The organism is Ammoniphilus oxalaticus, from assembly GCF_003609605.1.
Taxonomy (GTDB): domain Bacteria; phylum Bacillota; class Bacilli; order Aneurinibacillales; family RAOX-1; genus Ammoniphilus; species Ammoniphilus oxalaticus.
On sequence record NZ_MCHY01000002.1, the window covers coordinates 1 to 57671 of the forward strand.

General features: G+C 43.5%; 66 protein-coding genes and 1 pseudogene (1 of these 67 running past the window's edge). 4 read left to right on the forward strand and 63 right to left on the reverse strand.

All coding sequences use genetic code 11. From position 1 onward, the window contains the following. The 39 genes from BEP19_RS17885 to BEP19_RS00935 form a co-directional block, all read right to left on the reverse strand. The coding region (locus BEP19_RS17885) for a phage tail protein (RefSeq protein WP_245983207.1) at window positions 1-738 on the reverse strand (738 nt) is incomplete at its 3' end. 12 nt (window positions 739-750) lie between these two features. After that, window positions 751-1365 (reverse strand): putative phage tail protein, encoded by a 615-nt coding sequence (locus tag BEP19_RS00740; RefSeq protein WP_120187956.1) that lies wholly within the window; start codon window positions 1363-1365, stop codon window positions 751-753. 3 nt (window positions 1366-1368) lie between these two features. Then, window positions 1369-3312, reverse strand: a complete 1944-nt coding sequence (locus tag BEP19_RS17815; RefSeq protein WP_211329286.1) for a pyocin knob domain-containing protein — start codon at window positions 3310-3312, stop codon at window positions 1369-1371. A 2-nt stretch (window positions 3313-3314) separates the two neighbouring features. Further along, window positions 3315-4361, reverse strand: a complete 1047-nt coding sequence (locus BEP19_RS00755) for a baseplate J/gp47 family protein (RefSeq protein WP_170145203.1) — start codon at window positions 4359-4361, stop codon at window positions 3315-3317. After that, a complete protein-coding gene (locus BEP19_RS00760; RefSeq protein ID WP_120187958.1) occupies window positions 4351-4794 on the reverse strand; it encodes a DUF2634 domain-containing protein in 444 nt (147 codons plus the stop codon). Before BEP19_RS00760 ends, BEP19_RS00755 begins: the two co-directional genes overlap by 11 nt. Then, window positions 4791-5234, reverse strand: coding sequence for a DUF2577 domain-containing protein (locus BEP19_RS00765; RefSeq protein WP_120187959.1), 444 nt, complete (start codon window positions 5232-5234; stop codon window positions 4791-4793). Before BEP19_RS00765 ends, BEP19_RS00760 begins: the two co-directional genes overlap by 4 nt. Then, entirely contained in the window at window positions 5234-6208 is a 975-nt protein-coding gene (locus BEP19_RS00770) for an XkdQ/YqbQ family protein (protein ID WP_120187960.1), read from the reverse strand. Before BEP19_RS00770 ends, BEP19_RS00765 begins: the two co-directional genes overlap by 1 nt. A gap of 1 nt (window position 6209) precedes the next feature. Next, a complete protein-coding gene (locus BEP19_RS00775) occupies window positions 6210-6629 on the reverse strand; it encodes a hypothetical protein (RefSeq protein WP_120187961.1) in 420 nt (139 codons plus the stop codon). Window positions 6630-6641: 12 nt separating this feature from the next. Beyond that, window positions 6642-8792, reverse strand: a complete 2151-nt coding sequence (locus tag BEP19_RS00780; RefSeq protein ID WP_120187962.1) for a phage tail tape measure protein — start codon at window positions 8790-8792, stop codon at window positions 6642-6644. 192 nt (window positions 8793-8984) lie between these two features. Next, window positions 8985-9374, reverse strand: coding sequence for a phage tail assembly chaperone (locus BEP19_RS17820; RefSeq protein WP_211329287.1), 390 nt, complete (start codon window positions 9372-9374; stop codon window positions 8985-8987). Between the two features lie 19 nt (window positions 9375-9393). Next, window positions 9394-9825 (reverse strand): phage tail tube protein, encoded by a 432-nt coding sequence (locus BEP19_RS00790; protein ID WP_120187963.1) that lies wholly within the window; start codon window positions 9823-9825, stop codon window positions 9394-9396. Window positions 9826-9840: 15 nt separating this feature from the next. After that, a complete protein-coding gene (locus BEP19_RS00795) occupies window positions 9841-10899 on the reverse strand; it encodes a phage tail sheath C-terminal domain-containing protein (RefSeq protein WP_120187964.1) in 1059 nt (352 codons plus the stop codon). 6 nt (window positions 10900-10905) lie between these two features. After that, window positions 10906-11361, reverse strand: coding sequence for a phage tail terminator family protein (locus tag BEP19_RS00800; protein ID WP_120187965.1), 456 nt, complete (start codon window positions 11359-11361; stop codon window positions 10906-10908). Between the two features lie 2 nt (window positions 11362-11363). Beyond that, entirely contained in the window at window positions 11364-11801 is a 438-nt protein-coding gene (locus BEP19_RS00805) for an HK97 gp10 family phage protein (RefSeq protein ID WP_120187966.1), read from the reverse strand. Next, complete coding sequence (locus tag BEP19_RS00810) at window positions 11801-12163, reverse strand: phage head closure protein (RefSeq protein ID WP_120187967.1); 363 nt, start codon at window positions 12161-12163, stop codon at window positions 11801-11803. Before BEP19_RS00810 ends, BEP19_RS00805 begins: the two co-directional genes overlap by 1 nt. Before the next feature lies 1 nt (window position 12164). Then, window positions 12165-12422 carry a head-tail connector protein gene (locus BEP19_RS00815; protein ID WP_120187968.1) on the reverse strand — a complete coding sequence of 86 codons (258 nt, stop codon included), beginning with the start codon at window positions 12420-12422 and terminating at the stop codon, window positions 12165-12167. 46 nt (window positions 12423-12468) lie between these two features. Then, entirely contained in the window at window positions 12469-13629 is a 1161-nt protein-coding gene (locus tag BEP19_RS00820) for a phage major capsid protein (RefSeq protein ID WP_120187969.1), read from the reverse strand. Window positions 13630-13631: 2 nt separating this feature from the next. Then, window positions 13632-14231, reverse strand: a complete 600-nt coding sequence (locus tag BEP19_RS00825; protein ID WP_120187970.1) for an HK97 family phage prohead protease — start codon at window positions 14229-14231, stop codon at window positions 13632-13634. After that, complete coding sequence (locus BEP19_RS00830) at window positions 14188-15438, reverse strand: phage portal protein (protein WP_120187971.1); 1251 nt, start codon at window positions 15436-15438, stop codon at window positions 14188-14190. Before BEP19_RS00830 ends, BEP19_RS00825 begins: the two co-directional genes overlap by 44 nt. Before the next feature lie 212 nt (window positions 15439-15650). Beyond that, the gene (locus BEP19_RS00840) at window positions 15651-17264 is read right to left on the reverse strand and encodes a terminase large subunit (protein ID WP_120187973.1); all 1614 of its coding nucleotides are present in this window, start codon (window positions 17262-17264) and stop codon (window positions 15651-15653) included. 14 nt (window positions 17265-17278) lie between these two features. Next, window positions 17279-17668: a phage terminase small subunit P27 family gene (locus BEP19_RS00845; protein WP_120187974.1), complete on the reverse strand. Its 390-nt coding sequence runs from the start codon at window positions 17666-17668 to the stop codon at window positions 17279-17281. A 130-nt stretch (window positions 17669-17798) separates the two neighbouring features. Then, window positions 17799-18215, reverse strand: coding sequence for an HNH endonuclease (locus tag BEP19_RS18205; RefSeq protein ID WP_342767379.1), 417 nt, complete (start codon window positions 18213-18215; stop codon window positions 17799-17801). A gap of 42 nt (window positions 18216-18257) precedes the next feature. Continuing rightward, window positions 18258-18800: a hypothetical protein gene (locus BEP19_RS00855; RefSeq protein WP_120187975.1), complete on the reverse strand. Its 543-nt coding sequence runs from the start codon at window positions 18798-18800 to the stop codon at window positions 18258-18260. A gap of 448 nt (window positions 18801-19248) precedes the next feature. Next, the gene (locus BEP19_RS00860; protein ID WP_120187976.1) at window positions 19249-19680 is read right to left on the reverse strand and encodes a hypothetical protein; all 432 of its coding nucleotides are present in this window, start codon (window positions 19678-19680) and stop codon (window positions 19249-19251) included. Continuing rightward, window positions 19677-21047: an SNF2-related protein gene (locus tag BEP19_RS00865; protein WP_120187977.1), complete on the reverse strand. Its 1371-nt coding sequence runs from the start codon at window positions 21045-21047 to the stop codon at window positions 19677-19679. The genes BEP19_RS00860 and BEP19_RS00865 overlap by 4 nt, the downstream gene beginning before the upstream one ends. Further along, the gene (locus BEP19_RS00870; protein WP_342767380.1) at window positions 20995-21279 is read right to left on the reverse strand and encodes a VRR-NUC domain-containing protein; all 285 of its coding nucleotides are present in this window, start codon (window positions 21277-21279) and stop codon (window positions 20995-20997) included. Before BEP19_RS00870 ends, BEP19_RS00865 begins: the two co-directional genes overlap by 53 nt. 369 nt (window positions 21280-21648) lie before the next feature. Continuing rightward, window positions 21649-24126 carry a virulence-associated E family protein gene (locus tag BEP19_RS00875; RefSeq protein WP_120187979.1) on the reverse strand — a complete coding sequence of 826 codons (2478 nt, stop codon included), beginning with the start codon at window positions 24124-24126 and terminating at the stop codon, window positions 21649-21651. Between the two features lie 26 nt (window positions 24127-24152). Next, window positions 24153-24698 carry a nucleoside triphosphate pyrophosphohydrolase family protein gene (locus BEP19_RS17895; protein WP_245983211.1) on the reverse strand — a complete coding sequence of 182 codons (546 nt, stop codon included), beginning with the start codon at window positions 24696-24698 and terminating at the stop codon, window positions 24153-24155. Window positions 24699-24701: 3 nt separating this feature from the next. Further along, entirely contained in the window at window positions 24702-24953 is a 252-nt protein-coding gene (locus BEP19_RS00885; protein ID WP_120187980.1) for a hypothetical protein, read from the reverse strand. A 41-nt stretch (window positions 24954-24994) separates the two neighbouring features. Beyond that, a complete protein-coding gene (locus BEP19_RS00890) occupies window positions 24995-25195 on the reverse strand; it encodes a hypothetical protein (RefSeq protein WP_120187981.1) in 201 nt (66 codons plus the stop codon). 42 nt (window positions 25196-25237) lie between these two features. Then, window positions 25238-25426: a hypothetical protein gene (locus tag BEP19_RS00895; RefSeq protein WP_120187982.1), complete on the reverse strand. Its 189-nt coding sequence runs from the start codon at window positions 25424-25426 to the stop codon at window positions 25238-25240. Window positions 25427-25471: 45 nt separating this feature from the next. Continuing rightward, complete coding sequence (locus BEP19_RS00900) at window positions 25472-25699, reverse strand: hypothetical protein (RefSeq protein WP_120187983.1); 228 nt, start codon at window positions 25697-25699, stop codon at window positions 25472-25474. After that, a complete protein-coding gene (locus BEP19_RS00905; protein WP_170145204.1) occupies window positions 25692-26168 on the reverse strand; it encodes a DUF3310 domain-containing protein in 477 nt (158 codons plus the stop codon). Before BEP19_RS00905 ends, BEP19_RS00900 begins: the two co-directional genes overlap by 8 nt. Window positions 26169-26425: 257 nt before the next feature. After that, the gene (locus tag BEP19_RS00910) at window positions 26426-28372 is read right to left on the reverse strand and encodes a DNA polymerase (RefSeq protein ID WP_120187985.1); all 1947 of its coding nucleotides are present in this window, start codon (window positions 28370-28372) and stop codon (window positions 26426-26428) included. A 60-nt stretch (window positions 28373-28432) separates the two neighbouring features. Continuing rightward, window positions 28433-28999, reverse strand: a complete 567-nt coding sequence (locus BEP19_RS00915; protein ID WP_120188118.1) for a DUF2815 family protein — start codon at window positions 28997-28999, stop codon at window positions 28433-28435. Window positions 29000-29196: 197 nt separating this feature from the next. Further along, complete coding sequence (locus tag BEP19_RS00920) at window positions 29197-29403, reverse strand: hypothetical protein (RefSeq protein ID WP_120187986.1); 207 nt, start codon at window positions 29401-29403, stop codon at window positions 29197-29199. Window positions 29404-29426: 23 nt separating this feature from the next. After that, a complete protein-coding gene (locus tag BEP19_RS00925; protein WP_120187987.1) occupies window positions 29427-30617 on the reverse strand; it encodes a DUF2800 domain-containing protein in 1191 nt (396 codons plus the stop codon). After that, window positions 30614-31057, reverse strand: coding sequence for a hypothetical protein (locus BEP19_RS00930; protein WP_120187988.1), 444 nt, complete (start codon window positions 31055-31057; stop codon window positions 30614-30616). Before BEP19_RS00930 ends, BEP19_RS00925 begins: the two co-directional genes overlap by 4 nt. Window positions 31058-31135: 78 nt before the next feature. Further along, complete coding sequence (locus BEP19_RS00935) at window positions 31136-31327, reverse strand: hypothetical protein (RefSeq protein ID WP_120187989.1); 192 nt, start codon at window positions 31325-31327, stop codon at window positions 31136-31138. A gap of 80 nt (window positions 31328-31407) precedes the next feature. On the opposite strand from BEP19_RS00935, the gene BEP19_RS00940 reads away from it, so the two are divergent. Then, on the forward strand, window positions 31408-31704 hold the full coding sequence (locus tag BEP19_RS00940) for a hypothetical protein (RefSeq protein WP_120187990.1): 297 nt from the start codon (window positions 31408-31410) through the stop codon (window positions 31702-31704). On the opposite strand, the gene BEP19_RS00945 is transcribed toward BEP19_RS00940, so the two are convergent. The 5 genes from BEP19_RS00945 to BEP19_RS00950 form a co-directional block, all read right to left on the reverse strand. Continuing rightward, window positions 31691-31951 carry a hypothetical protein gene (locus tag BEP19_RS00945; RefSeq protein ID WP_120187991.1) on the reverse strand — a complete coding sequence of 87 codons (261 nt, stop codon included), beginning with the start codon at window positions 31949-31951 and terminating at the stop codon, window positions 31691-31693. The two genes, BEP19_RS00940 and BEP19_RS00945, sit on opposite strands and share 14 nt — an antisense overlap. After that, the gene (locus tag BEP19_RS18075; protein ID WP_281269255.1) at window positions 31929-32063 is read right to left on the reverse strand and encodes a hypothetical protein; all 135 of its coding nucleotides are present in this window, start codon (window positions 32061-32063) and stop codon (window positions 31929-31931) included. The genes BEP19_RS00945 and BEP19_RS18075 overlap by 23 nt, the downstream gene beginning before the upstream one ends. Beyond that, window positions 32063-32221: a hypothetical protein gene (locus tag BEP19_RS17460; RefSeq protein ID WP_170145205.1), complete on the reverse strand. Its 159-nt coding sequence runs from the start codon at window positions 32219-32221 to the stop codon at window positions 32063-32065. Before BEP19_RS17460 ends, BEP19_RS18075 begins: the two co-directional genes overlap by 1 nt. Window positions 32222-32283: 62 nt before the next feature. After that, window positions 32284-32454, reverse strand: coding sequence for a hypothetical protein (locus BEP19_RS17465; RefSeq protein ID WP_170145206.1), 171 nt, complete (start codon window positions 32452-32454; stop codon window positions 32284-32286). A 71-nt stretch (window positions 32455-32525) separates the two neighbouring features. Further along, the gene (locus BEP19_RS00950; protein ID WP_120187992.1) at window positions 32526-32795 is read right to left on the reverse strand and encodes a hypothetical protein; all 270 of its coding nucleotides are present in this window, start codon (window positions 32793-32795) and stop codon (window positions 32526-32528) included. 69 nt (window positions 32796-32864) lie between these two features. Between BEP19_RS00950 and BEP19_RS00955 the strand changes: the two genes are divergently transcribed. Then, on the forward strand, window positions 32865-33170 hold the full coding sequence (locus BEP19_RS00955; RefSeq protein ID WP_120187993.1) for a hypothetical protein: 306 nt from the start codon (window positions 32865-32867) through the stop codon (window positions 33168-33170). A gap of 126 nt (window positions 33171-33296) precedes the next feature. Here the strand turns inward: BEP19_RS00955 and BEP19_RS00960 are convergent, their stop codons facing one another. Both BEP19_RS00960 and BEP19_RS18245 read right to left on the reverse strand, forming a co-directional pair. After that, complete coding sequence (locus BEP19_RS00960) at window positions 33297-34133, reverse strand: Rha family transcriptional regulator (protein ID WP_245983234.1); 837 nt, start codon at window positions 34131-34133, stop codon at window positions 33297-33299. Between the two features lie 44 nt (window positions 34134-34177). Then, window positions 34178-34384: a helix-turn-helix domain-containing protein gene (locus tag BEP19_RS18245; RefSeq protein ID WP_120187995.1), complete on the reverse strand. Its 207-nt coding sequence runs from the start codon at window positions 34382-34384 to the stop codon at window positions 34178-34180. A gap of 176 nt (window positions 34385-34560) precedes the next feature. Here BEP19_RS18245 and BEP19_RS00970 point away from each other — a divergent pair, with 176 nt between their 5' ends. Beyond that, window positions 34561-35199 (forward strand): XRE family transcriptional regulator, encoded by a 639-nt coding sequence (locus BEP19_RS00970; protein ID WP_120187996.1) that lies wholly within the window; start codon window positions 34561-34563, stop codon window positions 35197-35199. A 67-nt stretch (window positions 35200-35266) separates the two neighbouring features. Next, window positions 35267-36433, forward strand: coding sequence for a site-specific integrase (locus tag BEP19_RS00975; RefSeq protein ID WP_120187997.1), 1167 nt, complete (start codon window positions 35267-35269; stop codon window positions 36431-36433). A 104-nt stretch (window positions 36434-36537) separates the two neighbouring features. Here BEP19_RS00975 and glnA read toward each other — a convergent pair whose 3' ends face one another. The 17 genes and pseudogenes from glnA to BEP19_RS01060 form a co-directional block, all read right to left on the reverse strand. Continuing rightward, window positions 36538-37875 carry a type I glutamate--ammonia ligase gene (gene glnA / locus BEP19_RS00980; RefSeq protein WP_120187998.1) on the reverse strand — a complete coding sequence of 446 codons (1338 nt, stop codon included), beginning with the start codon at window positions 37873-37875 and terminating at the stop codon, window positions 36538-36540. A 49-nt stretch (window positions 37876-37924) separates the two neighbouring features. Continuing rightward, window positions 37925-38338 (reverse strand): MerR family transcriptional regulator, encoded by a 414-nt coding sequence (locus BEP19_RS00985; protein ID WP_120187999.1) that lies wholly within the window; start codon window positions 38336-38338, stop codon window positions 37925-37927. Window positions 38339-38485: 147 nt separating this feature from the next. Continuing rightward, complete coding sequence (locus BEP19_RS00990; RefSeq protein ID WP_120188000.1) at window positions 38486-39754, reverse strand: methionine gamma-lyase family protein; 1269 nt, start codon at window positions 39752-39754, stop codon at window positions 38486-38488. A gap of 32 nt (window positions 39755-39786) precedes the next feature. Continuing rightward, complete coding sequence (gene hflX / locus BEP19_RS00995; RefSeq protein WP_120188001.1) at window positions 39787-41064, reverse strand: GTPase HflX; 1278 nt, start codon at window positions 41062-41064, stop codon at window positions 39787-39789. Window positions 41065-41176: 112 nt separating this feature from the next. After that, on the reverse strand, window positions 41177-42199 hold the full coding sequence (locus BEP19_RS01000; protein ID WP_120188002.1) for an LCP family protein: 1023 nt from the start codon (window positions 42197-42199) through the stop codon (window positions 41177-41179). 129 nt (window positions 42200-42328) lie between these two features. Further along, window positions 42329-43288, reverse strand: coding sequence for a stage V sporulation protein K (gene spoVK / locus BEP19_RS01005; RefSeq protein WP_120188003.1), 960 nt, complete (start codon window positions 43286-43288; stop codon window positions 42329-42331). A gap of 177 nt (window positions 43289-43465) precedes the next feature. After that, window positions 43466-45088: an ABC-F family ATP-binding cassette domain-containing protein gene (locus BEP19_RS01010; protein WP_120188004.1), complete on the reverse strand. Its 1623-nt coding sequence runs from the start codon at window positions 45086-45088 to the stop codon at window positions 43466-43468. A 178-nt stretch (window positions 45089-45266) separates the two neighbouring features. Further along, window positions 45267-46074: pseudogene (gene mutM, locus BEP19_RS01015) on the reverse strand (bifunctional DNA-formamidopyrimidine glycosylase/DNA-(apurinic or apyrimidinic site) lyase). Between the two features lie 76 nt (window positions 46075-46150). After that, the gene (locus BEP19_RS01020) at window positions 46151-47281 is read right to left on the reverse strand and encodes a hypothetical protein (RefSeq protein WP_120188005.1); all 1131 of its coding nucleotides are present in this window, start codon (window positions 47279-47281) and stop codon (window positions 46151-46153) included. Window positions 47282-47420: 139 nt separating this feature from the next. Continuing rightward, a complete protein-coding gene (locus BEP19_RS01025; RefSeq protein WP_120188006.1) occupies window positions 47421-52010 on the reverse strand; it encodes a WIAG-tail domain in 4590 nt (1529 codons plus the stop codon). A gap of 140 nt (window positions 52011-52150) precedes the next feature. Then, window positions 52151-52339 (reverse strand): hypothetical protein, encoded by a 189-nt coding sequence (locus BEP19_RS01030; RefSeq protein ID WP_120188007.1) that lies wholly within the window; start codon window positions 52337-52339, stop codon window positions 52151-52153. 94 nt (window positions 52340-52433) lie between these two features. Beyond that, complete coding sequence (locus BEP19_RS01035) at window positions 52434-53642, reverse strand: aminotransferase-like domain-containing protein (RefSeq protein ID WP_120188008.1); 1209 nt, start codon at window positions 53640-53642, stop codon at window positions 52434-52436. A gap of 176 nt (window positions 53643-53818) precedes the next feature. Further along, window positions 53819-54415 carry an adenylyl-sulfate kinase gene (gene cysC / locus BEP19_RS01040; protein WP_120188009.1) on the reverse strand — a complete coding sequence of 199 codons (597 nt, stop codon included), beginning with the start codon at window positions 54413-54415 and terminating at the stop codon, window positions 53819-53821. Between the two features lie 19 nt (window positions 54416-54434). Beyond that, window positions 54435-55580 (reverse strand): sulfate adenylyltransferase, encoded by a 1146-nt coding sequence (sat, locus tag BEP19_RS01045; protein WP_120188010.1) that lies wholly within the window; start codon window positions 55578-55580, stop codon window positions 54435-54437. A gap of 22 nt (window positions 55581-55602) precedes the next feature. After that, a complete protein-coding gene (locus BEP19_RS01050; RefSeq protein WP_120188011.1) occupies window positions 55603-56322 on the reverse strand; it encodes a phosphoadenylyl-sulfate reductase in 720 nt (239 codons plus the stop codon). Continuing rightward, a complete protein-coding gene (locus BEP19_RS01055) occupies window positions 56323-57402 on the reverse strand; it encodes a sulfate permease (RefSeq protein ID WP_120188012.1) in 1080 nt (359 codons plus the stop codon). A 102-nt stretch (window positions 57403-57504) separates the two neighbouring features. After that, window positions 57505-57671, reverse strand: the 3' portion of a protein-coding gene (locus BEP19_RS01060; protein WP_245983214.1) for a DUF3906 family protein. The gene runs 76 nt beyond the window's last position; 167 of the gene's 243 nt are visible here — the last part of the coding sequence; its start codon lies beyond the right edge, outside the window; it ends in the stop codon at window positions 57505-57507.

The window sequence follows — 57671 nt, forward strand, 5'->3', positions numbered from 1 at the left end:
ATGAGTATGTTTCAGCGGCGCTTTTCCATTAGCGGAATTCTCCGAAGCAACTGCTTTATCATACGCTTGCTTTACTGCATTTGCTGTTGCGGCCTGCGCGGTCGATGTACTCGTCACTGTGTTGTTTAGCTGTACATGTCCTTTTTTTGTTAGTGACGCATCTTCCGCCAAATGCGTAGCAACAGTCTGGTTCAATTGGTCGTGCTCAACCTTTGTAGCTTGCTTAACATTATCTACATTCGGCAGCCCGACATCATTTTTCGTTAAGCTAACATCCCCAGTCTTACCGGCTACGCTTTTTACGGGAGCAAAAGTATCGATTGCCTGTCTCGTCCGTTGCGGCGTCATATATTTCGTGCTAGATAGGCCCGCCTCCGCTTCTAATTGAGTAGCGACACCATAGTTTATCACGTTGCCTAATCCAACATCCGATTTCGTGACGCCACTTCGCACCTGTGCTAATGTCTGTCCGCCTACCTTTTCCGCATCCCCTACGCGACCACTCGAATTAGTGACAGCCAATCGATTCGCTTGTGCGCCTCCCGCTGTTGTCTTCGCCGCAGCATCAATGCCCGCAATAGGAATAGGCGCCCCATCTCCTGCCGCTCCCGTGTGCTTATGGCCCGCTGATCCAGCGAACTTACTGTCAATAATATCGGCGTTTTGGTTTAAATCATCGATATTAACCGTGTCCGTTCCTTCTGGCTTGTTCAAATTTAAGTTCGATGTTTTTAACACACTTCATCCCCCTTACTCATAAACTCGTAAATCATTCCATGTCATTGTCTGTGCATCGCCCCACGTAAGTTCCGATATTTTATCCCACCATGTGTACGTATACTTAAAGCTGTACGCTAGGTGAGCAGGCTTGATATTGTCGATGGCGTCAATTAAGCCACTCATGTTAGGTGGGATCCCCCTCACGCCGATAAATTGGATCTCAAAACGGTATTCTCTTGGATGCTCATGAACATCAACTTCTCCGCCTGAGAATGCCGCCGCAACACTCTTCACCATCTCTTTTGTAGTCGTACCCGCACCGCGCATTTTAGCCTTGATCACTTCTCGGCGACGCTCGTATGATCTAGATCGATCAGTAGATATTCCATACTCCATCTCCCATAGATCAAGACCCCACGTAGCTGTATCGACAAACATTTGACGGCGCAAATCATCAATAGCATAGTTAAGTTTTTCGAGTTGTTCTTCATTGGCGTTTTGGATCGCTCTCATGATATTGCTTTTTATATAATATCGCGGCAGGTACGACATCAAATCAGGGCGATAACCTTGAATATCATCGGAGGTAGCGCCAGGTTGTCCGCTGTATAAAAATGTTCCGTACTGACCTGTTCCGTAACTCATCGGCTACACCCCCTTTAGCTGATTCCAAGTGATAGGGCCAGCAGGCATCATGTCCTCGGGCGCGGGAGTCCAATCAGAGGCTTTGTGTCCTTTTTCTATCATCACTTCTGAAATTGAGCCGCCCTCATTTGATAAATATACAGCTAAAAAATTAGCACCAGCAGGGACAGTAATACTTTCAATTTTATAAAAATTATCGCGATCGATCTCTCCAAAATAAGGAACATTATGGGCGGGTTCTACTTCCGTGAATCCAACTCTAAATCTATTATTTTCAAGAGTCTTCCTAGAAATTGAATAAATCTCCCCCTCGTTAACCCGCATGTAATAACCAACGTAATTCCTGTTATTAGTTACTACCAATCCTTGTGACGTGAAAGCGATTTGCGAAACTAAATTCCGCCTAAAATAATTCCTACTACCTATTTCAATAGCGTCAATCTTAGCCTGTGCCCCCGCTGGCGTTTCTTTAGAATCCAATTCGGCTTGCAATCCCGTAATATTTCCAATTGTGTGCGGATGGCCAGACGGCGGAAACGTACTCGGTTTACCCGTCACCCCTGTCCATGGAACGCTATCCGCGGTTTCAGCGGCATCTACTTTTCCGTTATTGTTTTTGTCATAGACAGCTTTGGTCATGTCGCCATAACCCGCATTACCAAGCTCGGATTGCGTCACGTAATTTTTATCATTACTTAGTTCGCTTACTTTCGTTGGCTTGATACTGTCTGCATATGATTTGGCGTTGGTTTCAGCCGTATTTGCCTTAGTTTGGGCGCCATCGGTTGTTTCGAATTCTTTCCACGACGTCCAGCCCCCGCCTGTCACGAGTATATTGTTTGAGGTTCTCACAAAAATCCTTATTGAGTTCCTTGGAAAGTATATCTGGTTCCCCATTGTGACGGTTGCTGTTGATCGTCTACCAATATGAAGAATAGTGCCTGCGGAATCAGCTTCAGCGGGCAACCCCTCAGTCGATGCCTCCGTCCTATATAACCCAGACTCTACTAGGGTGTTTCCGTCGGATACGGTGTTGTTAATAACAGTCCCTATACCAAAGCTCTTCGCCCATTCAATAGCGTTCTGCTCTGCTGTATCCGCTTTTGACTGTGCTCCTGACGGCGTTTCTTTTGCGTTCCATAACGCCTTCTCAACGTCGCTTACGAATCCTTTATCCGATGTTTCAACTATTATGCTCGCGGGATGAGTAGTAGGGTGGGTGTACTTGTTCGCCCCTGCCTCCACTCCCGCAAGTTTTCCTTTTTCCGCTGTCGTAAAGTCCTCGGTACTTAATCCTTTGCCAGCAACCTTATCAACTTTTTCAGCCAAGGAATTAGTCACAGTCGCGGCAAAGTCTGGGTCCTCATCCAATGCCCTAGCTATCTTCCCAAGAGTATCCAACGCTTCTGGAGCAGCGTCGATGATGTCCTCTATCTTTTGCAACACTTCTTCTTTCGTGTATACCTGATCTTTGTCGTATTTCTTATTCAATTCCGTATCTACATACGTCTTTTCAGCCTTAGTATCCTCGACGTCGGTTAGTCGTATATCTATTTCGTCAACAACCTGATCATTCTCCGACTTATACCGATCTACTTCCTCTTGCGTGGCGGTCATACTATCTTGCAAACGGTTAATGTCTTCCGCTTCCACCTGATCGCCGGTAGTTTCGTAAGTTGCATAAACGACATCCGCGTCCGAGAATACTTTTATATGCCGTTTCCAAGGGGTTTCCGATGGTGTAGAAATAATGAAGTTTTCAATTTTAGAGCCCGTTAGCTTCGGTCCAGTAAAAAACGAAATACTTTCGTAACTTACGTTATCGTGTTCCAAAAAACCTTCGTAAACCCCGTTAACCATATGAAGTTCTTCTTCGATGACGTATACGCCACCAGCTTGTTTTTTATTTAGGAGATCAACAAATTGATCGATCTGTTCAGGGTACAATTTTACACCTCCAATAGCACACTACCTAAAACAGGCACTTCCTCATCAGTAAGAGGAACGTTTGCCATCGATCCATTAACGTGTAAATCTGTGTAATCAAGGACCCCTTGCGTAGCTAATAAAATAGACCCTATTTTTGCGTAACTGACATATACTTCTTTAAATGCTATTTCTTTAAAGTATTCATTTAACGAACCAACAAACCGATCGCGCACACCTTGTAGCGAAAATCCTTTTGCGATATTAACATTTGCGTTTACATCAATTGTTTTCTCAGCTACAGATACTACGGTGACCTCAACACATATTGGTCGTTTACTTTCGATGTGTTCATAAGTGGAGTTTACCAACTCACTTTCAGCAGCTCGCATGTTGGCATTAACGATGACAACTTTTACTGTACCTGGCCCATCCCATCGTTCATATGCTTCCGCACCTCCAACGCCAGGCACCTCTTTAGCCCACATTTCATAATGGGCTTTATTTCCGCTTGTTGCAGGGTTTTTGATTCGTTCGTCATATCGCAACCAGAATTCCTCATCTGACTCTTCTTCGTAGCCCCCCGCGGTCGGTTCGTGATTAATTACAGATTGCAAACCAGGTATCGAAAGAGGCGTGTCTATGATTTGTTCAGAAGGAACATTCCCTATGGTTCCTGGCAAGATCGATCGAATAGGAACGGTCCCTCTCTCCTGAATTACTTTTTTCTCCATGACCTCAAACTGAATGCCAGTCGGAGTTTGGATGATGACCCCTTCTTCTAGAACGACATCTCCTACTACTTCCACGTTCCCAATCGCATATGTAGCTGGTAGGCGGGTCTGGCCCGTCCGTTGGTTTACAAATCTGTCCAAGTCTTTTCCGCGCAGGTTTGCGGCATTTAGTAATCTTGTTGCCGCCTGTATACGCTCGTATGCCTTTTCGAGCTGATGAGAAACTGGTCGGGTAGCGTCGAATATAAAAAAACCAACTGTTTTATCGTATTTATTTGGGATTTCGCTCAACATCTCTTTGTGAATGTTTGCTGTTGTTTTATCCTCATGCACCATACCCAACCTCCTGTTCAAACGCTCCATCAGGAGTAATTACACGGAATTGCACACGCATCCACTTTCCATCACGCTCAAATCGCCAATCCTGTATATCATCAATATACGGATGCTGGATCAGTGATTCAGTCACTTCTCGTTTTATCTCTGCTTCCACAAAAGCGCGAGGTAGATTAGAACCGATTAAATCCTCTAGCGTGACACCATATTCAACGCCCTCATAAACCCTGAAGCGATAACGCTCCGTCCTCATGCATTTCTCAATCCACACTTTGAGAGCATCTAATCCCTCCACTTCAACCATCTTTCCATTACGTAAGACAAACTCACCTTTGGTAAAATCAAATAAAAAAGACTTACCCATTGGTTCTAACTCATTAGGTAAGTCCTGTGTCTCAAATTCCAATTGTGCAATCTCTGGCAGCACGCTCATAACCTCACCGCCTTATCAACTAAAAAGTACGTTTGATTATCCTGTGAGGGGATTAAGATAACCTCATCACCCTTTTTTAACGTATCCACGTACTCCATTCGACCACTTATCTTACTTGCTGAGCTTTGAGCTATATCCAAGTCCATAATGCTATAAGATGTTGTGGTTGCAGGGTTTGTTGGCAACGGCGGATCTCGTAATGTAATATCTCCCTCATCCGTGTTTTGGTTGTCGATCGTAACGCTCGTTAGTTCCAAGTCCCGCTTATATCCATCTAACACATGGGCCGCTATGATTAGTTGATCTTTCCATAGAATCCTTGGCCCTGCTATAACAACAATTTCAGGTGGGGGACTTTCCACGATTCCAATCTGCGGGCCTGCGTATGGTTCTTTGTCTAATTCTTCAAACATCAACGCCATTTCTGTTAATCCAGGCATCACCTCACCTCCAATGACAGTTGCATAGTATGGATGCCACTAGTGATTGTGTGAGTAACGTCATCTATTAAATATTGACCCTTTAAACCTGTTACTGGTTCGTCAAGTTCGATCAATCTCCCTGCCCGTACGCTATCATCACCTGGCAAGATTATAGAGGCGGTTTCAAATACTTTCCCCAAATCTTTTAGTAAGTTTTGTGCTATTTGCTTTGGTTTCTTTTTTTCTTCATCGCTCGATACCTGATTGACCTCTTGTAACAGTCCGAATCGCTTAATCAAATTATCATCTTTCACCTGGGCAACGACCTTGCCATCAACGACAACCTCAATGCTGTTTTTCATATCCTCTATGCTACGTGTCCTGCTTGGCTCACTAATCGCTAATGTTGCGTCAATCTCTCCCCATACAAATTTAAACTTAGGATTTACGATTGTTTGTCCCTGAGGCTCAAGGTAAAACTTCCCTTGCCTCATCTCATGGCGATATTTTATTCCGTTGGATTTAGTAGCAATCTCTAAGATGTCCTTAATGGTGCTTGATCTCTCGTCTCTCTCGTATATCTTGGTAATAGGGATTGGGATACTTACTATACTACCAATAGGCACACCCGCATCAGACACAATCTTTCTAATCGCTTGATCCGCTTGCATCTTCTCAAACTGATAAAACTTCTTCGATTTATTTAGATAAAAAGCATAGTCAAAGGCGTTATAGGATATAGGATTTCTACCATTCCTCGTCTCATTTATAATGACTGCTCTAGTGATTTCAACACCGTCTTTGCCTTCCAAAATGACAACATCGCCTAAATCACAAGGATTCTTAGGAAAGTACCTAGCATCATTAAAAGCAACATCAAAGCTTATTTCCTCGCCTAATTCATTCACGTTGCCACGCCAGCTTAGCGTACCGATCAATGGTGTAATATCAATCATTTTGTCGGGTTTAACAAGCCACAATTTATGAGCCATACTAAACACCCCTGCTTTTCAATTCAATAAATTTAAACTCAGTCAACGGCAGCGTATAATACACATCGCCCGATCCATCTCTTGGTCCATATTCAAAATCATCAATCGTCACAGCCATGTTAATCGGTGTGTTAGTGATGATTAGCCTTATTGGTACTTCGCGATCAATCCAAGACTGTATGATGTCTACGTACTCCCAACCCCAATATTGGCGACTGCGCAGAAAGGGATAGTCCTTTGAAGGGAAAAAGCTATCAATTGTAATTGTTTGCAGACCTCTCTTGCCGATCAGCCTAATGTCACCTTGATTAATCGTTGTAAAAGTCTCGTGATTTTGTGGATTTGGAATCCTAAACTCGGATGGCACAACGGGAAGTTGGATGACTTGCTCACGGTTATTTATTGATAAAAAAATATCCATTCTCCCAACCTCCTACAGATTTGCCCTTCTCATTTTAAGTAGTGGTACTAGCTCATTTACGATCTCTGTAACCGATTTGTTATATCCGTCAATCGTGACGTATACATCGCCTTTCGGCATATTATTAATTACTTGGATTAATTGCGCCAATTGATCCGCAAGCCCGCTATTGTTTGTGTTTGACGTATTCGTTACATTGGTAACCTGTCTCACAGGTGCTTGCCTATCGACGTTGTTGATTGTCACACCTTGTTTACGTAGGTTGGTCGCCTGTGTCGCAGGCACAACCATTTCGTTTTTGTGCAACTCTGCAATATACCCATCGTATGGCACCCGATCAAGACCACTGGCGTGGGAACCACTAATAAAGTTTCTAACTTTACTTGCGCCCGTAGCAATAGCTCCGCCTATTTTCATCACCCATTCAGGTGGTTGGAAGCTAGTTATTGTGGATTTGAAATCATTGAATCTATCAGAAAGACCTTGGAAGAAGCTGATCACGGGTTGTATCTTTTCAACTCCCCAATCATAGATGCCACCAAACACCTCTTTGGTTTTATCCCATAGTTCGCCAGCTTTTTCTCTTACAGTGTCCCAATTTTTATACAAAGCAACGCCAGCAGCGACTACTATACCAATTCCGACAGCAACCCACGTTAATGGGTTGGCTAGCATGGCTGTATTTAGACCAAGCTGTGCAAGTGTTTGTGCTACGGTTCCCGCCCTCATGGCCGCTATCAATATATTAAAAGTGCTGATCGCCGAGGAAATACCTGACACAATCTTGAATCCTGTCAAAGCCGTTATGATGCCAGCTGTAGCAGATATGACTAAATCGGAATTATCCTTAATCCACCCAACAGCACCAGTGACGCCTTCTACCGCTGTTTTAACCAACCCCATAACACCAGTTCCGTCCTGCCACTCCTTCTTCATATCTTTCATTTTTTCTGTGGCTGTGCCGATAGCACTTTCAACTGTGGCTTGTATAGCTGGCATATTATCTGTGATATTATCCGCTAGCGAACGAATAACAGGAGCCAGCCCTTTTCCGATGGTTATTTTTACATCGTCTATCGCTGAACCCATGAGTGTCATGGATCCCTGGAATGTATCCAGTTGTGTATTGGCCATATCCATAAGAGCGCCATCTGCACCTTGAATTTCTGTCTTCAGGCTGTCGTATTCATCACCTAATCCTTTGATTAATTTATCAAAGGATTTACCGTGATCTAATCCCGAAATCATGTTTTGGTAATGCTCTCTTTGTTTGTCTGTCATCCCACCCAGCTTATCAGCCGTTTCCTTAAGGACCACCTCTAATCCTCTAAAATTTCCCTCTGCATCATAAGCTGAAACTCCTATATCTCCTAACGCCTTCGCCGCTGGCCCTGTTGTGGATGCTAGTCGGGTCATGATCGCGTTCATCGCTGTTCCTGCTTCACTTCCCTTAGTACCTCGGTTTGCGAGAATACCCATCAAGGCGTTAGATTCTTCTAGCGGGGTGTTAAATCGAGAAAACGTACCGCCTGCAACAACCATACCTTCCATAAATTCATCAATATCGGTGTTTGACCGCCTAGCTGTTTGAGCCACCTTATCCAAGTAATTATCAAGGCCATCAACCCCGATTCCCATGGCCGCCATACTATCTGTTGCCAAGTCAGATGCGCGACCTAAATCTAACGCGCCCGCTTCGGACAGACGGAGGACGGGTTCAATTCCAGTAAGCATTTGTTCTGTGTCCCATCCTGCCAAAGCTAAGTACTGTAATCCATCTGCCGCTTCCGAGGCAGTCTTAGATGTAGCGCGCCCCATCTCTCTAGCCTTGTCACTTAGCGCCTGGAACTCTTCACCCGCAACACCTGATACAGCTTTAACGTTCGCCATACCTTGCTCAAAATCACCAAAGGCCTGCAAGGATGATCCGAATAAATCACTCACGCCTCTTACAGCAACAAATCCGGCGGCCAACCCAGCAGCTCCTAGAGCTATATTTTTAAAGTTCCCTGTCGCCGATTTGCCAAACTTTTTAATGCTATTTCCTGTGTGTTTTACCTTTCTGTCTAAATCTTTAGTGGCGGAGGTGGCTTTTTGTGCGTTAGTCGCGAAGTCTTTATCTTTTAGCGTGAGAACCGCCGATATAACACGACCTCTTGCCATGAATCATCTCACCGTCTTTCACTTAAAAGGAAAAAGGCTAGGTGGATGTCCACTTAGCCGCTTCCTCAAAATATAAGGACATACTAGCTCGCATTAATAACTTATCTGCAAGGGGAAGATTTAATAAACTTTCCACCGTATGTCCTTTGTGTATATAGTGATGAAGAAAGTAAAAATCATCATCACTTTTAATTAGTTTTTTAAGTCTTCAACCACCTTAATCTGTTCACCATATCCAGCCAAATCTAGGGCGAGTTGTGCTATCTTAGGAATTTCACCTGGTTCGAAAATTTTCAAAACAATATCTGTTGGCTCAACACATTTGTATGCTTTTTGAAGCTCGGGATCCTTCAGGTTCGGTTCCGCGATTGTGCTATAGGCTAAAAACACATCACCATCGCGGTCATCACCATTACCCATCTGTATAGATTCGATGCACAAAGATCGTTCTGGTTTTCTGATAGTGATGCTTGCGCCTAATCTTGGAATAAACAACTCTCTTGTAACGTCATCTTTGACTTGGTACTTTTCCTTATCTTTAATTAAATCTGCAACCGTTAACTTTTCAATGTTTTTGTTCATTTAATTACATCTCCTTTTATTATGAAATTGACTCAATCATGTCATAATCGCTAAAGTTATATGATAACTCCTCGGTCATCCTTGTCTTTTGTTCAAATTTCAAAAGTGTGAACTCGTTAAACGTTACGCCTTTGATAGCCACTCGCTCCGCTCCGAAGGCATCGGGATCAGCCAGCTTACCCACAATATTGATTTCTGGCAGCACTCCAGTTTTGACAGCATTAGCTAAAAGGGCAGCGCCTCGGCTGTATACCTTCTTTACCGTCATGCTGCCCTCACCGTTCCAACCAATTAACTTTTTATGAGTAGCTAAATCCTCGGCCATATTCACATCTTCATATTCTGGATTTACTTTCGCCTCAAAAGATTCAACATCTAACCATTTTTCATTATTTACCCACACCGCGCCAAATGTGCCGTTAATCTGCTTATTAGCAGGTAACTTTGACATGCGTTATCACTCCTTTTAAACCGCGATATTGAAATCTAAATCTTCCATTGCATCAACGATTTTAATTCTTCCAGCCAGATACACATTCCGTCTAAACGATCTATTCTTTACTTCCTGATCATCCCAATCAGATGTATCTGTACCGATTTCTTCCCACGCCAGACGCTGTTTGCGGACATCTACATCCGCTCTGTTATCCTCGTTAGGATCTAGGATTTCATCATCACCCAACCCCGCAAAGTAAGCATTAACCGATGTGATGAATAACACCTGATTATCATAGATGTTATTAACCTTACCAACATAATGCTTGTCGAACGTTTCGCGAATATCATCTTTGATCATATGCATTACCTCAATAACACGGATAGATTTAAAATCTTCTGTTTTCTCAGTCGATGTAGTTGTCAGGCTGTTAACCCCGCGTCCGATTTTAATGTTTTCACCATCGTTAATTAAGATCAATTCACCTGCATCAATAGCCGCGTCAGGATCCTCAACTTCTTTAATCGATTCAATTTCGGGAAACTCGTAATAAGTAATCGAACGCGTAAATGGCAACCCTGCAACCGCCCCTGCCACACGCGCCGTATACTCTGCTGTCGTATATTCTTTACCCTCAGCAACGATCTCTTCAGCGGTGAAATTGAGGATGCATTCATGGTCTCCTTTGACATTTGGCAAGACTACTTTAAACGTTCGCTTATCATTATCGTGCTTAGATTTAATCCAACTTGCGATAATCTCAGTGTCTACTTGTCCAATCTGAGGAATGGCAAGGTAATTCCACCGCTTACTATTCAAGCGTTTTAGAGCTTCGTTATAGTTATCTGCATCCTCTGGCAATCGCTCAACGATCACCCTACTGGGCGTTCCTCTAAATGCCTTTTCGATGTAGTCATAACATTTCTCAGACCATTCTTCTGGCTCGACTTCTTCTATGCTTCTATATACAATCGTGTCTTTTTCCTGTGTATCATCTTTTAAGATGAGGGCGACGATGCCTAGTTGACTTCGCCGAACCGCAGTAACGGCTCGACCCTTAAACTCGATGTTGATTTGTGGTAAGCCCAATCTTAATCACTCCTTTTCAAAATCTAATTCTTCCATTTTTTCTATTGGATGTTCATCAATAAATTCTTTCTCCTTGTCGGCGGCCCATTCTATATCTCGACCATCGTAAAACTCAATATCAAAACTCACGTTGAGCACACCATCATTTACGAGACTAATATATTCATCCACGTTAATATAGCGATCCTTGATCCGTAACTTGAGGTCAAATATATCTTCAAGTTTTTCTTGCATATCCAGTACTTCAATGGCGTACTCGTATCGATCTTTCGGAAAGTAATAAATTCTAACGGTTAATGACCTTTGTACTTGGCTTTCATCACCTGAACGGTTCACGTTATCTAATTGCACAAAAAAAGAAGGCCGCTTAAAGCCTTCTTCTATATCACCACTATTTATTTCAATGCCTGTCTTTGCAAGCTGTCGATTGATCGCTATTCGTATATCCCTCAGTGTAATCATCGTTACAATCCCTTGCTATCTAGCATCTCGTCCAACCAATCAGACAACATCTTTTCAAAATCACCGCTATTGTCGAAGTTTTTAGCGCCATTGGACATGACGTGCTTGCCCGGTACAAATCCAACCTCTCTACCATCTTTCGTGACTTGTTTATGGCCATACTCTATAAGGTGGGCATGGGGTGCTGAGTTAATCACACGGGTAACGATCTTACCCTCCTTATCCTTAAACACACGGCCGCGCTTAATTCGTTTATAGTAATTACCGGTTGGTCCCCTTCCGTTTTTTCCGACCTTCGCTCGGGCTTCTCTGCGTACATGGGTGGTCGCCCTCGTGCCAATTCTCCCCATAATCCTGTTAGTTTCACGCGGGAGGGTTTCCTGCGCTAATTCTAGCAGGTCTTTTTGAAATTCGGATAGACCTTCAAACTCAATAGGCATCAGTCCATCAACTCCCGACAAAATATTTCTATCGTTTCATTTCGCTCATGTAGGTTATCAATATAAATGATCTCCATTACTCTTCCATTGAAATGGAGTTGCATGTCTTTTGTAATGTCTCTTCCCGCGGAATAACGGACGACAACCTTATGTGTCGTATGGGTTAACATCGTTTCGGCTTGTTGCCTTTGCAACCTCCCCGTTTGAGTAACAACAGAAGCCCAGATTTCTTTAATCCTACCGAAACGGCGTGACTTTTCACCGAGTTCATTCTTGTATGGGATATCTCCATAAATCTGTATTCGATTCCGAAGGTCACTCAATCTGACTTTTCTTCTGTTATTAAGGTTCGTCAGGCTCATTCTATTCACCTAATCCCATTTGCAAAATAATTGACTTAATACCCAATGGTAAGTTTCGGGGAGTGGATCCTGTCACCTGTTCCCTATTTTCATACCAATGAGTAACAATCATAATGACGGCTAACTTATATAAGTGCTTCTCGCTCTCATCTACACCCGCATTACGTAGATATGCTTTAGCAGATTCGATAAGCAGGGAAAGTAATCCGTCATCCTGATCCCCGTCAATTCTTAAATATGCCTTTATGCTATCTAACATATGATCACCTCAACAACATAAAGGGCTAGGGTACTAGCCCAGTCCCTTATGCACCTGTTTCTGGTTCTTCGTATTCTGTTGGAATATTAACAGTTACTTTATAAATGTTTACTTTAGTATGTTCATCCTCAACTTTCCCAACATCATTCCTGATCGCCACACCTAGGCATTCGCCAAAATGTAAATAGTTTGTCCATTGAACACGTACTTGGGAACGATCAAAATAAACAATTTCTCTTAAATCCCCAACGAACATAGTTGTTTTGTTAGGAAAATATTCATCATCTAGCACTTCGATCTCTTTACCAAGCAATCGGTATCCAGTTTCAGAAGTAACAGATTCCTGAAGGAGGTAGCGACCATTTTTATCTTTGATTCGATCAAGATTATCAAAAACAGACTGGCTAGCAAGAATCTTAATGCGATTCTTTTTTCCTGCGGAAAATCCTGTGTTTAGTAATGTTTTTAATGCATCAATAGAATTGACAGTTTTTCCCCGGACTGTATTTAATTCGGCTAGAATGTCGTCGTTTTCCGTGTTAACAACAACCTCGCCGATAAATTGTTTTAAATCCGCCACAAGGTTAAGTCCATCTTGCTTGTATTCTTCGGAATATGGAATATACCCGCGTTTCGTTTTGACCTTGTAGTCAACTTCCGTGAATGGAGTAACTCCAATTGCTGGGCTGGCTGCCAATTCTTCAACTGTGCTTAATTTTGCTTTCGCCGTAGTTCGGACTGGCTGCGTGCCGCTTGAAGTTGACACAGGCTTTACTGTGACGAATTTCTTAAGGCTTACAATATCATCCGCAAGTTCAATAATCTTCTTGCTCTCTTCTTTTGGGATAATAACATACCCTTCGTCCGTTTTTAATCCGTCCGTCTCGATGTCGCGGGTTTCGAGATAACTTTCAAAGGCCGCGCGCTCTTCCTGTTCAGGTGTCTTTTCGCCGCTTCCTACCTTGCGGAAATTTGATTGTCCTTCTTGTTTACGTTGTTCGCTACCTTCTGGGTTATCGTCTCCGGGTTCGTGATCCCCCAAGCCTTCATGCATCCTCTGGCGCGCTTCGATTTCCATTTTTTCTTTTTGTAATTCACGAACTTCTTTTTCTAAATCCGAAAAGGTCGTGTCCCCTCGCTTTTCATCATCCTCCAACATTCCTCGAATTTCGTTTAGTCTCGCTTCGATTTCTTGTAGTCTATTCATTACTAGAGTCCTCCTAATTCAATTAAGGTTTTTATTTTCGAAACTTGTTCTTCCTGATATTCTTTTAATTCTTCTTTATAAACTTTCATTCTGTCGTATCCTCGGGCGCTTACCTCTGAATCTGGATAAGCTGGAAATGCAACAGCGCTGACTTCTATCAGATCTGCCTTTTTAATCGTCCTTAATGGAATATCGTCATCAAATTCTTCGACATGGTCATCGGGGTTACGGAAGCCAAACGAAACACCATCCACATCACCACGCTTGATAGATTCATATGTGTCATTACCAAGCGTTGTATTCGGTAAATCTAATTCAAAATACAATCCGACATCATCTTCCTTAAGGCGCAAACTGTTATTTTTAATACGACCAAGGACTTTTGAGGAATCGTGAGACCATAAAAAACGCTGATCCCCGTTTTCTAGAGAATCAGCGAACGCACCCCTTTTAAATTGTTCACGAAACTTCATAAAGTAACCTAAAACATGTGATTTCTTTTCCCATTTAACTGCATATCCGCTTATAGTGCGATTACCATCATCATCTTCGCGGATTTCAATCTGCTCCGTTATCAATTCCCTTGTTTCCGTTTTGTCCATCTACCTCACCACCTTTCAAATACTGTTTTCCCGCCATTTCAACAGGGATCATATTTCCATTGAAATAAAGCCTGTCCCCTTCAGGCTCAGGAGGTAAATTTTCTTTCGCTCTAGCCTCATTCGGTTTCAAATAGCCACCCTGAACTCCCCAGCTAAATGCTTCATACCGCTCCTTAAGGCTACTACGTAACATAGCATCCACATTGAACCGAATGAACATTCCATTCATGCGTTCATTCTTTGTGAGTAACTTGTAATCTATTTCTTGCTCATAACCAGTAAGCTTTGGTTGCAGTGTTTCGACGTAGAATTCTTTTTGTTGATGTTCAATATTGGAGTGTGTGGAACGTTCTAAGTTGTTTAATTGGTGCATTTTCACACCCAAAGAACTTGCGATCTGCCTCTCAGTTAATTCTTGGATTTCCGTAAATTGAGCATCCTTTAGGCTCGTGCTAATCGATTGGTAGTCAAAGCCTAGTGGTAAAGGCATTAGCTGCCCTGCTTTCTCAATCCCTCCCGAAACACGATTAAACCTTGCTTGTAGTTCTTTTTGATTCTGTTCGCTCAGATCCCCAACATATTTAACAACGCCCCGAGAATGTAAGCCGTTTTTAAGATAAAAATTAGTGTATCTATGAGCTTGTTCAGCATTTTCAAGCAACGTCTTTAATTGCTCCTTAAGAGGCATTGGGCTAATGCCATCCGCGGTCATACCTACGAAATAAAGAACTTCATCGTATTGAAAAAGATACTCGTGACCCGCTTGTTTATACTCAAAATAAATTGGTTCCTTTTTGTTATCAAGCAACCCTACATCATCAATGTACATCGTTACATGTTCCATATTTAACGGTATAAGTGACTTGACTTTGTTATTTATTTTTTCGATTGCGACAACGGAATAACCAAACCAATTAACCTGGTATTCTATTGTTCGCCAAAGCGTAGATGCACTCATTATTCTGTTTGGTCTGAGTTTTAAAATATCGTTCAAATAATGACTGTCATCAACGCCGTTATCTTTATGCACTTTTAAAGGAAGCTTACTTACGCTATCTGATAAAATTCTTAAGCACGTGTAAAGAGTCGTTTCTTTAAAATCACGTGACTTCATATCCACGCCGAACATGTTTTGAAATGCTGTTGATTCCATCAACTTATCAACATCAATATCCTCTTTTGTAATGGTTCTTCCAAATAGTTTCACAAACTAATCACCCCTTTCGAGTCCAGGCTAAGAATAGTCCAAATAAAATAAGGACCACCCCTAGTAGGTACATAGCAGCGATCAAATTAATTTGATATGTTGCCGCTACCCAAAGAGAAAGTCCTGACAAAATAAAAACTTCATTGATTATATTGCCAATGAGGTTTTTACACTTAGATGTTATTTTTTTAATCACTTTAATGTGGATCACCTCAAGTATTAGCAGCCCAATCCTCGACAGCTTTATTTGGATCGTATTCATTTTTCTTATTATTGGCCATCGCCCTTGTCAATCCCATAAGCATGGCAATAATTCCGTCAATTTTACCTTTCCTCTTATCAAAACGAAGTTTACCTGTACTGTTTTCTTCTGCAAATGTATTTTCGGACATCCAATTCATTACGGGATTATTGTTATGTTTAATTCTTTTATCGAACAGTAAATCATAAAAATCTGATATTGTAGGGCTGAATCCGAAACCTTGTATATGATCGACCATTACAAAACCATCATTTTGCAGATCGGACGCTATGCCAGATGATGCAAACATATCGAATGCTATTTCTTTTATATCATAGATCCTAGCCAACTCATTTATCTTATGTCTTACGTGTCGATAGTTAACGTAATCCCCTTCAGTGGCTTCAATGAACCCTTGCTTCGCATAAGTAACATACGGAAAATCATCTGTTTTACCATCCTCGGCAAGAGTGTCTTTTGGTTTAAACAGATAGGGGATAACATAATATTGATCTTCTATTGGAAACACCATTACGAACGCTGAAAAGTCCTTATTAATTGATAAGTCCAAGCCCGCGTAACAAGGTTTTCCTTTGAGGAACGACAAATCGTCGACTACAGCCATCTTCCAATACTCTTGATTGATTGCCCTCTCACTCACCAACACAACGTGCTGATTCAGATAATATCGTCTGAACTCTGGTTCCTTTACTGGATTGAGGACCGCCTGTCTTGCAAAACGCTCTATTTCTTCCGATTTCCTAAATCCACCGGGTAAGAGATCAATGCCTGGATTCGACTTTATCCATTGTTCTTGATCCATAAGATCACAATCATCATCCGCCCTAAAAATGGCAGAATAAAAAGCGTCGTCTTTTACCTCGCCGCTTCTAACTTTTAATGCATATTCATACTTTTCATATTCTAAATTGTGTTTATTTTGACCGTCAGATGCGGTAGTCACCGAAAAAATAAGAGGTTCATCCCATTGCCCCATGCCCGTCTGAAGCTTTGTAAATGATTCCCCGCGAGTCGTATCTTCATGGGTCTCATCTACGAGTGCTACATACGGTTTAAATGAGTCGAGTCTGCCCGCATCTGAACTCATGACTCGGATATAAGAGCCGCCTTTTCGTCTGTAAATCGTTCTTCTACTATCAACTATTCGACAGTGTTTCATTAAAGTCGGATTGTTTTCAACCATATACTTAATCATTTCAAACACGTTCGCGGCTTGATCCCGACTGTTGGCTACTATGATATTTTGTTGCCCTCGTTGTTTATCCGTAAAAAATATATAGAGCATAATCAATGCGACCAGAAATGATTTTGCGTTTTTTCGAGGCATAGTAATAAATACTTCGCGGAAACGTCTGGTCCCATCCCTTACTCGCTTTATTGCAAGTATTTCAATGGCAATCAATAATTGGAACATCAATAGTTCGACTAAAGTTCCCTCTGGATTATCCGGCAACCAGAGCTTGCTATAAAACCTTTTAAACTTCTGGGCTTCCTCTTCGTCAAAATAATATTCATCAGTTAAGTATTCCTTATTTATTAATTCTTTTAGTTTCTCATTCGACATCCCCCTCAAATCCTTTAACTAATCATATCTTCCATTTCCTGATCGTGGACTTTCCCGTTTGACCCACCACTTGATCCTTCGCCCCTGTTTTTATCCATCCGAATACGAGAGGCAGGTGTAAATCCTAATTCTTTTGAAATGGATTGCATATCACTTAGAGCATTATTGGATATGCTAACTTCGGGCCTTTGTTGTTCGTATCCATTCGGGGTGGTGAATGTGTACCCTTTATCCATAAGAATGATTTCGCATCTTTTCCATTTAGCATACGCTTGACAATAAGCCTCCAGGGCTTTCAAGTCTGTCTCATTGAATGTCTCTAAGTCGAGCAATTCCCGCACTCTTTTCCATTCAGTTTTAGCCATGTTATCTAGCCAAGAAGGAACTCTAAGTTTTTGTTTCACATAAAATCACCCACTTTTAAAAATTAAACACCCCCCCACCCCTAAAAAGCGAAAAAGTTGCACGAAAGGTGGGGGGAGCGGTCTAGGCGTTCTCTGCCTTAAAATTCCTGACCACCCCCTACCCCTTTGTCTATTCGTTTTTGTATTTCTCTTTATCTCTTGCTGTCTTTTTGTTATGACAGCTGTGGCACAGTGGCTGACAGTTGCTGGGTGTCAATCTTAAGGACCAGTCCGCTGTAACGGGAACAATGTGGTCTACCACGTCGGCAGGTACAGGCTCTAACTCTCCATGGGCATCGGATACACAAAGATGATTGTAAACGGACAATATATGCTGCCTTAACCTCCTCCACTCTGCGCTGTTGTAAAACTTAATCAGCATGGGGTCCCTTTGACTATCGTATGCCCTTTGGCGTTCTTGCTCTTTCAGACGCCTGATGTCCTTATGATCGTCGCAATAAGTTTCTTTGGTTAGGTTATCGCAATTAATCTTTCTACATATCTTAAAAGGCTTTACGCTAATCATGATTGGTAGCCCCTCCCACATACAAAAAAGACACCCACCTGTGTGAGTGCCCCTTTGCTACATTTAATTGATTTCTATTTCCTGTATATCCCCATCTGGGTATATGACATAACTCCCTAACAGCATGCCCGATCCTAGTTTTTTTGCATCATGTTCTTCCTTGTCTACATACTCTTTGATATCCACGTACAAAAGGCCGCTCAATTTATTAACTACTGTTGTTGTATTGCGGCTAAAGTTAACAATGAAATGGATCTCGTCTTCTTCCATATGTAAATCGTGGTATGATAACGCGTATTCCTCAATATCCACACTATCCGCTATGGTGCTTTTTCTCCAGTTGCCCGTATTGTCATTTCTTACATTTGACGGTTTGCTTTTTGTGATATCCGAATAATCCTTATCACTCTTTCCTACGATCTTATCCATCTCTTTCAGATCATCCCACGAGCCATCTACTTCATTCGACTCAGGTTCTTCCACAGTCGTTTCTTCTACCTCATTATTAGCAACCTCATCTACTGGATCTGTTGTCGATTCCTCTGTTTCTCCACAAGCAACTAGTAATATTGCTGACATCATAAATGTAAAAAGTAATTTTTTCATCCTTATCCCCTCCATAGGTATACATTACCATATGAGATTTATCTTTAGTACCCGTAGCATCAAATCTGTCGTTATCCATCAGATTTTGTTGATAAGTCTCCCTTATACCAATTGGTTATTTATGGTACATTTAAATAGGAGTAAAATCATAAGGCTTTCTCTTCCTGATTTATATGGCCCGTTCCCACCCAATGGATTGGGCCCCTTCTTTTTGTGCATTAAAATAGCCCGCACCGTTTAAGATGCGAGCTACTGGAAGGAATATGAAATTGGCAATGTACACAAATTTCAACAATATATCATCGCGTCGCCGCTTTACCCGTCACGTTCTACGTGGTGGGCGACCGCCCCCGATCCAACGGCAGCGCGAATATATAGGAGTGATTAATCAGTGTTTGCCTAATATCATTATATCACAATTTTTCAAATAAAAAGTATCATCTTGGTATCATTTATTTATCTTGCTGCTAATCCTCTTTATATGAACAAGACTATATCCAAGTTCCTCGGCTATCTCACGCAGCCTCATCTTTTTAAGATCCCTCATATATGCTACTTTGTATGCCAGTCCCTCCAGGCTATCAAGCTTCTTCTCTATCGCTTTTCTGTATTTTTCCTTGCCTGACTTCAGTCGGCGTAGATCATCTAATGTGTGATCAATTCGTTTCATTCGATCTGTGATCTTATCTAACGGCATTGGGACATATCCATTTTGAACGATTTCTCTACTGTAATCTATTGCACCTAAGTTATTTATCGGCGCGTTGTCGTACATGCTTTTTCGTAAATAATCCCGTTCCCGTTCCATATCCTCGATTCTCAGCTCTAGCATATCTATCTCTGTGCAAAGGTCATTGTAAGATGGAATAAATTCAATCATGCTTTTCCTCCCGCCTCCCTGATCCGTGCCTTGACCGCTTCCAGCAAGGCGTCTTGGTTTTGTTCTTTTCCTTGCAGCACATTTAAAACCTGTTCGTCCACTGAACCCGCAACAAGCAGATGGTGGACGATCACGCTGTTCTTTTGGCCCTGTCGGTCTAATCTAGAATTCGCTTGTTGATATAATTCCAAGCTCCACGTTAGGCCGAACCAAACGATGATATGGCCGCCATCTTGCAAGTTAAGACCGTGTCCCGCCGAAGCTGGATGGGCGACAAGCAAAGGGATTTCTCCTTTATTCCATCGGGCTATTGAATCTTCCCAATTTAATTCCTCCGCTTGCTTGAATCGCTTCAAGATCCGATCACGGTCATGCTTGAAGCTGTAAAAAAGTAGAATCGGCTGTCCTTGGCTTTCCTCGATCACTTCTTCCAAGGCATCCAGTTTCTTATCGTGAATATGGACCGTATCACCTTCATCGTCATACACTTCTCCGTTTGCGAGTTGAAGAAGCTTTCCCATCAATCCCGCCGCACTGTTTGCTAAAACATCCTGCTCGTCAAATTCAAGGAGCTTGTCTCTTTCAAGTCGTTTATAGATTTCTCGCTCTTTCGGATCCAACTGGACGCTGATCACATTGTCTATTCTTTCTGGAAGCTGCAGATGATCCTTGGCTTTCATGGAAATGCAAATATCTCCGATCTGCTCATGTATTGCGTCTTCCGCGCCATCTTTCGGCACCCAATTGTAAACGATGTATTTCGATGGATCGCGGCGGCCAGGATTGAAATATTGATTTCTGTACCCCGTGATTGTCGGGCCTAGCCTTTCTCCTCGATCCAACAGATACAATTGCGGCCATAGATCGATCAAACTATTAGGCGCTGGGGTTCCAGTCAGTCCGACAATCCGCTTGATCAACGGACGTACTTTCCGTAATTGCTTGAATCGCTTAGATGCCGATGATTTAAAACTGCTCAGTTCGTCAATCACGACCATGTCAAATGGCCAATCCTTTCCGTAATGCTTTACCAACCAATCGACGTTTTCGCGATTAATAATATATAAATCCGCTTTTTCCTTCAGCGCGGCTTCTCTTGTTTTGATAGGACCTAACACTTTCGATATTTTCAAGTATCGCGTATGCTGCCATTTTTCGGTTTCTCGGGACCACGTATCTTCCGCCACTCGTTTCGGGGCGATCACCAAAACCTTGTGAACACTGAAATAGTTATGCAGCAGTTCCGTAACGGCTGTTAGCGTTGTGATCGTCTTCCCTAGCCCCATGTCCAAGAAAAGCCCTATTTCGGGCTTCTCAATCACTTCGTTGATCGCATACGCCTGATAACTGTGCGGCACGAATTTCACGACATACCTCCTCGATCCGTTCGATGGAATCCACAACTTCCACTTGGAAGCCCATCTTCTCTAAATCTCGTTTTCGTTTTTGCTGCAACGGCCGTAATTTTTGTTTCGGCTTTTTCAGTTCGACAAAGATGATCTTCCCGCCCGGTATCAGTACGATCCGATCAGGCATCCCAGCCGTCCCTGGCGATGTGAACTTTAAAGCTTGCGCCCCGTCTTCCCTTACCGATCCCACGAACCTTTTCTCTAAAGAACTTTCCAGCATTTTTATATTTTCGCGTCCTCCCTAAAAAGATGATTGTGTTCAAAGTGTTCGATGTTCCGCTGATTCCTATAACGTATACGGGAATAAGGATTTAAAGGGTCTATATACGTGTATATATGTGTGTATTTCTCTTATTTCTTATATATTTAACTTTAATAAGTTATTATGAACATATTGAACACGTTAGGGGTCTAGCCCTTGCCCCTATTGGCTTTGTGGCGTGTTCGTAGGGTGTGTTCATTACGTTTTAGTTCGAACACAATGAACACACCAGGACCTTGCTGCCGTGTTCAAAGTTTTTGGAGCGAACACACCTATAAGTGGTTACGAACACACCTATCAAGCAAGTAATCCAAACCCGATATCCTCAGATTCTTGCTCTCTGACATAAGCTCTTTGGACTCCAATTTCAGCTCCAAAACGCAGTCTACCGGACGAATTTCCATCATACGTTTTCCACCCAGGAAGCTGTCTTAAAATCGAATTGATCTCGCGCTGCTCCATCCTAGGGAACCTCTCAGGGCGCCCATTTAGAAGCTCTATCCATATCTCTAAGGCGCATACACGGTCCCTTTTAACTGTTCCTGTATCCCCTAAATCAAACGTATCGTCGAAAAACTCGCGCCGCTCTTGCATCGTCATTTCGTTAAAGTTTTCAGGCACTAATCGCTCCAAATGCTCCTGGATCGGACCCACTAAAGGGCTTTCTTCGGTGTGCCCCTTCTGAACGTCCCACATCTGTTCTTCTAGATGATCAGGAAGCCAAAGCTGTTCTCCATCTTTAAATCGCTGAACCGCCTCCGCCCATATCTGATCGACTTCATCTTTTGTTAGCGTGTGCCAAGGTTTTTTTATTTCAGTCTTGCCTACTGGCATCACCCAAAAGCGGCGATTGCCTGTCTGATCGCGGAGAAACTCTACATCATTCGTTGTTCCGATAAACACGCATTGGCGCGGGAAGTCCGTCACATGCCGCCCATAAGCGACCCGAAAGCGATCAATGCGCTTAGTTAGGAAGTGTTTGATAGATTCCACATCCGCTTTCCTTGCCGCAGATAGCTCCCCCATCTCCACGATCCAAGCCCCTTGAAGCTGTTCATAGGCTTCTTTCCCGTTCACTGTTGTAAGGGAATCACTGAACCATTCTCCGCCTAGCTTCCCAAACAAGCTGCTCTTCCCGATCCCCTGCGCGCCAACAAGCGTCAACATATAGTCCATCTTGCAACCGGGGTTGAACACGCGGGCCACAGCAGCCACGAACGTCTTCCTTGTGACCACTCGATTTAACTCGTTGTCTTCGGCGCCTAGCGTATCGATTAAAAGCTTGTCGAGCCGCCCCACTCCATCCCAGGTTAAATCATTCAGGTAATCCTTGATTGGGTGGAACTTATGAGCATGGAAAACCTGCGCCATAGCGTCTTGCGTCTTTAAGACGGAGGATAGCCCATACACTCGCTCTAAATAATTCCGCAGCCCCGCCTCATCGAAGTCATTAAAGAAGTCATTCGGTCCTTCGGCTTTTCGCCAAGGCAGGTCACCCGTAACGAGGGCCCGCTGCGCGAACTCATTCAAAGCAAACTTCCCTTTCAGGTTAGGGTCGTTCTCGAGAATCAATAGAAGGTTTGTCCTTGTATCTTCAAATCCGCCATCCCGCTTTATCGCAAGTTTTTTCATCCACCCGCTACGGTCTTTTTCTCCCCCTTCTGCAACAACCTCGCCCTCAAAATCTACTTCCGCTTCTTCCAGCCTTGCGCTAACAATCGATTCCTTCACACGACCGTCTTCCTGTGCGAGTCTTGACATTGCAAGCGTAGACGGCATCCGCGAAATCGGCGTTCCGTCCTTTGCTTCATCATCTAACGCCGCGAACTTATGGAGTCTTACTAAATCGAAGCTATTAACGAGCAACCCGCTACATGGATCCGTGCCGTGGTGAGAGTAGGCGAACTTGCCATCCTCGTATAAAACTAGTCCGCCCGCTGTGCTTCCCTCGCTATATGTGTATCGCCCCTCTGAATGTTGGGCATACTTATCAGGCAGGAAGGTTTCAATTGCCCCCTCTATCGAATAAGCACGGCAGAAGGCTCCAACCATTCCCGCTTTTTCATGAGGATCACCTTGCCGATCCGCCATACGTTTATGGACTTGTTGCTGCCTAGATGACTCTGGCCATTCGAGCGGGTCCCGCCAATCTTCATATCGGGCTAACATCGTATCAGGATCCAACCATGGCGCGTCTTGCACCTTGAATAGATACTCCGCATCCTTTGCTGTTGACGGCCAATACATCAACCGATGCGGCTCGTATGTTGTATCGTCAAACAGATCAATGCCAATGTCAGCCGCGATCCGCTTGGCAACCGCTACGTATTCTTCTGCGGATACTGTGCGGCTTAAAGGGATGACCAGTCGCACTTTAGGCCGATCATGTCTATGCGAATGAGTGGAATAAACTACACAGGCATAGTCAAACAGCATCTCAACGAGCGACCAGAAATCCCCTTTCACATGGTCGGCATCCAAGGTAATAACTTGCCGCCATCCAACCGAATCCGCTTTACGGCGCCCGCCTTTGAGCGAACCTCCGACAAACCCACCAACGTCTTTAACCGCGTCCCGATCCCGCTTAGACATCTTCTGATATTCTGCATAAGTTTCAGCTGTTCGTATCGTGTTAGACAGCCTCATAATGAAGTCAGACCAAAGTACATCTGAGTTTTTCCACGTCTTTGAGAAGCGGCTGTTCGCGGTTGAAACCACGAACGAGCCGTCATGTTTAATTCTTATCTGTTCTCTTTCTTCCGATTTCTCTATCATTTAGTGACCTCTCCTTTGCAGGGCAATCACACTGTCCTGTTAATGCTTGCTTCTTGACTAAAACCATTCGGATATCGTTTCTTTAATTTCATAATGTTGTATGAAGCGGCGCCTTCTAAATCCACAACGCCGATCAACGTACACAATCCCGCCGCGTAATGCAGCACGTCCCCGATTTCTGACACCAACGCTTCCCTGTCCAACTTATGACCGTGATGAACATGCTTTTTAAGTAAATCCACGACCTCTCCCGCTTCCCCCGCGAGCCCCATCGCGTAATTGGATATTTGCAATTTACGATCTTCCGAAGACTCCCACAAAGGCGGCAATGTCCGTTTGCTTAACTCTTGATACTTATTGAACGTCATACCTTTTGAGTCTTGTAATCTATTAATCTCTTTTTGCTGGTATTGAAGGGCATCGATCAACTCTTCAATGACCATGAGATTCCAATCGTAATCACTCGGATCACAGTCCTCTAAAGAATGCCCGTATTTGTTCAGTCCTTTACTGTTCTGTTCATCAATCAAACCGCTAATCGTTCGTAATATTTCCGTTTTATATGAAACCATCTTTTATTTCTCCCTCCGATTAATCGATCCTTGAATGTAGTAATACATACTGAGAAATCCCATTAGAGTGCATATTGATAGAAACACTGTTTTCTTTCCTGTTACAAAATAATGAGACTCACTAAACCCGACTCGATCCCTCACTCTATCCAAGTGTTCTTTTGACAAGACTTCATCTACGAAAATTAACTTGATCCCTGTTAAGAAACCAATCACTAACCACAACATCAATGCCATGCTTAAATTCAGCAACATATATCACGCCCCTTACTACGCTTAATGAACGAACTGTGCGTCTATTTTTTAATTCGATTCCACTTCCACTGACCTCTTTGATCGAATGGGTTCCCAGCCAACTCGTAGATGGGCCAATATATAAAATCGTAAAACCAAAGAACCATTACGCTCACACCATGAAAGAATCCGTAAACGATAATCAAAGACAACAATAGCGGCGACAATACCAAAAGAATTATCGCCCCGATATACTTCTTCACTGCACACTCTCCCTTCCACTTCGCCTGATTCGTCTATGTGAACTAAATAAAATTGTTTTTGATCTCTTGAAACATATCAAAATCCCTTTCTAATTCTCTTAATCGTCTCTCGAGATGGGGCTTTATAAATGGATCTGTGGCTGTCTTAAGTGTTTCTTTTAATGATTCGATCTCGTTTTCTAAAAAGGATAGTGCATATCCCAAAGCTTTACTTTGCTGATTTCCGTTCAATCTTCTTCCCCCTCTCGTTGCTTCACGGTTTGCGTCAGACGCGCATTACCAACGGCGCCGCTTTTTCCATTTCTTCCAGTTCCTTTGTTGCGATTTCTTTTTTCTATGGTGTATTTTCATGACATGCTTTTCTTCTAACTTTCTTTTCTTAAATATCTTTGCCGCCTCTTTGGCGACCGTCTCCGCAACATTTGAAAATGCTTTTAAAAACCTTGAAATGCGTAATGCCGCTACTTTTAACATAGAACTGACCGCGGTAGCTAACCTATTCACCCCCGCCGCCCTCCATAATTTCCAACAGTTTATTCCCATACCAGACCATCTTTTTAACGTCCTCAGGGCTAAACTGAGGTCCTGAGGAATGTTTTAAGACGTTCCCGATCAAATACCCTTTGAAGTGTTCCGCCGACATCCGCGCTTGCATGAAATCAATTGTGGAAACAGCTGTATCTGCTTGTTGTGTCAGCGCTCTTGCGGAATCCTTTTTAACCGGCTCCGCCTCATGCTCAGTCACTTTGGGAAGCGGCTTTTGTACCGTTTCCTTTTCTTTCGGTTTAGCAGTCTTCATAGTAGGTCGTTTTCTTGGTTTGCTTAATCCCCAATCGGACCGCCTGCTGTAAAGTGTCGCCTCGCTGATTTTGTAACGTAAGGCTATCGCTCTATTCGTCAAGCCTTGATCTCTAAGTTTTATATAAGTTTCCTTTGTTAACTCTTCCTTCGATTTGTTAGGCGTCGCCTTCACTTGTATTTCCTCCTTCACGGGAGCTTCAAGCTCCTTCCTTAATCGCTTTAATCCCCCTGGCTCTAAGAAGCCTCTCAGTTTCTGAATCTTCGGATAGACGCTACAATTTGACTCGCAAAATCGAAATTGATTGCCTCCGCTTATATGGCTCACCTTATCGCAGCCCTTACAATTCACATCCAGCATTTTCCCGATCTCAACTCGAACGTGTTTTTTTAACTCTCGATCGCTAATCTCATGGGTCATACGAGCACCCCCTAATCTTTCATATAAAACTCCGTTTCAAAGCCATCTGCATTGAGCGGCAAGCCTGGCGCCCAATCAATCGGCTGCGACATGATCTCTTCCATTTCAGACAAACTTCCAACGCCATAAGGCATGTCCGCAACAACTTCGTCATGAACGTGCATGATGATGTTATAGCCCGCCTGATCCAGCCGCATCATGGAGACAGCTAGACAATCCCGAGCGGTTGCCTGAACAATGTTCTCCACTAGTTTCCCGCCATACGTTTCAACGGGCCCCCACTTATTTGCGGCGTTTAGTCCGTCAAATTCGATAGCGGGTTGTCCAAATTTCCCTGTAATGATTCGCGGACGAACATAAGCTAACTTTCTGCCGCTAGGCAAAGTAATAAACAGAATCCCGCGATAGCACTGGAACACGACCCCGTGCGTTTGTGTTGTTGTCTTGTCTTGAATGGCTTCGATTGCCGCGCGGTTACAGGACCACCAAAAATCCACAATGTTTTTGTTTGCTGCTCTCCAAGCCGAGACTAGACCAGGTAATTCGCTTTCTTGAAGCCCCCCTTCAAGGGCTCCCATGGAGATCAGCGCGCCAGGTCCACCCTGATAACCAAGCGCCAGTTCCGCGATCTTCCCCTTCTCCCTCAGTTCGGATCCGCGATCAATTGATTCGATTGGGACGTTAAACATCGCCGCGGCAGACGCTTCGTAAATCTTCCCATGCGTCTGAAAGACGTTTAGGCGCCACTTTTCTTGAGCGAACCAAGCAATGATTCGCGCCTCAATCGCGCTGAAGTCCGATACGATCAACCGATTCCCTTCGGATGCAACGAGCGCCGTCCTAACAAGTTGGGAAAGAATATCATTTCGGCTTTCATCAAATAGCAGATCGATAGAATCAAAAGCCCCTGCCTTGATAAGCTTGCTTGCGTTCTCGATGTCATGAATGTAATTCTTTGTGAGATTCTGAACCTGGACTAATCTCCCTGCCCATCTACCCGTTCGACCCGCGCCATAGAATTGAAGCAAGCCGCGAACCCTGCCATCCGAACAGACCGCGCGTTCCATCGCTCGATACTTGGACACGGAAGCCCTTGAAAGCTCTTGCCTGTGTTCAAGGACCGTTCTAACATTCGGAGGAACATCGTCTTTAAGCATCCGTTCCACATCGTCTTTACGAAGCGTTTCTGTTTCGGCGCCTTGTTCTTTCAACCAATCGAGCAACTGATTCCGACTGTTTGGATTGGCAAGACCCGTGATCTTTCTTGATTCTTCGGTCAATATCTTTTCAAACTCAATATTGCAATCAATCGCTTTTTCGACTAATTGCATATCCAGCCGAACGCCGCGGTCGTTGATTTTCTGGTCCAGCGTCCAAAGGTCCTGTTCAAACGAACTAATCTCTAAAGCGGGATCGATCTTCTCCCGAATCGCCATCTCCACTTCCACGTCGCGGCGATTGTATTCGACGTACTGCTGCCATCTTTCAGGGTCATGCTCTGGAAGGTTTCGAGCACGACCACCATTCGCCTTGGTTGGTCTACACGGCTTAGAAAAATAGTTAATCAGTGTTGTACCCGCTGAATCCTTCTGAATGTCCAACCTCAGCGCTTCCGCCACGCCCGCAAGATACCCGGGCAATCCTAGCCTAGAGGAGTCGACCGCCGTACACCGCCATTGTTCGGGCGGCATTTCCTTTCCGAAATGGGCCGCTAAACATACCCGCTCAAAATTAGCGTTAAAAGCAATCTTCGTAATGTCTGGGTCAATAATCATGAGCTGTATAATTGAGGGGATCGTTTCCCCTTGCGCTAGATCAATCACCCTTACGGGACCGCCATCAATCGAATAAGCGAAAAGCACAATTTCAAAGTCGGGTGAATCGGCGTAAGCGTAAACCCCGCATCTTGGAAGATCCACACTGCTGAACGTTTCAATATCGATATTGAGCGTTTTCAAGTTTTTTCCTCCTGAAATTTGTATAAAAATAGGGAGCTATAAAGCCCCCTATTGGGTTGTTTATCCTAAGAAATCTGGCGTATCATCGTCACTAAGCATATCCGCGAAATCATCTTCTGGATTCGACCTTCCACCAAACGCTTCGCCGTCCCGCGTAAACAACAGGTTATTTAATCCGCAAGCAACCCCTCGATTTCCGTTTGCATTGTATGGGTAGAAATTAACCGCCGCTACACCGTAGCACCCGCTGTAGAACTCTGATTCGTCCGAAATCTCAATGAGACCAGCAGACCCTTTCTTGAATACTCCTGGTTTTGTTCTGGATGAAGCGTTGATGAACCAATGTCCTGCGTACGCCTCGTCATCTGGTCGATCGGTGTCACCGTCACGTAATGGAAGCTTTAAGTTTGGCGGCATCTTACCGCTCCACTTGGAATCCTTTCCTTCTTTCTTCGCTGTTTCAATTGCCTTTTCGATCATTTGAACCGTCTCCGTATCCGTCTTTGGAATCAGAATAGAAACGCTGTATTTCGGGTCATTCCCTTCCATCGCGTGAGGCTCAAACACATGAGCGTATGAAAATCTAACCTCGTTCGTTGTTACTCTCGTTCCGTTTAATTTAGCCATTTTTACATTTCTCCTTTTTGTTTGTTGTTTTACTTTTTTGTGCTTTCTTCTTCTAATTTCAAAACGCCAGTTATAGGCATCTTTACCGATTTTGTTATAGAGAGCTTGCCAAGCTTTCCGTTTTGTTGGCTCCTTAATCCCAAAAACTTCTTTCTTAGACCAAATACTGAAAACAACGTAATAAAAATCTTGCAACTTTAGATATTCTCAATCTCGCCTGTTAGGCAATCCAAACAGATAAACAGCGGTTTATTCCGTTGAGACAGTATGATCTGCCCAGCGACTATCATTGATAGCGGTTTTTCAAGCAGTACATTGTTTTCGGGCTCCTCCATGCAGAAATCACATTTGGTTTTTACGGTAGTGCCTCCGTCATATTGAGCTTCAATTACTTCACCTTTCATAAGGCACCCTCCCCCTTCTACTTTTAGATGCTATCCGCAAAATCTTCTTCCGCCGATTCAACGGATTGCAGTTCTGGTCGCTTGTCCGATACAGGAGCAAGCGTAGGCTTACCTTGCGGCTTCACGATCAGGTCGCCCAATACTTCGGAGAATGTCTTTTTCCCGATCTCCCTTTCAAGAGCGGTGATCGTTTTAATTTCCCTTGGTCTAAAGATGACTTCCTCGTCGAATCCGTTCTCATGCAACGTGTGGGCGACTTCCTCTGGATCGGAATATCTTCGGTTGCTTCTCCCTTCAACTAGCTTCCATCCGCTAAACTTGACGCCGTGTTTCTCCGCTTGTTCTAGCGCGTAATCCTTGATATCCTTCGCCCATTTTTGAAGCTCGTCTGCTTGCTCTAGGATTCTAGCAATTTCATCATTTGATAGAGTCGGAGGATCAGCAAAATCAAATTCAGCCAGCTTCAAGTTTTCCCTCGCCCGAGCCCGACACGTCGGAGCGATCTTGCAGAAACGACAATGTTCGCCTGAAACAAAATCACCTTCCCCCTCCCACGCCATATCCGCTTTTGGCTTTACCTCGGTATCTCCCCAGGCAAGCAGATCATCAGCGGATAAGGTTTCGCTTGAAATACTGTCCAAGCGCGGTTGAACAATCGTCATACGAACCCGATCAATGTCATACAACATGCTGTAACGATCGTAGGCGCCAAGCCCGTACAACCTCATTTGCGAATTGTTCTCCGCGCTGACGGGTACGCCTTGACCAAATTTCAGGTCGATCACTTCCAATTGACCATCCGCAATAATCAAAACGTCACCCGTCCCAAATCCTTCTGGGACCCATCGAGAGAAATCTAAACGCTGTTCGATCATGACAAGCGCATCAGGTGTCGAGGCTTTCGCCTCGTTGATCCGCTCAACCACAACGTCTACATAAGATTGAACATGATCCTCCATTGCTTGACTGTAATACTCGTTTTCTCTTTCAAACTTGTTTCGTCTTAACGTGCGCGCCCGTTGACTGATCTCCCCGATCTCATGCAGCAGGAAGATCTCCGATAACTCATGGGCTGCCGTCCCTTCTTCCGCAAATACTGACGTAGTATCGGGTAGCTCATTTTCGAGCGCGGCGGATGGGGTGCAAGTCATCCACCGCGACGATCCCGAAGCGCTTAACTTTGCGTGAGCTCTTTCACTGTGCGCTACAGTCATGCGGAAAGCCCTACAGCTTCAAGAAGCTTTTGATAATCTTTCGGGTCCACTTCAGTCAGCTTACTGACGCCTAAATCTTTAATGGCCCCTTGCACCTTCTCTTGATGCTCCTTAGCGTCTCGCATGAAGTCGGTTAGCTTGCCGCGTACAACTTCAAGAGTGATTTTTGGTTCTTCTTTCTCTGCTGCCTTTTCTACCTCTTTAGCAGGCGCCGCATTAGATTCTTCTTTGATCGGCTCGGCTTTCTTCTCTTCTTTTGCGAGAGCGGGTTCTGCTTCTTCCTTAGGCTGCGGAGTTTCTACTTTCGGCTGTTCCTCGACCTTTGTATCCTCTTTTTCATAATCAAACAGAACAACGTTTCCCGCTGAACAAATAGCCAAAGCTAAGTTATTGATCGCTTCCGCTAATTCGGGAGCGTCAATCGATATTTTGATTTGCATTCATACTTCCTCTCCATTCGTGGTATATTAATAGTGATTAAACTTTTACCGAGACGCCCACTTTGCCGAGTGGGTGTTTTATTTTCCTTCCATCCATTTCGACAAGCGGATACTGTCCCGCCTTATTTCATGCAGTTTGTTCTTCAATTCAGCTCGATTTTTATCGGAATCCCAGTCGGCGATTACGAAAGTTGCGTCTTCATTAAGAAGCTCAATCGCCCTTTCCATCTGAGCGATTAGCAACCTGCGGGTTATGTCCTCTTGCCCCAAACCCTCACCCCCTTTCAAGATGTATGATGTTTCCAATAACTTCCCATCTGGTAGAATCAATATGAAGGGAGGAGCTAGAGTTGAATAAAAATGACTTGCACAATCAACCTAAAGCGTTTGAATATTTGACCCCAGGGGAGAGACGCCGTCTAACCGAGTGGGTTAAGGCTAATCTGACGCCCATTCAGTCTTTTAACGTCCGCCACACTTCTTACGGCTTAAAACATATTTTTGAGAAGAATGGCGGGTTCTACATTGGTAATGGTGCTTTCAAAGGAGCTATGATCGAATGCGGTTTTAAAGTCCAAGATAAAACCGCACTAAATTGGGTTTTTAATGTATCCGAGAAATCTATCAAAGCTATCACAAATCAATAGGTTCATCTAAAACAATTTTTGCGCACTCCCATTCTTCAAAAACCAAGATGTTTTGGCTCTCAAGAATGTTCTTCAAAGAAGTCTTACCAGTTGGCTTCTGGGCACCGGTTATGATGATGGGAGTGTTATTTTTCACTGCTGAAACAATTAACTCCTTGGTACTATTTGAAAGCCAAAAAGGTAATTTAATTTCCGATTCATGCCTGTCATACTTCCTACGCACACTAACAGCTTGATAATTTTTCAACTGCCCCGCTCCCCTTCAATGCAATTAATACAGCCTTCAGATCCTTTGCTTTGCCTACAAACTGAAACACCTGACGATTACCCTTTCCCCGTTCATCCCACGCAATTCTCATTAGCGATACTCCTTCTCAAACTCTCGCAATCTAGCATCGTAGTCTTGCGCAATAGCCTTCATATCAAAATTATTCCTTTTGCAGAACTGGTCCAGTAACTCCAGATCTTTTTCTTTTCTCTTCGTTAAAGTTTCCGCCATTTTTAGATTTACGTTCATTCGACAACCTCTCCCTTATTTAAGTTATTATGTTAAGTAGTCTAATAAAGAATTTGAATTTACTATTGATTAAGCAAGTTTGAGTCAATGTTTATTTTTATCTCTTTACTTGCCAGCTCATCTGCCAATGAGTTGGCTTCTTTTAATAGTTCCTTAAATCTCTCTACCTTCTTTAGAACCTCCACCAGTTCAGTTGTATCCACATTCAAACTAATTGAATTTACTTTTTTCATGTATTTCTTACCTCCCCTTGATTTAATTGCCAATCAAAAATGTTAAAAAATTTACTCACCGCAGTGAGCACTCAATATTTAGATTGTTCTTTAAGCCAGGTTATTAAAAAGGACTCTGTCTCTCTAGCAGGAAAGTACCACTTAGTTCCGACTCTATATTTCGGGAACCGATCATCATGAAAAAAGTGTTCACGTATATAGGGCTCGCTCATACTGGTCTGTCTGATCAGCTCCTTCATATCCCAAAACGTTTGGCGATGCTGTATTTCATCCAAGCGTCTTTTCAATTCCTCATGAAATATTTCCTCGACTTTGCGTTCATTGATCTGTAAATGGAGCAAGAGTTTCACCTCCTTTATAGGACATTCATCCCTCCTGTCGAATTGAGACTAAAGAAGGGTGGTCATTATATGAATCCATATATGTTTGTGATTGATATCGTTCCGATGCCGGATAATAATAAGTGTGACGATATTGCTGGAGCAAAGGCTCACATTTGGGTAATTTCAAAAGATAGAGAGAGTGCCAAGCTCCGTGTAATCAACTACATCGAGAAGCATCTTTGGAGTGTTACAAATTTTGAATACGAGTTCGAGATTCAACAAGAGCTGATTCCTTCGTTGCATGCAGATGAAGCTCGGCTATATGAATCGGCTCTGCGTCTAGGAATCGCCGCAGACTACGTTGCATTTCCGAAGAAGCCCGCTGAGAAGTAGCTTTCCTTTTGCCTTCCGCCGTTCCCGCGGCGGATTTTTTCTTTATACCCTTGTCTCTTTTTACATTCAACCTTCTCACCCCCTCTCCTCACCTTCGTGCGATACCTTGTTTCAAGCTGATTTGATTTACGCCCAATCTGCCAAATTTAAGCGACTAGCATCAAAATTGTAGTTCTTGTCCCTCAGATTAATTATAGGTTCGTCAAGCGATAACCCCTGCAAGAAGGACACAACCTTTTCAATAACGCTTTCTTTGTATTTGACCGTATCCCCCGTCCAATTCCCCTTGCTTTCTAGCACTCGCTTCAATTCATGTTCTTCTATTTCTCCGTGATCCGTTAAAAACGAGGTAATAGCAGCCACCAGCTGTTTGTGAGGTTTCCCGCTTTTGCTAAACAGTCCTACCTTTGTTCCGATCTCTTCGCAAGTAAACAGCTTTTCAGTTTCAGGAGCAGGAAGTAGACTTTGACCTGTTGATTGGTTGATTAGGTTTGATGCGATTAGTTGTTTCATGTCAGGAGACAGAACATCTTTGAATGTCTCCGCTACCTCCATAGCAAATTGTTGTTTCTTTAGCCTTACAGATTCCAACCTAGCCTGCGCATTCAGATAACGAGCTTCGGTTGCTTGCTGTTTGATTTCTAAATCCTTCGATTTGTCGATCGTTACTTGGACTTGTGGCACTTGGAGTTGTTCTAGTTCATTAATCCTTTTGATTACCGCACGCCTTGTTTTAGCATCATATTTTAAGGCCAGTTGCATCGCCCCGTCTTTTCCAAATTCATAGCACGGTGAATCCCGATTGCTTTTGTCTTTATATGAGGTGAGCTCAAAAATGAGCCGACCTGTTTCCTCTCCTAAAGAATCAATTTCATTCCGAATATCCCGCATGACATTCTTGTGTTCCTTGCCTACAATTTCCGCAATGTCCAAACTCGTCATTTTAATTTCACTTACCATCACTTGATCCAATCCGCCTCCCCTTCTTAACATGATTTATAATCATGTTAACTGCAAATTTTTTTTTTGATTCCCAATAGTTCGTCCGCACTTACATTAAAAAATAAACATAACCTCTTTAGGTGTCGAGACGAAATCACTTCAATGTCTTTTTCCCAAGCGCTTACGGTTGTCTGTGATGTGCCTATTTTCTCAGCCAATTCCTTTTGCGACATCTTTCCGTTCCTCGCTCTCAATTCGGCTATGGTTAACATTTCATTCACCCCTTTCTGGTATCTTCTGATTTATACTATACATGATTTTTAATCATATAGCAAGAAGTTTTATGATTTATAATCATTATTTAGTAACTAAAATCAAAGCTTCATTAAATATAAGTTGATTTATTATCATGTATTAAGTATACTTAGTAAAGAAAGGAGGTGAGATCATGAAGACGACAGGAGAAATAATCAAAGAATTACGGGAATCAAGAGGGATGACACAACAACAATTAGCTAGCTTGATGGGTATGAAGACTTACACAACCATCACTAAATGGGAAAGTGGAGATAACTTCCCAAAGGGTAGAGATATAAAATTGTTAAGTGAGTATTTCAAGGTTAGTTCCGATTATATTTTGGGGATACAAGATGAGGTTGACCAAACGATCAAGGTTTCCGAATACCCTCACATCCCAATCGGTGTATCCGCTGGAATGCCTATAGAAGTAGATGGGATTGCTGATGTCGAGACAATTAGCATACCCGATAGTATTATGGGAAAGTGGGCAGGAGACCGTGACATATTTATCATGCACGTCAATGGAGAAAGTATGAACAAAGTCATGCCGCACGGATCGCTTATTGCGGTTAAACCCATCGAGAGACCACATCTTAAAGACAGAGACATAGTTGTGTATAGTGACGGGTATGAATACGCTGTGAAAAGGTTTTACTTGCACCATGATGAACTGATATTCAGACCCGACTCGGACAGTTTGGATTTTAGGGAATATCGAGCATCTATTAATAACGCAGAATTACAAATACACGGAAAAGTAGTTCTTTATATCGTGGAGTTAGAATAAACGTTTGGCCAAGCGTTTACATGAGCAGATTAAACCCTGCTCTTTTTTAATAAAGGAGGTTATACGTATGGCTAGTTATCGTAGACGCGGATGTACTTGCAATGGGAGAAGATGCGGTTGCGGCGCGCCATGGGAATATCGTATAAGGTACAAGGATCCATTTACCCAGAAGTACAAAGAGAAAACAAAGGGAGGGTTCAGAACGAAGAGAGAAGCGCAGATCGAGGCGATGGAGGAAGAACGAAAATTATTAGAGGGAATTGAGCAGGCGCCTATTTCTTTAAAAGACTACCTCAAAGAATGGTTGATTCAATACAAAAAAGATGTTGTAAGGAAGAACACGTTTGAGATCCACGAACGAAACATTAGAAATCACATTGTTCCTTATTTCAAAAAAATACAATTGTCAGACATTAAACCGATCATGTATCAGAAGTTTCTAAACCATATCATCGACCAAGGATACAGCAAACGAACAGGTGAGATCATCCACAGCACCATGCATAATGCCCTAGAACGGGCAGTAACAATTGGCGCGCTGGAAAAGAACCCAACCGCAGGAGCCATAGTGAAAGGAGTAAAGAAAGAAAAAGACCTAAAGTACATGGAGTCAAACCACATTGCCCACTTTCTTCAAACCGCGTATCAATACAACTACATCTACTGGATATTTTTTAAGGTATTGATTGAAACAGGGATGCGGAAAGGAGAAGCAGCCGCTTTGCAATGGCCTGACATTGATTTAAAAGAAGGTAAGATCCATATAAACAAAACGTTAGATTTCAAAGCGAAAGCCAATGAGGACCGCTTCGGAGATACAAAAACATATAGCTCAAGGCGTACGATCACGATTAGTGCAGGGCTTGTTCAAGACTTACAGTTCCACATCAAACACCAAAATCAAAACAAGCTGGCTTTGAATGACATCTATCATCACGATCTGAACCTGGTCTTATGTCGAAATGACGGGGACATCATGCCGACATCCACTTTATTCAATGCGTTTGCTCGCATCTTAAAGCAGGCAGGGCTCCCAAACTTACCGATCCACTCGCTGCGGCACACTCATGCAGTGCTCTTATTGGAAGCTGGCGCCGAAATGAAATACATCCAGGAGCGCCTGGGGCATGGCAGCATCCAAGTAACATCCGACGTGTATGCGCACGTTTCCAAAAAGATAGATGAAGACACGATGGACAAATTCGAGCAACACATGAAAGACGTGCTTCAATGATTATGTGGGCAAATTGTGGGCAACACCTACAATAGCCTAAAATTAACCCCCGCGCCCACAAAAAGAAAAACCCTTAACACCAACGGTATCAAGGGTTTCCTCGTTTAATAATGCACCATATATTGATCGCGTTCCCACTGATGAATCTGCGTGCGGAACATATTCCATTCGATTTCTTTTGCTTCAATAAAATTTAAAATGGCGTGTTCGCCTAGGGCTTCAACAATAATTGGATTGTTTTTTAAGGCGTCAACCGCTTCTTTTAGGTTGGCGGGTAATGTGCTGATTCCTGCTTCTTCTCTTTCCGTTTCGCTCATCACATAAATATTGCGATCAGTCGGAGGCGGGCAAACCATTTCATTTCTAATTCCGTCCAGACCAGCGGCCAACATCACAGCTAGCGCCAAGTATGGATTCGCCGATGGATCCGGGCTACGCGCTTCCAAACGCGTGCTCACGCCGCGTGAAGAAGGAATTCGCACTAACGGACTGCGGTTACGAGCGGACCAAGCGACGTAACAAGGCGCTTCATAACCTGGCACTAACCGTTTATAGGAGTTCACCAGCGGATTCGTAATCGCGGAAAAGCCGCGAGCATGATGTAATAGTCCAGCCATGTACTGTTTGGCAGTTGCGCTTAAACCGAGTTCATCACTTTCATCATAGAACACATTTTCTTCTCCAGAAAATAGCGATTGGTGACAATGCATCCCAGAACCAGCCACGCCAAACAACGGTTTCGGCATAAACGTCGCGTGTAAGCCATGTTGTCGAGCGACTGTCTTCACAACGAGCTTAAAAATCTGTATTTCATCCGCTGCTTTTAACGCATTCGCATATTTGAAATCAATTTCATGTTGTCCTGGCGCAACTTCATGGTGAGAGGCTTCAATTTCAAAGCCCATCTTTTCCAATGTCAAAACAATATCGCGACGGCAATTTTCACCTAAATCTAATGGCGCAAAGTCAAAATATCCGCCGTTATCATTCAAATCAAGCGTTGGTTCCCCTTTTTCATCTAGTTTAAATAAGAAAAATTCAGGCTCCGGTCCGACGTTCATCGTCGTATAGCCCAACTCTTTCGCTGCTTGCAATTGACGTTTTAATATACCGCGAGGATCGCCAGGGAACGGAGTGACACCATCCGCTAAATAAACATCGCAGATTAGCATTGCTACTTTTCCAAAATCTCCGCCCCAAGGGAAGATCGTCCATGTATCTAAATCCGGATGCAAATACATATCCGATTCCTCGATCCGCACAAAGCCCTCAATCGAAGAGCCGTCAAACATCATTTTATTATCCAATGCTTTTTCTAACTGACTCACGGGAATCTCCACATTCTTAATCATTCCTAGTAAGTCGGTAAAACCTAAGCGAATATACTTGACATTCGCTTCTTTCGCTAAACGTTTGATGTCTTCCTTACGGGCAACAGTCATCATGTCTCCTCCTCGAAGTTGTCTTTCTTCATTATTTGGCGCATTCAAATCAATTCTGATAAAAGCGATGAAGCTCTCCCCTGATCAACGGGGTCTCTCCTAGCTGTCTGTGAATAATTTGTTGCTTTAAAAATTGTCTTAGTTCAACATCCGTTAAATCTTGCCGCGGCTGCTCGGATTGATCTGTCGCATCAGAGCGCGCTTCAGATTTCGACGCAGCTTGTCCCATCTTCATCACCTGTTTAATGCCCGCAATATTCATACCCTTTTCTATGTAGGATTTAATCGTTAATAAACGATCGATATCATGAAAAGAAAAAAGCCGTTGATTGCTCGCACTGCGAGCAGGTTGAATCAGATGATTCGCCTCATAATAGCGGATCTGCCTAGCGGTTAGTTCAGTTAATTTTGTAACAATTCCAATCGGAAATAGGGCCATATGTCGACGGTTTTGATCGCTCATCAAACACACCCCTTTATACATTCAAAATAGTTAAGATATATTTATTTTATGGTTGGAAGTTGATCCTGTCAATCCATGTCACAAAACCTTACATAAGTAAAAAAAAGTAGGTGTAAGAAAACCGTTTGTCTTCTTACACCTACTGACTTAAAGTGTCAACAATTTATTTTCAATTAACTCGTCTAGCGCGGTGAGCACACCCACTTTTACATGGGAATAGGTTAATCCCCCTTGAATAAATCCAAGATACGGGGCGCGAATCGGACCATCTGCGGAAAGCTCGATACTTGAGCCTTGAATAAACGTTCCGCCAGCCATAATCACAGGATCCGCATACCCTGGCATTTCGCTCGGTTCAGGTGACACAAACGAATCAACAGGCGAAGCTTTCTGAATACCTTGGCAAAAAGCGATTAACCGTTCCGCAGTCCCAAATTCAACAGATTGAATTAAATCGGTGCGGGGATCCGCCCACTTTGGTTCTGTTTTGAAACCGACCATTTCTAACAATCCCGCCGTAAAAACAGCTCCTTTTAGCGCTTCGCCAACGACGTGTGGAGCGAGAAAAAAGCCCTGATACGTTTCAGGTAGTGAATAAAGGGTTGCTCCGACTTCTGCCCCGATGCCGGGGGCAGTCATTCGATAAGAAGACAATCGAACATACTCCTCTTTTCCTACAATATATCCGCCTGATTTTGCAATCCCGCCGCCTGGGTTCTTAATGAGCGATCCCGCCATGATATCCACGCCAACTTCGGTCGGTTCCAATGATTCAGTGAATTCCCCGTAGCAATTATCGACAAACACGATAACATCAGGCTTAATCTCTTTTACAAAGCGAACCATTTCTTTGATTTCCTCAACGCGAAAAGACGGTCTATCCGCATATCCTTTGGAACGTTGAATACCGATTACTTTTGTGCGTTCAGAAATCGCTGCCTTGACCCGATCGTAATCGACGCGTCCGTCTTCTCGAAGGGCAATCGCCTGGTAATCGATCTGATAATCTTTCAATGAGCCTTGTCCGTCGCCGCGAACCCCGATGACTTCCTCTAACGTGTCATAAGGAGCGCCTGTCATGTACATCAACTCATCGCCTGGTCGTAATAAACCGAACAAACAAATCGAGATCGCGTGTGTTCCCGATGCGATTTGCGGTCGCACGAGCGCCGCTTCCGCGCCAAAGACAGTGGCGTAAACCGATTCGATCCCATCGCGACCGACATCATCATAACCGTAGCCTGTTGACGCGGCAAAATGATAGTCGCTAATCGCTGCCTTTTGAAAAGCGCGCAGTACTTTGAACTGATTATAATCAGCCATGGCCTCGATCTCTTTCAGCCTCGGCTCAATTTTTTCTTCCAATTGTTTAATATATGGTTTAAGAAGCGCGCCATTTTTCAACATTGCATACATGATTTTATTACCCTCTCATTCGCTAAATTCCATTAATCTACGTAAGGCGCCATTTCTTTTTCTAGTCGTCCGTATTCTTCCGCTGAAAGCCGCACAACAAGACGCCATCCTTCTTCCCCTTCTTCCTTCTCCATTACTTCGCCAACTTGATGTAACTTCGAAACGAGAACGGGTTCATGGTAAGGAACAGACAAGGCGCACACCCGAGCGCTGGAAAACAACTTCGCCTGAATCAATTCCAATAACTCGGGGATTCCTTCTCCAGTCAGCGCGGACACGAGGACTTCATCTTCACGAAGATACGGTTTGACGTCAACCTGATCCGCCTTGTTATACACTTTGATCAACGGTCGATCCAGCGCTCCTAATTCGCCTAATACGTATTCAACTGTTTGTATTTGCTCGTCGCGATCCGGACTTGAACTATCAATCACATGCAACAACAAATCAGCCTCCGCCGATTCTTCTAATGTACTTTGAAACGCTTTGACCAATTTGTGCGGCAAATTTTGAATAAAACCGACCGTATCAGAAATCAACCATTCCCAACCATTTTCTAATTCAATCTTACGCGTTGTTGTATCCAACGTTTTAAATAGTTTATCCTCGGTCTCAACCTGTTCCACTTGGTCTTTATGGACAAAACGATAGATCGCATTGAATAAAGTAGATTTACCCGCATTCGTATAGCCGACAAATGAAACCGTAGGGATCCCGCTTTTTTTTCGTTGGGCTCTATGCAAGGCCCGGGTTCGTTTCACTTCTTCCAGTTGACGCCCGATCTCACCGATTCTTCGACGAATATGGCGACGATCCAACTCAAGCTTTTGCTCCCCAGCTCCCCTGGAACCGATCCCGCCGCCGAGTCGGCTTAACTCTTGTCCTTTTCCCGTCAAACGCGGCAACTTATATTCCAGTCTCGCCAATTCGACCTGCAAGATCCCTTCGCTACTTTTAGCTCGCATAGCAAAAATATCAAGGATTAAGGCGGTCCGATCCACGATTTTTAGATCGAGTAAATTTTCAAGGTTACGCTGTTGAATCGGGGTTAACTCCCCGTCAAAAATAATTAAATCGGCATCAAGTTGTTCAATTGCCGTTATTAATTCATCTACTTTTCCTTTTCCGATATACGTAACTGTGTCCGGACGCGGACGATTTTGCGTTAACGTCCCGACAACTTGGGCGCCTGCTGTATCCGCCAAATTTTCAAGTTCTTGTAGTGAAGATTGAAACGAATGCTCTGTCATCTGCGGCAGATTTAAACCTACCAATATGGCTCGTTCTACTGTCGGTGCTGTGATTTCCATTAGATTCCTCCCATTCACAATTCTGGGTTACCTGGATACTCCCTTCATTATAGTCCTCTTTGTTCGGCGGTTCAACGCGTACCCCTGACGCCAAGAAAAAACGGGAAAACGCTCAGCGCATATCCCCGTTTAATAGCTCATTTAATTGTTCGCTCGCTGCTTTCAAATCTTCTTCGGGAATCACCGTTTGTAAAAGCCCTCCATCCCAGTAAACATTTGGTGTTTCAATCCTGTTTATCTTGTCGGGATGAAACGAAGGCGCCCGCAAAAGAAGTTGTCTAATTTGAGTTTTTGTTAAATCCGTTTGAATATGAGCAGCCATAATATCCAGCGCATCAAACACATTGGAAATACCCGTCATTGTTTTCATTTGCACAGCCACAGCGGTGATGACTTCCTGTTGTCTTCGGTTTCGATCAAAATCGCTAGAATAATGATCAAGTCCACGGTCATCATGACGGTGTCGAACCCAATCGAGCGCCTCTTTCCCATTGACATGTTGCTGTCCAGGAAGCAGATGAATATGAGTCTGATCTGTCGGATCGTTGTAAATTAATTCACGCTCAACCTCGATTTCAATCCCGCCAATTTCATCGATCATCGCCATAAAACCTTTAAAATCAATCATTACATAGTGATCAATCGGAATCTCAAATAATTGACTGGCCATTTTTTTTGCGAGAGATGGACCATCGACACGGTTCGTTTTCTCTTGATCATTTTGTCTTTTCAAATACTCCCCAATACTATAGGCTTCATTTGCTTTCACTCGTCTGCCTAAGTCTGCGAACCGCACTTTTGTATCTCGCGGAATCGAGACCATAGCGATCTGACCCTGCTTTGGATCTACTGCGGCCACAATCATCACATCCATAAGGTTCGTGCCTGTTTCTGGACGATTGTCGTTTCCTAAAATTAAAATGGAAAATGGCGCGCCAGCCGTTCCCTCTTCTTCAAAAGAGCCTGTTACCCCATCAAGGGCATGGTCGATCCGCCAGGATGCATATCCTAATGTACTCAATCCGATTAGTAAACAAAACAGGAGGAATAATAAAAATAAACGCGCTCTCCTCCTTCGTCTTCTGCGCCTTCTAATCAAATGGATCGATGGCCTTCGTTGGGTTTGCTTGTCCATACACCGACGTTCCTTTCTCCACACAATCTACTCAAACTACCTTAACCCAAGTGAAAGAAGTTAGGCAACCTTTTTCGACAAAAAACACGGAGTCATCTTTTATGAGAAAGATGACTCCGTAGCCTACCTTCACCACCGCGTGTGTTGAGAATCACAGCGTAGATCATCCGAACCAATCGTAATTAGATCTTCTTTACTTGGCGTTTGTTTCTGCATCAAGCGAACCGCTTGGAATCGAATCGACTTTTCGATCAGATTTCGGACATGTCGAGCATTGCTAAAAGAACGACTCGAATGCGACAATTTTGTTTGTAAGTGTTTTCTTAATTTCTGTCGGGCATAACTAGAAAATTGATACTCCCGCTCTTCGACCATCATCTCCGCGATCTGCATCAGTTCATCCAATAGATAATCAGGAAAGTCGACTTGAATCGGGAAACGCGAGGGCAATCCTGGGTTGGAGCTGAGGAAATCATCCATTTCTTCTGAGTAACCGGCAAGAATCAAAATGAAGTCATTGCGATGATCCTCCAACCCTTTAACTAAGCAATCAATTGCTTCCCTGCCGAAGTCTTTATCACCGCCGCGCGCAAGCGAATACGCCTCATCAATAAACAAAATACCGCCCATCGCTTTTTTTATATGCTCACGCGTCTTCTGCGCCGTGTGACCAATATATTCACCGACAAGATCGGCCCTTTCCACCTCAACAAGATGCCCTTTCGACAACACGCCCATTTCCCTAAACAATTTTCCAACAATTCGAGCGACGGTCGTTTTCCCAGTCCCTGGGTTCCCCTTAAAAATCATATGCAACACTTGACCGTCTGTTTTCAGCCCTTCTTTTCGCCTGCATTGGTTAATGTAAAGCAAGGCATAAATTTCATATATTAAGTCTTTAATACTTTTCATCCCAATTAAACGATCTAATTCTTTAGTAATTTGTAAAAAGCGCTCATGTGGGACGGCGCCTGAATCATTGGATATTTTAGAAAACGATTCGGTTAAAGATTTTGTGTTTTTAGTTTGTTGATTAATGACAACGTTTATCCGATTTGGCGCCTGTGTTGTTGTGGCACGCCATGTCAAAGTCTGTCACCTCTCTTTTTTTCTTCGTACCCTAACATATGCATAAACGCCCAGAGGGGTGAAGCCGAGTCGTTGACTTAGCGGATTCAAATCGCCAATTACACGGTCCAATCAAATACAAAAAATCCCCTAACATGAAACGATGCGCTCGCTCACGGCTAGGAGATTTTTTAAAATTTACGCGTACATTTTTTCGCGAAGTTGCTGTATTTCCTCGCTCGCCAAGTACTCGTCATAGGATGTCATTCGATCAATCAAGCCATTCGGTGTGATTTCAATGATACGGTTGGCAACCGTTTGCGTAAATTGATGGTCATGCGATACAAATAAAGCCGTTCCATCAAATTCAATCATCCCATTATTTAAAGAAGTAATCGATTCTAAGTCAAGGTGGTTGGTGGGTTCATCTAAAATAAGCACATTTGAGCCAGACAACATCATCCGCGATAACATACAGCGCACTTTTTCTCCCCCGGATAAAACACTCGCCTTCTTTAAGGATTCCTCACCCGAAAACAGCATCCGTCCTAAGAAACCGCGCACAAACGTTTCATCTTGATCACTAGAATACTGACGCAACCAATCGACGAGATTTAGCTCAACCCCATCGAAATATTCGGCATTGTCTTTCGGAAAATACGCTTGAGAGGTGGTTACGCCCCAACTGTATTCTCCTTGATCCGCCTCAAGTTCACCCATTAATATTTTAAAAAGCGTTGTTTTAGCCAAGCCATCTGGACCAACAAAAGCAATTTTATCGCCTTTATTAACAACAAAGCTAATGCCTTTTAAAACCTGATTGCCGTCAATTTGCTTTGATAGCTGGTCGACGGTCAAAATTTGTCTGCCTGCCTCACGCTCTGATTTGAAATTGACATACGGATATTTTCTTGAAGAAGGTCTAATATCTTCTAATGTTAGTTTTTCTAATTGTTTCTTACGTGAAGTCGCTTGTTTCGCTTTAGAAGCATTCGAACTAAAACGAGCAATAAACTTCTCTAACTCTTTCCGTTTTTCTTCTACTTTTTTGTTTTGATCACGTTGTAATTCAAGCGCAAGTTGACTTGATTCATACCAAAAATCATAGTTGCCAACATACAGCTGAATTTTTCCGAAATCAATATCGGCAATATGCGTACACACATGATTTAGAAAGTGTCGGTCATGAGAGACTACGATTACGGTTGTATCTTCGCCAATGTTAAGCAAGAAATTTTGTAACCAGGCGATCGATTCCGCGTCTAGATGGTTTGTCGGCTCATCCAGCAACAGATTGTTTGGCCGTCCAAACAAGGCTTGGGCTAGTAAAACACGGACTTTTTCGTTCCCTTCTAGATCCGCCATTTGCTTCTCATGAAGTTCCTTCGCAATCCCTAGTCCCATCAACAACTCCGCCGCTTCCGATTCCGCTTCCCAACCGTTTAACTCAGCGAATTCACCTTCTAATTCCGCCGCTCTCATTCCATCATCTTCATTAAAATCCGCTTTTGCGTAGAGCGCATCCTTTTCTTCCATAATTTCGTAAAGTCGTTCGTGACCCATAATCACCGTTTTTAGAACTTCGAACTCATCAAACTCGTAGTGATCCTGCTTTAAAACAGCTAAACGTTCACCCGAGTGCATAATCACTTCGCCTTTGTTCGGTTCAATTTCACCGGCTAATATTTTTAGGAAAGTGGACTTACCAGCCCCGTTGGCGCCAATTAATCCATAGCAATTGCCTGGTGTAAATTTAATATTTACATCTTCAAATAGCGCCCGTTTTCCATATCGTAAAGTAATTCCACTCGCTGTAATCATCGTTTTAATTTCCTTTCTTAACCCATCATTCTTCACTAAAGCAACGACTGTTCAGCATCCATCCCGTGGCACAAACTCCTTCTTTAACAAGGTAAAGGATTTACGCTGAAGTCAGTTAATATTCTATCACACTTCTACCGCAATAGACGAGACTATTTCTAATCAATGTCAATCGAAATTAATGTTGGCAGTTTTTACAATAAAACACTTTTCTTCCCGACACTTTCTCCTGAATCACCCTATGCCCACAGCGATGGCACGGCTCACCGCTACGATCATACACTTTGCAAAGTGAACCATAGGAACCTGTTATTGTATCTCCCCCGAATAGCGGGTGTTCCATATACCCGCCGTAATCAATGGCCTCTAGCAACACATCCTGTATTGCTTTATAAAGTTTTTTCTTTTCAGTTAGCGTAAGATCCTTTCCTTTCTTCAAAGGGAGAAGTTGAGCGGAAAAACATATCTCATCCGCATAACAATTACCGATACCTGCAATAAAATCTTGATTAATCAAACTCGTTTTCAACCGTCCCGCCTTCGTATTCATTCTCATAACAAACTGCTCTTCAGTGAAATGGGGCTCTAGTGGTTCGGGACCTAAAAGCCAGTTTTTCTGTTAACGATTGGTAGTCGTAAAGATAAAGATAACCTAATCGCAATCCTATAAAATACAACGATCGGCGCGCGAATGAAAGAATGACTTGAAAAGTTCGATCAGGCTTGTCTTGATCCGAGCCAACGTACATCCACCCACCGAGCATCAAGTGAAGCAATAGAAACTGCCCATTGTCTAGTTCAAATATTAAATATTTTGCTCGTCGTTGGATGGCAATCATTTTACGACCAAGCAGCCTAGTTTGAAAATGAAGCGAGTTTATATTAATCGATTTCTCACGGAACACGTCCACTTTTGTGATCGGCTGACCAACAATTAAACGTGAAAGCAACCTTCGATACGTTTCCATCTCAGGTAATTCAGGCATACGCTAACAAGCCTCCTCCATCTTTCTTCTCGATTCAGTTTTTTCCCTTGTTAGCGTATCCTATACTTTTATGTCCTTACATTAAACTCGGATCATCCGTCTCCAATTCCTGCAATAACGAATCTACATCAAATTCTCGTGAGTCAAGATAAATTTCATTTGAATCTCTTTCCTGCTCCTGAACCGAATCTAGCAATAATTCCTCTGGCGCATTTTCCCGAGCGCGTCGCTTGCGTAGTGTTCTTTTCTTCGACAAACGTTCTTTATAGGATGGCTGTGGCGCCATTTGCAACGACTCGTAGTTATTACTGTCGATCAGCGGGAGCTCGAGCGTTTGATTTGGAACCGGCCTGCTTCTTGCGTTTTTTGGAGCAAAAGGACGTTTCGGCGCTTTCTTACCGATCCTATTCTGTGGTTGCTGTCGAGGTGGAATCGGAGTTACTTTCTTTTTACTTGTCAACGATTTGCTCACTTCTTTCTTACCGGTCCTATTCTGTGGCTGCTGTCGAGGTGGAATCGGAGTTACCTTCTTTTTACTTGTCGGCGTTCTGCTCACTTCTTTCTTATCGATCCTATTCTGGGGCCGCTGTCGAGGTGGAATCGGACTTACTTTCTTTTTACTTGTCAGCGTTCTGCTCACTTCTTTCTTATCGATCCTATTCTGGGGCTGCTGTCGAGGTGGAATCGGACTTACCTCCTTTTTAGTTGCCAACGGTTTAATTGGATTCATACTAGAAACAAGATAAAAGGTGTATTTTCTATCTAATAGATGAAGGATTTCAAAAATCCTATATCTTGTATCACGGCAGACTCCTTTATAAAGGTCGTCTACATTAACGCGCAAGTAACGCAATTGGTCGATTATTCGTTTCGTTCTCCCCTGTCCAAAGGCCCTTTGCAGCTGCCCTCTTCGCATCCTCCTGCTCCGCGCGAAAACAGTCCGACTGAGTAGCGCCCAATTTCCGCCAATTTTGACCCTTACGTAAGTTCGATCGCTATGCTTCATTCGTGAAACAACTTGAGCTGTTAACCTTTCTATTCCTTTTAATTCATCACAAAGTCTTTGCTGTCTATCCTTTGGTAATGCGCGCATAAGCTGGGGGTGATATTTTGTTAGCGCCGCCACATTATACGTCAAGCGCGCCATCAATGTTTGCCACGCCCTTCGCTCGCTCGATTCGCTCGCGCCCTTTAATCGATTTTGCAACCGCTTCACTCCTTTGTGTACCATTCCACTGTTATCTTATGGATGTAGGTATTTTACGGAAACGGCTGTAGCCCCTGGTTAGATCACACAAATACAGAAAAAATAAGCCTAGTTGCTTAACTAGGCTTTATGATTCAGTCTATCTTCTTTTTCGGCGTCTTCTATTTTTATACATTTGCTCAGTTTGTTCATTCGGCTCTTCTTGTACTTCTTCAACATCTACTGGTTTCGCCGCTTTTTCGCCAATTGCAATCCAAGTGATCATTCCTTCCGCGGACTGATCTGATTTTCTGCGTGTAACAGTGACGACTGCGTGATCTGTCATTCGTTGCTTTAACGACACATAAACATTCGAATCATGGCACATCCCGACAAGGGCATAGTTCTCATTAGCGTACTGATCTTCAAAAGCAATAACTAGGTCGATTGTTTCCGCATCCCCTTCAAATTGATAGGCAGAAAAACCAAACTGTTGAATCGTATTTTTATTTCCTTTGCTCGTTTGGACTGGCTGAAATGCCAGTTTTGATGGGGTGATTGAATTTTCTTGGATGTGTTTTGGTTCAATCGCCGCTGGCTTGATTTTCTCTGCTGAAACACTTTCGTTTTTAAGCTTCTTCGTACTGATTGCTTGATCTTGTACATGCTCTTCATGAATCGTAAAATGATTAAGATGCGTCGCCGCAATGCTTCGGGACTGGATATGGTTGCCCTGAACACTTTCTTCTTTAATATGAACCGATGTAATCGATTCATTAGCGACTTTTTCTGAAGTAACCGACTCATTGGCTAGTTTGGCTGTTGTTACACTGTCGTCCGCTAATTTGTTTGTAACGATTGCTTGCTCCTGCAGGTGTTCGCTCCCAATTGTCTGTTCAGCTAGATGGCTACCGCCAAGCGTACCAATCTCAAGATGTTCTCCCTTTAACGTTGCTGGTTGCAGATGTTCACCGCTTAGCGTTTCCTTAGCTACTTTCTCACCCGTAATCGCTGCCGTATTTATTTTTTCAGAAGTAACGCTCATGTCACTAAGTTTATCCGTTGATACGGCGCCATCGCGCAAATGTTCATCAGACACACTATCTTTGCTTAAATGGCCAGATGTCACACAGCGCGCTACCAGGTGCTGACTGCCAATCGATTCGATTTGAATGTGGGCGCTATGAATTGACCCTTTCGCTATTTTTTCTTCCGTAATTGAATCTGCGGTCAATTTTTCTGTTGTCACACTGTCGTTCTGTAACTTTGCCCCCGTGACAGCTCCGTCCTTCAATTTGGTCTCGCTGATGCATTCATCCTGTAAATGCTCTGCCGTTACACTCTGCTCCGCTATTTTTTCAGAGGTTATACTCATTTCTTGCAAGTGTTGCGTTTCGATTGATTCCGCTAGGAGATGCTCTCCTGTCAAGGTTCCTTTGACTATTTTTTCGCCGACCACAGAGTCTGCAGCCAGTTTAGATACCGTAATGCTACCATCTTGCAGCTTACTCCCCGAAACCGAGCCGTCGATGATATGGTCTGAAGTAATGCTGTCCAGTTGAAGGTGTTTGCCTTCCCAAGCGCCAACCGCGATGTGTTTACCTGTAATGGATTCCTTAGCTAAATGCTCCCCTGTCACTGACTTCAATGCTAACTTATCCGCCGTTACGCTGTGCTCTTGGAGTTTGCTTGTAGAGATGGCACCGTCTCGGAGATGATCTGTTTCGATGGAATCTTTTCTTAAATGTCCAGATGATACGCTATCTTGGCGTAAATGGTTACCCTCTACCGTATCGGGCTGAATGTGATTTCCCGTAATTGATTTTTCGGTTAGGTGCTCCCCTGTCACTGACTTCAATGCTAACTGATCTGCCGTTACGCTTTGCTCTTGGAGTTTACTTGTGGAAATGACTCCGTCTTGGAGGTGAACAGTGTCAATGCATTCAGCTTGAAGATGATCTCCATGAATTGATCCTTTTTCAATTAGTTCACCGCTAAACGCATCTAAGTTTAACTTTTCTTTCGTGATTGAACCGGGGGCAAGTTTTTCCGACGTGACACTTTGGTTTTTTAATTTATCAGTAGAGATGATCTGATCTTGCAAATGGTCTTCCGTCACTGTGTATTGACTAATATGACCGGATGCAATGATTCGTAAGTTTAAATGCTTGCTTTGAATGCTTTCAGCTTGTATATGCGGGCTCGCTATTGCATCTTTGGCCAGCTTATCGGCTGTGACTGCTTCCGCGTCAATTTTTTCCGATGTCACACTTTTATCTTGAAGCTTCTCTGTGGAAACAGCATCATTTTGGACCTGTTGTTCAGAAATAACATTTTCAGCTAAATGTCTTGCCGTCACACTTCCCGATTGGATGTGTTCACCATGCACAACTTCTTTTTTTAGGTGATGAGTCGCAATTGAACCGTGAGCTAATTTATCGTCTGTAATCGATTCTTTGGCCAGTTTTTCAGTTGTGACACTTTGATCTTGGAGTTTATCCGTGGAGACCGATTCCTCAAGTAAATGCTTTTCCGCAACGATGTTTTCTGCTAGGTGTCGAGATTGCACAACCATGGATTGAAGATGGCGCGCGGAGATCACAGATGATTGGAGGTGTGAGCCATCAACAGCTCCACTTTGGAGATGATCGCTATGAATGGAGTCTCGACTAATCTTTTCCCCTGTTACAGAATGAAAAGCAAGCTTGTCGGTTGTGACACTTTCATTTTGTAGTTTCCGCGAGCTAACAATACCATCTTGAAGATGTCTTACGGTGACGACGTTCTCATCAACGTGTTCAGACTTTATTGAGGCCGCTTTGATATGCTTGCTTTCCACTACGCCGTCTCGAATGTGCTTGCTGTCGATCGCAGCTTCTGCAATGTTCTCGCCGACCACGCCTTCTGACGCAATATTCTTTGCCGATACAATCCCATCGCGCAAGTGGTCGCGATAAATACTTTTTCGTTGCAAATGAATCGGTTGCACCGTTTGTTCCTGAAGATGATCCCCGCGAATGGTTCCTTTCTTAATGTACAGACCGTCAATCCCGTCTAAACTGATTTTATCGTCACTGATCGAATGCGGCGCAATTTTTTTGGCGGTCACGCTATGATCCTCTAGATGCGCAGCGGTGATCGAGTGATCTGCCAGTTTACGGGAGGTGACAGCTCCTTCGCTAATATGACTTTCTTGAATTGCATCTTCTTTAATTTGAAAAGAAGTGATTGCTTCGTCCCCAATATGTTCAGTAGTCACTGATCGTCGCGTCAAATTCCTGCCGGTAACAGATCCATCTTGAAGATGATCAGGCGTAATCACGTTTTTAGCCAACTTCTGCGCTGTGACACTTTGGTCCGCTAGTTTTTCGGTCGAAATCGAGTGGTCAATCAATTTGTCTCTTCCGACAGACTCTGGAGCCAGCTTGGCAGTTGTAATTGCGTTGTCTTCGATTTGCGCTGCGCTCACTGCGCCATCTTTCAAATGCTTTCTTTCGATAACGTCTTCTCCTATTTGTTTAGAAGTGATCGAACCTGCTGCCAATTTTGATGTGGTCACACTCTTTTCAGCCAATTTAGCGGCGGTAACAGAACCATCCCGCAAATGATTAGTTGATATTGAGGCATTTGCTATCTTTTCATTGGTTACTGCTTGATGCGACAGTTTCTCTGTCGTCACCGCCGAGCTTTGTAACAGATCGGAGGCGATGGATCCCGGCGTAAGTTTCCTTCCAGAAATCGACTGATCTAAAAAGTGTTGACTTTGAATCGAGCCTTCCTTGATGTGCTGGCGGTCGATTGCCCCGTCTTGAATATGCTGAGAGGAGACCGCTTGGTTCGCTAGTTTCGTTGAAATAATCGTTTCATCTTTTAGATTAATGGAATCGACGACGCCAATCCCCAACTTTGCTGTGTCAATGGCATAATTTTTTAAATGGTCGGTATCGATCGTCCCTTTCTTTATTTTCCCCCCTGAAATCGTCTCATCCTGTAGGGTTTCATTCGTAATGGATTGTTCCTTCAGGTGTTTCGTTTCAATTGATTGATCCGCTATTTTCATCGCATCAATCGTTTTATCAGCCAACTTGTCAGATGTCACGCTATTATCCATCAGTTTGACACCAGAAATGGAACGATCTTTTAATTTTGCTCCCGATATGGACTGATCTAATAAATGAATTTCATCAATTGAGCCTGGAGCAATTTTACTGGCATTGACACTTTGATCGGCTAGTTTACGGTTATCGACTGCGTAATCCTTTAATACTTTCGTGTCGACGCTGCTATCTTTTAATTTGGAGGTGTCGATCGTCTTTTTTGCAATCTTCTCGCTCGTAACGGCATGGTCTCGAATATCATCGGTATAAATAATTGCTCGTTGAACATCATTTTTCCTTGATTTAATAATTTCGCGCTGCATAGCGGCGTCCGTCTTCTCAACGTCCGCTTCTAACTTATCTTGCGCTTTTCTAGCGGGAAAAGGCGGATTTTCTATGACATCAAGGGCTGCCGCAACTTCCTGCGCTCGTGTTGGCCCTTGAGACTGAGCCGAAGGGCTTCCATCGTTTTCCCAAAATATATCTCTGCTCTCTAAGTCGTCTAAATTAAAATCGATATCGAGGTCAGGGTCAAACGTGGGACGGGATTGATTTGAACTTCTTAAAAAATCCTTCGTCGGTTGAAGGGTAAGCAGCGGCCTATTGCCTTTACCTCTGCGTTTTTGTAATCGTCGGCTCCTCGGCTTAGACATCTTATGATCTCCCTTTCTCTAGACTTCTTAGCATTGCTAACATCACTTTATTCACCCGCCTAATACTCAGTGACAAATAGACTAGGAAAATAAGCATAGAAAAAAGAGCCCGATGAACAGGCTCTTTACCTAAATTATTATCATACAAACAAAAATATAAGCAGCATAATCAACGTGATAATCACATAAAACCACGTCAGTCTCGTAAAATTGCCGACTGTTTTCGTAGAATATTTCTTTTCCGCGCCCGGATCTTTGGCGACCCAAAGCGTCCCGATCAAGGACAACGCGATCAAGAAAAAACTAACAGGTAAAATAAGCGATTCCATTCCGCTACTTCCTCTCTGACGTTAATTACTAGTATCAATACTATATTAACGCTTAAAAACTGTCTGTGACAACAGTCACGCGGCGCGCCTTCGGCTACAAAATGGGCGGGGACTCATTTCCGGGTTGCAGACGATTCAAAACCGTTGTTAAACGATCCATCCCGAGTTGGATCAGCTCAGGAGTAGCGTGCGTAAAGTTGAGGCGCAACGTATTAACCCGTGGATTCGCCACGTAAAAGGGAGCCCCCGGCACATACGCGACTCCTTCTTTAATGGCGTCCATTAACAACACGGTCGTATCAACTTGTTCCCCTAACGTAACCCAAAGAAACATTCCGCCTTGCGGTTCAATCCAAGAAATGGAATCCGATTCAATCTTTTTCAGATAATCTTGCATGATAACCATCCGCTTGTAATATTCTTCGCGCAACATGCGGATATGCCCTTTTAGATCAAAATCTTGCAACAGGTAGTACAGCGCTTGTTGATCAATTGAACTTGAATGAAGGTCGGAACATTGCTTCACTTGAGCCATCATCCGAATCACTTGGTAAGGCCCTGCTACCCATCCAATTCGCAAAGCGGGCACGACGGTCTTAGAGATGGTGCTCGTGTAGACGACATGTGTCCCTTCTTCATCAAAAGCGGCAATCGGCGTAAACTCTTTTTGATCATCAAACTTGATTTCACCATACGGATCGTCTTCAAAGATCAATACGTTAAATCGCTGCGCTAAATTTAGCAATAATTGCCGACGTTCCGCGCTCCATACCTTTCCTTCAGGGTTTGAAAAAGTCGGTACAATATAAACAAATTTCGGACGGTATTGCCTCATTTTTTGTTCTAAATCATCGGGATCCATCCCATCTTCATCGCTTTCAACCGCGATGATTTCAGCTTCATACGACTGAAACACCTGCAACGCGGCTAAATAGGTCGGATCCTCTGTTAAAACAACATCGCCAGGCGAAAGCATGGCCCGACTAAACAAGTCGATCGCTTGTTGCGAACCGGTCGTTAACAAAATATTCTCCGCGTCAAAACGCATCGACTGTTGCTTTAGTTGATCACTAAGCAGTTCCCGCAACGGCATAAATCCTTCTGTTAAACCATACTGCATTGAACTTTTCCCAGATTGAAAAACCTTGCTAAAAGCCCGCTCGACTGCTTCATTCGGAAAGAAATCTTCGAATGGCATCCCGCCGGCAAACGAAATGACATCCCCTTTTTGAATGACACTTAGAATATCTCGCACAGCAGAAGACTTAAACTTCTTGACTCGATCGGCGAAAGGGTATCTCATGGACTGATCCTCCATTCACTTTTTATGTAACGAAAAACATTCCTAATTAGAAAAACTTTATCATACTCTCTACTTAATTTCTAGTTTCATTGTGAAACAAACAGAAATTCAACGACTTTCTTAACATAAATAAAAAAACAGGGAGAAAAAGTATTTTTCTCCCTGTTTAGGACCGGTTAAATCAGTTGTTCTTTTTTTAAATATTCAATGATTTGCTCCACTGCTTGTTGAACGCTTAGTTGATCGTTTTCGATGACTAGTTCAGGATTCAACGGTTCCTCATACGGCGAAGAAATTCCTGTGAAATGCGGAATTTCGCCCCTTCTTGCCTTTTCATAAAGCCCTTTAGGATCCCTTCTTTCACATTCTTCCAACGAACATTTAACATAGATCTCAATGAATTCACTTGATTCTACCAAATCCCGCGCGACTTGACGATCCTGTTTAAATGGTGAGATAAACGCAGTCAAGACGATCACGCCCGCATCAACAAACAGTTTCGACACCTCTGCGATTCTTCGAATGTTCTCTACGCGATCTTCGTCCGTAAAGCCTAGGTCTTGATTAAGTCCATGACGCACATTATCTCCGTCCAACGTATACGTTTTCGCGCCAAGCTCGAACAACTTTTTTTCCACCTCATTCGCTAACGTCGATTTGCCAGATCCGGATAACCCCGTAAACCAGAGAATACAACTTTTATGTTGATTTGATTGTTGACGCTCTTTCTTTTGCACTGTCGCCGTATGCCATACGATATTTGTAGCCGACACAGCAACTCCTCCTCTCCACTTATTTAATAGCGACCGTTTTTTCAAGTCCTTTAATCAGAGTTTCAACGACTTCCTTACGGCTAAACTCAGCTGGCGGCGCTTCCCCGCGACTTAACATCTCGCGAACTTTCGTGCCAGACAAAATGACGCGATCTTCCATCGGGTGTGGACATGTTTTCGTGGAGGCCATGTTGCCGCACGCCTTGCAGTAAAAGCTATGTTCAAAGAACAACGGTGTGATGCCGAGTTCATCTTCCGAAAATTGTTGAAAAATCAACTGAGCATCGTAGGTTCCATAATAGTTTCCAACGCCCGCATGATCACGACCTACAATAAAGTGCGTGCAACCGTAGTTTTTGCGAACAATGGCATGGAATATAGCCTCTCGTGGCCCCGCGTAACGCATCGCGGCCGGGAAAACGGCTAAAAACACACGATCTTGCGGGTAGTAATGACGCAGCAACACTTGATAGCTTTCCATACGCACATCCGCTGGGATATCATCTGATTTGGTTTCTCCGACCAATGGATTTAAGAAGAGTCCATCAACAATTTCAAGCGCTGTCTTTTGAATGTATTCATGGGCGCGATGGACGGGATTGCGCGTTTGAAAACCAACGACCGTTTTCCACCCACGCTCAGCAAACACCGCTCTTGTTTCTTGCGGATCTAAATAGAACTCCTTAAACTGGTTTTTCTCTGGTTTTTTCACCAAAGTAATCGGCCCGCCTATATAGACATCCGGGCGTTCAAATAACTTCCCAACCCCTGGATGAGCGAGATCAGTCGTTCGATAAACGGCTTCCGCTTCGCGCTCTTTATTCGGCTGGTAAATATCCGTAATTTCTAAGATCCCATAGACAGTCCCGTTTTGAACAAGACGGACGCTGTCACCAACAACCAATTGTTCAGCTTGGTTCGGGCTCACAGGTAACGTAATCGGAATACTCCACACGACGCCATTTGCAAGCCTCATATTTTCCACAACATTTTGATAGTCTTGTTCCGTCATAAAACCCGTCAACGGGCTGTAAGCGCCGATCGCAATCAATTCTAGGTCGGATAGGGCAAACGCATCGAGTTCTATTTCTTTCGTAAGCGATTGAGTGTCCACACTCAAATCGATCCGGTTTATTAATGTTCCCCCGTGGGCTAAGTTACTCATCTACTCTTCCTCCATTTTCATGTTAACTATGTAAACCACATTCTGTTTTTCCAGTTGTATGAGCCCAGCGGCCTAGTCTTGAGTCCGCGCCATCTTCAACAGGCAATGTGCACGTTTCACAACCAATGCTCGGATAGCCTTGGTCATGCAATGGATTGTAAGGCAGCTGGAATGTTTTAATGTAGTTCCACACATCATCCCAAGTCCAATGAATTAACGGACATACTTTAATGGATGAAAACTTAGGATCTGGATTAATATATTCCGTGTTTGCCCGTGTCGGCGATTGATCGCGACGCAAACCAGACAACCACGCTTGCGCTCCGTCCAACGCCTCATGAAGCGGCTTAATTTTACGCAGGTTGCAGCATAAATCTGGGTTGCTTTTCCACAGCTCATCACCATGCTGTTGCGCCTGTTGCTCAAGCGTTAAATCCGGTAGCTTTAACTCAATTTGCAACTCGGGATATCTACTCTTAACCTCATCGATTAACGTATATGTCTCTTTAAAATGCTTGTTCGTATCTAAAAATACGATTTTTGCATCTTTACGCACTTTGTAGATGAGGTCGATCATGACCATCGCCTCCGCGCCAAAACTGCAAGCGTAGACAAGTTTCTCGCCAAATTGTTGGTAAGCCCATTTCAATGTATCGAGTGTATCTCCCTTTGCTAAATGTTCATTCACCTGTTGATAATCTTGTTCAGCCAAAGTTGCATAGGAGAACGTTTGATTACTCATTTAAATTCCTCCACCTTGGTCGTTATAGGACCGATTTTCTCTGCGAATCGCTTGCGATAAACTGATGCTGCCGACTGTCGCAATCAACACGCTAATAATGACCGTAATAATATAGGGGTCCGGCTTTAGAGCGACATGAATGAGGACGAACGACACGACAAGAGAGGAAACTGGAGAGACAATCCAAACCTTCATAATTTTCTTGATCACTCCCTTTTGCCACAAACGAAACCCGTGATCTGATGTCCCCACTCCTAAAATCGCGGATGTTGTAGCTTGGGTTAGTGGCACCGGAATCCCCATGATGGAAGCGACGACAACGAGCGTTCCGCTTGTCAGCGACACGGCGCTCCCTTGTAATAATGAAAGTCGCGTTATCTTTTTCCCATTTGTCTCCAACACGCGTCCACCAAGCAATAGCGCGCCGAGCGCGACAAAAAATCCGCCGATCCAAACGGACCTCGTTTCGCTTAACAGCCCCGCGCCGACTAACGGCCCAACCGCGTTAGCGACATTATTCATCCCCGCAGAAAATGCTTCATAGAAGCCTGTCACAATTAAAAGCAGACTCAGCCACTTTTTCCATTTTCCTTTTCCCTTCAAAACGGGCCAACGAGCCTCTATTTTTCGGATCGCTTTACTTAAGAGAAAAGCCCCGATGAAAGAGACGATTGGCACAATCAACCAAAAGCTCATAATAAACAGCAGTTTTTGCAAGTATACTTCCTGATACGCGATTCCAACTCCAACGATCGCTCCGACTGTCACTTCGCTGGTCGATAGTGGAATCCCCATGAGATTTGCGATAAACAGCGTTAATGTAGCGGATGTCAGGATGATCACAACAAGATTGACATCTAAAATTGTGGCGGGAATAATTCCGCCGCTGATCGTTTTAACGACTGCCCCGCCGCCCAACACCGCGCCTGCCAAGGCGCCAATCGAGACTAAAATCATCGCCCATCGTTTCGAAATGGCATCACTTCCATAGGCTGCTCCCATAGAGGCGGCTGTTCCGCTGGCGCCGATGTTCATTGCAAAAAATAAAGCTATTGCCATAGCTAGATAAAACATCAGCATGAACCCCCGCTCTTGTCTTTTATCACATATGTTTACTTGGTTTTATCGTTAAAAGAGCGAGGAGGCCAAGCCTCCCCTCGTCTTCTTACCTACACTGCCCTCTTAATCAAATGACAATGTTTCAATAACATAACCGACACCGCCGCGTGACAATGGTTTCTTTTCAACGATGCTTAACTGTTGTATATTCGGCGATGAAATAGTATGTCTAACAAGATTGTTTTCCGCAGAAGTAAACGCTTTTTCGTCCGAACCCGCGACGACAATAA

Coding starts and splice junctions, on each gene's coding strand:
- BEP19_RS00920 (WP_120187986.1), bottom strand. CDS start 29,403: ATGAAAGGTGAAGTAATTGAAGCTCAATATGACGGAGGCACTACCGTA.
- BEP19_RS17465 (WP_170145206.1), bottom strand. CDS start 32,454: ATGAAAAAAGTAAATTCAATTAGTTTGAATGTGGATACAACTGAACTG.
- BEP19_RS00875 (WP_120187979.1), bottom strand. CDS start 24,126: ATGATAGAGAAATCGGAAGAAAGAGAACAGATAAGAATTAAACATGAC.
- BEP19_RS00925 (WP_120187987.1), bottom strand. CDS start 30,617: ATGACTGTAGCGCACAGTGAAAGAGCTCACGCAAAGTTAAGCGCTTCG.
- BEP19_RS00790 (WP_120187963.1), bottom strand. CDS start 9,825: ATGTCAAAGTTACCTGCTAATAAGCAGATTAACGGCACATTTGGCGCG.
- BEP19_RS00810 (WP_120187967.1), bottom strand. CDS start 12,163: ATGAGCCTGACGAACCTTAATAACAGAAGAAAAGTCAGATTGAGTGAC.
- BEP19_RS00970 (WP_120187996.1), top strand. CDS start 34,561: ATGAAGACGACAGGAGAAATAATCAAAGAATTACGGGAATCAAGAGGG.
- BEP19_RS00805 (WP_120187966.1), bottom strand. CDS start 11,801: ATGCCTATTGAGTTTGAAGGTCTATCCGAATTTCAAAAAGACCTGCTA.
- BEP19_RS00740 (WP_120187956.1), bottom strand. CDS start 1,365: ATGAGTTACGGAACAGGTCAGTACGGAACATTTTTATACAGCGGACAA.
- BEP19_RS00775 (WP_120187961.1), bottom strand. CDS start 6,629: ATGGATATTTTTTTATCAATAAATAACCGTGAGCAAGTCATCCAACTT.
- BEP19_RS00825 (WP_120187970.1), bottom strand. CDS start 14,231: ATGGACAAAACGGAAACAAGGGAATTGATAACGGAGCAGATTGAAATC.
- BEP19_RS01010 (WP_120188004.1), bottom strand. CDS start 45,088: ATGATTACAGCGAGTGGAATTACTTTACGATATGGAAAACGGGCGCTA.
- BEP19_RS00815 (WP_120187968.1), bottom strand. CDS start 12,422: ATGTTAGATAGCATAAAGGCATATTTAAGAATTGACGGGGATCAGGAT.
- BEP19_RS00915 (WP_120188118.1), bottom strand. CDS start 28,999: ATGGCTAAATTAAACGGAACGAGAGTAACAACGAACGAGGTTAGATTT.
- BEP19_RS01035 (WP_120188008.1), bottom strand. CDS start 53,642: ATGAGATACCCTTTCGCCGATCGAGTCAAGAAGTTTAAGTCTTCTGCT.
- BEP19_RS00800 (WP_120187965.1), bottom strand. CDS start 11,361: ATGATTACACTGAGGGATATACGAATAGCGATCAATCGACAGCTTGCA.
- BEP19_RS00780 (WP_120187962.1), bottom strand. CDS start 8,792: ATGGCAAGAGGTCGTGTTATATCGGCGGTTCTCACGCTAAAAGATAAA.
- BEP19_RS00765 (WP_120187959.1), bottom strand. CDS start 5,234: ATGCCTGGATTAACAGAAATGGCGTTGATGTTTGAAGAATTAGACAAA.
- BEP19_RS00975 (WP_120187997.1), top strand. CDS start 35,267: ATGGCTAGTTATCGTAGACGCGGATGTACTTGCAATGGGAGAAGATGC.
- glnA (WP_120187998.1), bottom strand. CDS start 37,875: ATGACTGTTGCCCGTAAGGAAGACATCAAACGTTTAGCGAAAGAAGCG.
- BEP19_RS01055 (WP_120188012.1), bottom strand. CDS start 57,402: ATGCTGATGTTTTATCTAGCTATGGCAATAGCTTTATTTTTTGCAATG.
- BEP19_RS01030 (WP_120188007.1), bottom strand. CDS start 52,339: ATGGAATCGCTTATTTTACCTGTTAGTTTTTTCTTGATCGCGTTGTCC.
- BEP19_RS00985 (WP_120187999.1), bottom strand. CDS start 38,338: ATGAGCGATCAAAACCGTCGACATATGGCCCTATTTCCGATTGGAATT.
- BEP19_RS00855 (WP_120187975.1), bottom strand. CDS start 18,800: ATGAAAAAATTACTTTTTACATTTATGATGTCAGCAATATTACTAGTT.
- sat (WP_120188010.1), bottom strand. CDS start 55,580: ATGAGTAACTTAGCCCACGGGGGAACATTAATAAACCGGATCGATTTG.
- BEP19_RS00820 (WP_120187969.1), bottom strand. CDS start 13,629: ATGAATAGACTACAAGAAATCGAAGCGAGACTAAACGAAATTCGAGGA.
- BEP19_RS00840 (WP_120187973.1), bottom strand. CDS start 17,264: ATGTCGAATGAGAAACTAAAAGAATTAATAAATAAGGAATACTTAACT.
- BEP19_RS18205 (WP_342767379.1), bottom strand. CDS start 18,215: ATGTGGGAGGGGCTACCAATCATGATTAGCGTAAAGCCTTTTAAGATA.
- BEP19_RS00990 (WP_120188000.1), bottom strand. CDS start 39,754: ATGTATGCAATGTTGAAAAATGGCGCGCTTCTTAAACCATATATTAAA.
- BEP19_RS01025 (WP_120188006.1), bottom strand. CDS start 52,010: ATGTCTAAGCCGAGGAGCCGACGATTACAAAAACGCAGAGGTAAAGGC.
- BEP19_RS18075 (WP_281269255.1), bottom strand. CDS start 32,063: ATGAGAATTGCGTGGGATGAACGGGGAAAGGGTAATCGTCAGGTGTTT.
- BEP19_RS00860 (WP_120187976.1), bottom strand. CDS start 19,680: ATGATTGAATTTATTCCATCTTACAATGACCTTTGCACAGAGATAGAT.
- BEP19_RS18245 (WP_120187995.1), bottom strand. CDS start 34,384: ATGTTAACCATAGCCGAATTGAGAGCGAGGAACGGAAAGATGTCGCAA.
- BEP19_RS17460 (WP_170145205.1), bottom strand. CDS start 32,221: ATGAACGTAAATCTAAAAATGGCGGAAACTTTAACGAAGAGAAAAGAA.
- BEP19_RS00755 (WP_170145203.1), bottom strand. CDS start 4,361: ATGGTGCATGAGGATAAAACAACAGCAAACATTCACAAAGAGATGTTG.
- BEP19_RS01050 (WP_120188011.1), bottom strand. CDS start 56,322: ATGAGTAATCAAACGTTCTCCTATGCAACTTTGGCTGAACAAGATTAT.
- BEP19_RS01000 (WP_120188002.1), bottom strand. CDS start 42,199: ATGGACAAGCAAACCCAACGAAGGCCATCGATCCATTTGATTAGAAGG.
- BEP19_RS00930 (WP_120187988.1), bottom strand. CDS start 31,057: ATGCAAATCAAAATATCGATTGACGCTCCCGAATTAGCGGAAGCGATC.
- hflX (WP_120188001.1), bottom strand. CDS start 41,064: ATGGAAATCACAGCACCGACAGTAGAACGAGCCATATTGGTAGGTTTA.
- BEP19_RS17820 (WP_211329287.1), bottom strand. CDS start 9,374: ATGAACAAAAACATTGAAAAGTTAACGGTTGCAGATTTAATTAAAGAT.
- BEP19_RS00885 (WP_120187980.1), bottom strand. CDS start 24,953: ATGTTGCTGAATTTAAGCATGGCATTGATGTTGTGGTTAGTGATTGGT.
- BEP19_RS00760 (WP_120187958.1), bottom strand. CDS start 4,794: ATGAGCGTGCTGCCAGAGATTGCACAATTGGAATTTGAGACACAGGAC.
- BEP19_RS00770 (WP_120187960.1), bottom strand. CDS start 6,208: ATGGCTCATAAATTGTGGCTTGTTAAACCCGACAAAATGATTGATATT.
- BEP19_RS00955 (WP_120187993.1), top strand. CDS start 32,865: ATGAATCCATATATGTTTGTGATTGATATCGTTCCGATGCCGGATAAT.
- BEP19_RS17895 (WP_245983211.1), bottom strand. CDS start 24,698: ATGGTTTCATATAAAACGGAAATATTACGAACGATTAGCGGTTTGATT.